The 56,644-nt window shown below is 45.6% G+C and carries 65 protein-coding genes, 1 pseudogene and 2 riboswitches (2 of these 68 only partly in view); of the genes and pseudogenes, 16 read left to right on the top strand and 50 right to left on the bottom strand.

Annotated elements, in window-relative coordinates; translation table 11 throughout:
• From BR63_RS00965 to BR63_RS00940, 6 genes are all read right to left on the bottom strand, one after another.
• On the bottom strand, positions 1 to 237 hold the beginning of the coding sequence (locus BR63_RS00965; RefSeq protein ID WP_034424632.1) for an acetyl-CoA hydrolase/transferase family protein. It extends 1,071 nt beyond the left edge of the window; only the first 237 of its 1,308 coding nucleotides appear in the window; it begins with the start codon at positions 235 to 237; the stop codon falls past the left edge of the window.
• A 38-nt stretch (positions 238 to 275) separates the two neighbouring features.
• Positions 276 to 1,064: an enoyl-CoA hydratase/isomerase family protein gene (locus BR63_RS00960; RefSeq protein WP_034424653.1), complete on the bottom strand. Its 789-nt coding sequence runs from the start codon at positions 1,062 to 1,064 to the stop codon at positions 276 to 278.
• Positions 1,065 to 1,403: 339 nt separating this feature from the next.
• Positions 1,404 to 2,621: a dicarboxylate/amino acid:cation symporter gene (locus tag BR63_RS00955; protein WP_034424629.1), complete on the bottom strand. Its 1,218-nt coding sequence runs from the start codon at positions 2,619 to 2,621 to the stop codon at positions 1,404 to 1,406.
• Positions 2,622 to 2,798: 177 nt separating this feature from the next.
• Positions 2,799 to 3,566, bottom strand: coding sequence for a M20/M25/M40 family metallo-hydrolase (locus tag BR63_RS00950; RefSeq protein WP_081908268.1), 768 nt, complete (start codon positions 3,564 to 3,566; stop codon positions 2,799 to 2,801).
• Between the two features lie 11 nt (positions 3,567 to 3,577).
• On the bottom strand, positions 3,578 to 3,763 hold the full coding sequence (locus tag BR63_RS00945) for a hypothetical protein (protein WP_153802157.1): 186 nt from the start codon (positions 3,761 to 3,763) through the stop codon (positions 3,578 to 3,580).
• Between the two features lie 46 nt (positions 3,764 to 3,809).
• The gene (locus tag BR63_RS00940; protein WP_034424626.1) at positions 3,810 to 4,574 is read right to left on the bottom strand and encodes a 4Fe-4S binding protein; all 765 of its coding nucleotides are present in this window, start codon (positions 4,572 to 4,574) and stop codon (positions 3,810 to 3,812) included.
• Positions 4,575 to 4,687: 113 nt separating this feature from the next.
• Here BR63_RS00940 and BR63_RS00935 point away from each other — a divergent pair, with 113 nt between their 5' ends.
• The 4 genes from BR63_RS00935 (at position 4,688) to glgP (ending at position 9,788) form a co-directional block, all read left to right on the top strand.
• Positions 4,688 to 5,569 (top strand): YegS/Rv2252/BmrU family lipid kinase, encoded by an 882-nt coding sequence (locus BR63_RS00935; protein WP_034424623.1) that lies wholly within the window; start codon positions 4,688 to 4,690, stop codon positions 5,567 to 5,569.
• 244 nt (positions 5,570 to 5,813) lie between these two features.
• Complete coding sequence (locus BR63_RS00930) at positions 5,814 to 6,305, top strand: DUF4912 domain-containing protein (protein ID WP_034424620.1); 492 nt, start codon at positions 5,814 to 5,816, stop codon at positions 6,303 to 6,305.
• Between the two features lie 31 nt (positions 6,306 to 6,336).
• A complete protein-coding gene (locus BR63_RS00925; protein WP_034424618.1) occupies positions 6,337 to 7,947 on the top strand; it encodes a glycoside hydrolase family 57 protein in 1,611 nt (536 codons plus the stop codon).
• A 185-nt stretch (positions 7,948 to 8,132) separates the two neighbouring features.
• Positions 8,133 to 9,788, top strand: a complete 1,656-nt coding sequence (glgP, locus tag BR63_RS00920) for an alpha-glucan family phosphorylase (RefSeq protein WP_420825486.1) — start codon at positions 8,133 to 8,135, stop codon at positions 9,786 to 9,788.
• A 150-nt stretch (positions 9,789 to 9,938) separates the two neighbouring features.
• Here glgP and BR63_RS00915 read toward each other — a convergent pair whose 3' ends face one another.
• The 9 genes from BR63_RS00915 to BR63_RS00875 form a co-directional block, all read right to left on the bottom strand.
• Positions 9,939 to 12,344, bottom strand: coding sequence for a sugar phosphate nucleotidyltransferase (locus tag BR63_RS00915; RefSeq protein WP_034424615.1), 2,406 nt, complete (start codon positions 12,342 to 12,344; stop codon positions 9,939 to 9,941).
• Positions 12,341 to 13,585 (bottom strand): glycosyltransferase family 4 protein, encoded by a 1,245-nt coding sequence (locus BR63_RS00910; RefSeq protein WP_034424612.1) that lies wholly within the window; start codon positions 13,583 to 13,585, stop codon positions 12,341 to 12,343. The genes BR63_RS00915 and BR63_RS00910 overlap by 4 nt, the downstream gene beginning before the upstream one ends.
• 194 nt (positions 13,586 to 13,779) lie before the next feature.
• Positions 13,780 to 14,601 (bottom strand): carbon-nitrogen hydrolase family protein, encoded by an 822-nt coding sequence (locus tag BR63_RS00905; protein ID WP_034424609.1) that lies wholly within the window; start codon positions 14,599 to 14,601, stop codon positions 13,780 to 13,782.
• A 182-nt stretch (positions 14,602 to 14,783) separates the two neighbouring features.
• A complete protein-coding gene (locus BR63_RS00900; protein ID WP_081908267.1) occupies positions 14,784 to 15,365 on the bottom strand; it encodes an HD domain-containing protein in 582 nt (193 codons plus the stop codon).
• Positions 15,316 to 16,044 (bottom strand): putative ABC transporter permease, encoded by a 729-nt coding sequence (locus BR63_RS00895; RefSeq protein WP_034424606.1) that lies wholly within the window; start codon positions 16,042 to 16,044, stop codon positions 15,316 to 15,318. The genes BR63_RS00900 and BR63_RS00895 overlap by 50 nt, the downstream gene beginning before the upstream one ends.
• Positions 16,045 to 16,135: 91 nt before the next feature.
• The gene (locus BR63_RS00890) at positions 16,136 to 16,714 is read right to left on the bottom strand and encodes a TetR/AcrR family transcriptional regulator (RefSeq protein WP_034424603.1); all 579 of its coding nucleotides are present in this window, start codon (positions 16,712 to 16,714) and stop codon (positions 16,136 to 16,138) included.
• A gap of 192 nt (positions 16,715 to 16,906) precedes the next feature.
• Positions 16,907 to 17,263, bottom strand: a complete 357-nt coding sequence (locus tag BR63_RS00885; RefSeq protein WP_051966109.1) for a carbohydrate-binding protein — start codon at positions 17,261 to 17,263, stop codon at positions 16,907 to 16,909.
• A gap of 329 nt (positions 17,264 to 17,592) precedes the next feature.
• Positions 17,593 to 17,853 carry a CoA-binding protein gene (locus BR63_RS00880; protein WP_243270046.1) on the bottom strand — a complete coding sequence of 87 codons (261 nt, stop codon included), beginning with the start codon at positions 17,851 to 17,853 and terminating at the stop codon, positions 17,593 to 17,595.
• Positions 17,854 to 17,858: 5 nt separating this feature from the next.
• Positions 17,859 to 18,170, bottom strand: a complete 312-nt coding sequence (locus BR63_RS00875) for a hypothetical protein (protein ID WP_153802156.1) — start codon at positions 18,168 to 18,170, stop codon at positions 17,859 to 17,861.
• An 84-nt stretch (positions 18,171 to 18,254) separates the two neighbouring features.
• Here BR63_RS00875 and BR63_RS00870 point away from each other — a divergent pair, with 84 nt between their 5' ends.
• Positions 18,255 to 18,464, top strand: coding sequence for a hypothetical protein (locus BR63_RS00870; RefSeq protein WP_243270045.1), 210 nt, complete (start codon positions 18,255 to 18,257; stop codon positions 18,462 to 18,464).
• A gap of 392 nt (positions 18,465 to 18,856) precedes the next feature.
• Here BR63_RS00870 and BR63_RS00865 read toward each other — a convergent pair.
• Positions 18,857 to 20,017 (bottom strand): annotated as a pseudogene (locus tag BR63_RS00865) (IS3 family transposase).
• A gap of 64 nt (positions 20,018 to 20,081) precedes the next feature.
• On the opposite strand from BR63_RS00865, the gene BR63_RS00860 reads away from it, so the two are divergent.
• The 3 genes from BR63_RS00860 (at position 20,082) to BR63_RS00850 (ending at position 22,721) form a co-directional block, all read left to right on the top strand.
• On the top strand, positions 20,082 to 20,816 hold the full coding sequence (locus BR63_RS00860) for an Ada metal-binding domain-containing protein (protein WP_153802210.1): 735 nt from the start codon (positions 20,082 to 20,084) through the stop codon (positions 20,814 to 20,816).
• An 11-nt stretch (positions 20,817 to 20,827) separates the two neighbouring features.
• Positions 20,828 to 21,040: a DUF3006 domain-containing protein gene (locus BR63_RS00855; RefSeq protein ID WP_034426195.1), complete on the top strand. Its 213-nt coding sequence runs from the start codon at positions 20,828 to 20,830 to the stop codon at positions 21,038 to 21,040.
• Positions 21,041 to 21,263: 223 nt separating this feature from the next.
• Complete coding sequence (locus tag BR63_RS00850; protein WP_243269974.1) at positions 21,264 to 22,721, top strand: transposase; 1,458 nt, start codon at positions 21,264 to 21,266, stop codon at positions 22,719 to 22,721.
• A 242-nt stretch (positions 22,722 to 22,963) separates the two neighbouring features.
• Here the strand turns inward: BR63_RS00850 and BR63_RS00845 are convergent, their stop codons facing one another.
• Together BR63_RS00845 and BR63_RS00840 are read right to left on the bottom strand one after the other, a co-directional pair.
• Positions 22,964 to 23,101, bottom strand: coding sequence for a hypothetical protein (locus BR63_RS00845; RefSeq protein WP_207724746.1), 138 nt, complete (start codon positions 23,099 to 23,101; stop codon positions 22,964 to 22,966).
• 51 nt (positions 23,102 to 23,152) lie between these two features.
• Entirely contained in the window at positions 23,153 to 23,395 is a 243-nt protein-coding gene (locus BR63_RS00840; RefSeq protein ID WP_276568975.1) for a TetR/AcrR family transcriptional regulator, read from the bottom strand.
• Positions 23,396 to 23,648: 253 nt separating this feature from the next.
• On the opposite strand from BR63_RS00840, the gene BR63_RS00835 reads away from it, so the two are divergent.
• Complete coding sequence (locus BR63_RS00835; RefSeq protein WP_034425697.1) at positions 23,649 to 23,918, top strand: type II toxin-antitoxin system Phd/YefM family antitoxin; 270 nt, start codon at positions 23,649 to 23,651, stop codon at positions 23,916 to 23,918.
• Positions 23,919 to 24,125: 207 nt separating this feature from the next.
• On the opposite strand, the gene BR63_RS00830 is transcribed toward BR63_RS00835, so the two are convergent.
• Together BR63_RS00830 and BR63_RS00825 are read right to left on the bottom strand one after the other, a co-directional pair.
• Complete coding sequence (locus BR63_RS00830; protein ID WP_051966253.1) at positions 24,126 to 24,485, bottom strand: carbohydrate-binding protein; 360 nt, start codon at positions 24,483 to 24,485, stop codon at positions 24,126 to 24,128.
• A gap of 68 nt (positions 24,486 to 24,553) precedes the next feature.
• Positions 24,554 to 26,524: a glycoside hydrolase family 13 protein gene (locus BR63_RS00825; RefSeq protein WP_034425695.1), complete on the bottom strand. Its 1,971-nt coding sequence runs from the start codon at positions 26,522 to 26,524 to the stop codon at positions 24,554 to 24,556.
• A gap of 217 nt (positions 26,525 to 26,741) precedes the next feature.
• Between BR63_RS00825 and BR63_RS00820 the strand changes: the two genes are divergently transcribed.
• Entirely contained in the window at positions 26,742 to 28,469 is a 1,728-nt protein-coding gene (locus BR63_RS00820; protein ID WP_034425693.1) for a phospho-sugar mutase, read from the top strand.
• 43 nt (positions 28,470 to 28,512) lie between these two features.
• Here BR63_RS00820 and BR63_RS00815 read toward each other — a convergent pair whose 3' ends face one another.
• The 30 genes from BR63_RS00815 to BR63_RS00675 all read right to left on the bottom strand — a co-directional run bounded on the left by BR63_RS00815 (position 28,513) and on the right by BR63_RS00675 (position 52,053).
• Positions 28,513 to 30,099 carry a glucose-6-phosphate isomerase gene (locus tag BR63_RS00815; protein WP_034425691.1) on the bottom strand — a complete coding sequence of 529 codons (1,587 nt, stop codon included), beginning with the start codon at positions 30,097 to 30,099 and terminating at the stop codon, positions 28,513 to 28,515.
• A 1-nt stretch (position 30,100) separates the two neighbouring features.
• Positions 30,101 to 31,573 carry a 4-alpha-glucanotransferase gene (gene malQ / locus BR63_RS00810; RefSeq protein WP_034425689.1) on the bottom strand — a complete coding sequence of 491 codons (1,473 nt, stop codon included), beginning with the start codon at positions 31,571 to 31,573 and terminating at the stop codon, positions 30,101 to 30,103.
• The gene (locus BR63_RS00805; RefSeq protein ID WP_034425687.1) at positions 31,570 to 32,544 is read right to left on the bottom strand and encodes an ROK family protein; all 975 of its coding nucleotides are present in this window, start codon (positions 32,542 to 32,544) and stop codon (positions 31,570 to 31,572) included. Before BR63_RS00805 ends, malQ begins: the two co-directional genes overlap by 4 nt.
• A 232-nt stretch (positions 32,545 to 32,776) precedes the next feature.
• On the bottom strand, positions 32,777 to 33,241 hold the full coding sequence (locus BR63_RS00800; protein WP_153802190.1) for a hypothetical protein: 465 nt from the start codon (positions 33,239 to 33,241) through the stop codon (positions 32,777 to 32,779).
• 179 nt (positions 33,242 to 33,420) lie between these two features.
• Complete coding sequence (locus BR63_RS00795) at positions 33,421 to 33,873, bottom strand: DUF2680 domain-containing protein (protein ID WP_034425683.1); 453 nt, start codon at positions 33,871 to 33,873, stop codon at positions 33,421 to 33,423.
• Between the two features lie 181 nt (positions 33,874 to 34,054).
• Positions 34,055 to 34,282, bottom strand: a complete 228-nt coding sequence (locus BR63_RS19300) for a hypothetical protein (RefSeq protein ID WP_207724820.1) — start codon at positions 34,280 to 34,282, stop codon at positions 34,055 to 34,057.
• A complete protein-coding gene (locus BR63_RS19915) occupies positions 34,207 to 34,512 on the bottom strand; it encodes a permease (protein ID WP_034425574.1) in 306 nt (101 codons plus the stop codon). Before BR63_RS19915 ends, BR63_RS19300 begins: the two co-directional genes overlap by 76 nt.
• The gene (locus BR63_RS00785; protein ID WP_034425577.1) at positions 34,485 to 35,303 is read right to left on the bottom strand and encodes a PHP domain-containing protein; all 819 of its coding nucleotides are present in this window, start codon (positions 35,301 to 35,303) and stop codon (positions 34,485 to 34,487) included. Before BR63_RS00785 ends, BR63_RS19915 begins: the two co-directional genes overlap by 28 nt.
• On the bottom strand, positions 35,260 to 36,021 hold the full coding sequence (phnL, locus tag BR63_RS00780) for a phosphonate C-P lyase system protein PhnL (protein ID WP_081908327.1): 762 nt from the start codon (positions 36,019 to 36,021) through the stop codon (positions 35,260 to 35,262). Before phnL ends, BR63_RS00785 begins: the two co-directional genes overlap by 44 nt.
• A 7-nt stretch (positions 36,022 to 36,028) precedes the next feature.
• On the bottom strand, positions 36,029 to 36,655 hold the full coding sequence (locus tag BR63_RS00775; RefSeq protein ID WP_034425580.1) for a DapH/DapD/GlmU-related protein: 627 nt from the start codon (positions 36,653 to 36,655) through the stop codon (positions 36,029 to 36,031).
• Positions 36,656 to 36,661: 6 nt separating this feature from the next.
• The gene (gene phnM, locus BR63_RS00770; RefSeq protein WP_034425583.1) at positions 36,662 to 37,843 is read right to left on the bottom strand and encodes a phosphonate metabolism protein PhnM; all 1,182 of its coding nucleotides are present in this window, start codon (positions 37,841 to 37,843) and stop codon (positions 36,662 to 36,664) included.
• Between the two features lie 27 nt (positions 37,844 to 37,870).
• On the bottom strand, positions 37,871 to 38,716 hold the full coding sequence (locus BR63_RS00765; protein WP_034425585.1) for an ATP-binding cassette domain-containing protein: 846 nt from the start codon (positions 38,714 to 38,716) through the stop codon (positions 37,871 to 37,873).
• A gap of 26 nt (positions 38,717 to 38,742) precedes the next feature.
• Positions 38,743 to 39,579: an alpha-D-ribose 1-methylphosphonate 5-phosphate C-P-lyase PhnJ gene (locus tag BR63_RS00760; protein ID WP_034425587.1), complete on the bottom strand. Its 837-nt coding sequence runs from the start codon at positions 39,577 to 39,579 to the stop codon at positions 38,743 to 38,745.
• Complete coding sequence (locus tag BR63_RS00755; RefSeq protein ID WP_034425589.1) at positions 39,576 to 40,682, bottom strand: carbon-phosphorus lyase complex subunit PhnI; 1,107 nt, start codon at positions 40,680 to 40,682, stop codon at positions 39,576 to 39,578. The genes BR63_RS00760 and BR63_RS00755 overlap by 4 nt, the downstream gene beginning before the upstream one ends.
• A 6-nt stretch (positions 40,683 to 40,688) precedes the next feature.
• Positions 40,689 to 41,282 carry a phosphonate C-P lyase system protein PhnH gene (gene phnH, locus BR63_RS00750; protein ID WP_034425592.1) on the bottom strand — a complete coding sequence of 198 codons (594 nt, stop codon included), beginning with the start codon at positions 41,280 to 41,282 and terminating at the stop codon, positions 40,689 to 40,691.
• Positions 41,283 to 41,303: 21 nt separating this feature from the next.
• Positions 41,304 to 41,726 carry a phosphonate C-P lyase system protein PhnG gene (phnG, locus tag BR63_RS00745; RefSeq protein ID WP_034425594.1) on the bottom strand — a complete coding sequence of 141 codons (423 nt, stop codon included), beginning with the start codon at positions 41,724 to 41,726 and terminating at the stop codon, positions 41,304 to 41,306.
• A 151-nt stretch (positions 41,727 to 41,877) separates the two neighbouring features.
• Positions 41,878 to 42,594 (bottom strand): GntR family transcriptional regulator, encoded by a 717-nt coding sequence (locus tag BR63_RS00740; RefSeq protein ID WP_034425597.1) that lies wholly within the window; start codon positions 42,592 to 42,594, stop codon positions 41,878 to 41,880.
• A gap of 25 nt (positions 42,595 to 42,619) precedes the next feature.
• A complete protein-coding gene (locus BR63_RS00735) occupies positions 42,620 to 43,489 on the bottom strand; it encodes an ABC transporter permease subunit (RefSeq protein ID WP_034425600.1) in 870 nt (289 codons plus the stop codon).
• Positions 43,486 to 44,271 carry a PhnE/PtxC family ABC transporter permease gene (locus tag BR63_RS00730; protein WP_034425603.1) on the bottom strand — a complete coding sequence of 262 codons (786 nt, stop codon included), beginning with the start codon at positions 44,269 to 44,271 and terminating at the stop codon, positions 43,486 to 43,488. The genes BR63_RS00735 and BR63_RS00730 overlap by 4 nt, the downstream gene beginning before the upstream one ends.
• Positions 44,261 to 45,052: a phosphonate ABC transporter ATP-binding protein gene (gene phnC, locus BR63_RS00725; RefSeq protein ID WP_034425605.1), complete on the bottom strand. Its 792-nt coding sequence runs from the start codon at positions 45,050 to 45,052 to the stop codon at positions 44,261 to 44,263. Before phnC ends, BR63_RS00730 begins: the two co-directional genes overlap by 11 nt.
• Positions 45,053 to 45,063: 11 nt before the next feature.
• On the bottom strand, positions 45,064 to 46,089 hold the full coding sequence (locus BR63_RS00720) for a phosphate/phosphite/phosphonate ABC transporter substrate-binding protein (RefSeq protein WP_034425607.1): 1,026 nt from the start codon (positions 46,087 to 46,089) through the stop codon (positions 45,064 to 45,066).
• Positions 46,090 to 46,323: 234 nt separating this feature from the next.
• A complete protein-coding gene (locus BR63_RS00715) occupies positions 46,324 to 46,776 on the bottom strand; it encodes a DUF2680 domain-containing protein (protein ID WP_034425683.1) in 453 nt (150 codons plus the stop codon).
• Between the two features lie 91 nt (positions 46,777 to 46,867).
• Positions 46,868 to 47,395 (bottom strand): permease, encoded by a 528-nt coding sequence (locus BR63_RS00710; RefSeq protein ID WP_034426137.1) that lies wholly within the window; start codon positions 47,393 to 47,395, stop codon positions 46,868 to 46,870.
• Entirely contained in the window at positions 47,392 to 47,871 is a 480-nt protein-coding gene (locus BR63_RS00705) for a permease (RefSeq protein WP_034426139.1), read from the bottom strand. Before BR63_RS00705 ends, BR63_RS00710 begins: the two co-directional genes overlap by 4 nt.
• Positions 47,868 to 48,188: a helix-turn-helix transcriptional regulator gene (locus BR63_RS00700; RefSeq protein WP_243270043.1), complete on the bottom strand. Its 321-nt coding sequence runs from the start codon at positions 48,186 to 48,188 to the stop codon at positions 47,868 to 47,870. Before BR63_RS00700 ends, BR63_RS00705 begins: the two co-directional genes overlap by 4 nt.
• A 284-nt stretch (positions 48,189 to 48,472) precedes the next feature.
• A complete protein-coding gene (locus BR63_RS00695) occupies positions 48,473 to 48,727 on the bottom strand; it encodes a hypothetical protein (RefSeq protein ID WP_243269976.1) in 255 nt (84 codons plus the stop codon).
• A complete protein-coding gene (locus tag BR63_RS00690; protein ID WP_187142658.1) occupies positions 48,675 to 49,934 on the bottom strand; it encodes an IS91 family transposase in 1,260 nt (419 codons plus the stop codon). The genes BR63_RS00695 and BR63_RS00690 overlap by 53 nt, the downstream gene beginning before the upstream one ends.
• A gap of 143 nt (positions 49,935 to 50,077) precedes the next feature.
• Entirely contained in the window at positions 50,078 to 50,602 is a 525-nt protein-coding gene (locus BR63_RS00685; protein ID WP_034423660.1) for a hypothetical protein, read from the bottom strand.
• Entirely contained in the window at positions 50,595 to 51,413 is an 819-nt protein-coding gene (locus BR63_RS00680; protein ID WP_051965969.1) for a 4Fe-4S binding protein, read from the bottom strand. Before BR63_RS00680 ends, BR63_RS00685 begins: the two co-directional genes overlap by 8 nt.
• A 298-nt stretch (positions 51,414 to 51,711) precedes the next feature.
• Complete coding sequence (locus tag BR63_RS00675; RefSeq protein WP_051965971.1) at positions 51,712 to 52,053, bottom strand: DUF5320 domain-containing protein; 342 nt, start codon at positions 52,051 to 52,053, stop codon at positions 51,712 to 51,714.
• A 282-nt stretch (positions 52,054 to 52,335) separates the two neighbouring features.
• Positions 52,336 to 52,397: riboswitch (Fluoride riboswitch) on the top strand.
• A 39-nt stretch (positions 52,398 to 52,436) separates the two neighbouring features.
• Between BR63_RS00675 and crcB the strand changes: the two genes are divergently transcribed.
• The 6 genes from crcB to BR63_RS00645 form a co-directional block, all read left to right on the top strand.
• Positions 52,437 to 52,823: a fluoride efflux transporter CrcB gene (gene crcB, locus BR63_RS00670; RefSeq protein WP_034423661.1), complete on the top strand. Its 387-nt coding sequence runs from the start codon at positions 52,437 to 52,439 to the stop codon at positions 52,821 to 52,823.
• A 12-nt stretch (positions 52,824 to 52,835) separates the two neighbouring features.
• Complete coding sequence (locus BR63_RS00665) at positions 52,836 to 53,177, top strand: DUF190 domain-containing protein (RefSeq protein ID WP_034423663.1); 342 nt, start codon at positions 52,836 to 52,838, stop codon at positions 53,175 to 53,177.
• Positions 53,178 to 53,260: 83 nt separating this feature from the next.
• A complete protein-coding gene (locus BR63_RS00660; protein ID WP_034423665.1) occupies positions 53,261 to 54,418 on the top strand; it encodes an MFS transporter in 1,158 nt (385 codons plus the stop codon).
• A gap of 88 nt (positions 54,419 to 54,506) precedes the next feature.
• Positions 54,507 to 54,914, top strand: a complete 408-nt coding sequence (locus BR63_RS00655; RefSeq protein ID WP_034423667.1) for a YkvA family protein — start codon at positions 54,507 to 54,509, stop codon at positions 54,912 to 54,914.
• 57 nt (positions 54,915 to 54,971) lie between these two features.
• Positions 54,972 to 55,138, top strand: a riboswitch (M-box (ykoK) riboswitch).
• A gap of 61 nt (positions 55,139 to 55,199) precedes the next feature.
• Complete coding sequence (locus BR63_RS00650) at positions 55,200 to 55,532, top strand: CGGC domain-containing protein (RefSeq protein WP_034423669.1); 333 nt, start codon at positions 55,200 to 55,202, stop codon at positions 55,530 to 55,532.
• 83 nt (positions 55,533 to 55,615) lie between these two features.
• Positions 55,616 to 56,644 carry the 5' portion of a branched-chain amino acid aminotransferase gene (locus BR63_RS00645; RefSeq protein WP_034423671.1) on the top strand. Its footprint extends 42 nt past the window's final position, so 1,029 of the gene's 1,071 nt are visible here — the first part of the coding sequence; it begins with the start codon at positions 55,616 to 55,618; its stop codon lies off the right edge, out of view.

Genomic DNA, 56,644 nt, shown 5'->3' with positions numbered 1-56,644 from the left:
AGTATGATAGTTTAGATGACCTTTAAAATTTGGTTTCAATAAAGCAAAAGGATACATCAACAAACCGGAATAGACATTTACATTTTCTAATTCTTCTGCCCGGTTGCATAAAGCATTAACAAGATCCGGAGGCGAGCTGGTAGTAGGAGCAACCCAGATGCTGTCACCTGATCTTACAGCTTTTACTGCTTCTGCAAAATCAACCAGCTTGCTTTTGTATATTTCTTTCCAGTCCATAACTTTTACCTCCTTGATTATCTCTGATTTGCTATCAGTTACTTACCTTTAAAAACAGGTTTTCTTTTTTGCGCAAAAGCTGTAATGCCTTCTTTAAAATCTTCCGTACGGGAACACTGCACCTGATATTCCCATTCGTTGTCCAGGCTGTTTTCTAAACCCTGGAAAACAGCTCTATTGATGAGTGCCTTCATATTGCCCAGGGCTACGCCGGGAAGGGCACAAAGCTTTTGGGCAAGTTCCATGGTGGCCTTGTCCAGCTCTTCCAGGGTTACTACCCTGTTTACCAGTCCCAGGGACAGGGCTTCCTGGGCTGTCACAGGCCGTCCCGTCATAATCAGTTCAGTGGCCCTGGCCGCTCCCAGCATGCGGGTAAGGAGGAAAGTACCGCCCATATCCGGTACGAGCCCAATATTGACAAAAGCCTGAATAAATTTGGCATTATCCGCGGCCACCCGGAAATCGCAAAGCAGCGCCAGGTTAAAGCCGGCACCGGCAGCCGCCCCCTTTACGGAGGCAATGACCGGTTTTCTTAAGTTACGAATCCGTAAGGCAGCCGACCCTACTTTACGGACCCCGCCATAGAGGTCGGACATATTCCCCTCCAGTCCCTTCAGCATCATACGGATGTCCCCTCCTGCGCTAAAGGATTCTCCTTCCGCGGAAATCACCACAACCTTTACCTTTTCATCATCGGCACAAAGGTCCAAGACGGCAGTGAGATCGTCCAGCATGGCCCCATCAAGGGCATTGAGGTTTTGGGGACTGTTAAGCAAGATTGAGGCAATACCCTCGAAAATAGAAAACTTGATTTTCTTAAAATCCATAAACTCACCCCTTTTTTTAAAATTCAATTTTCTAATATTGCAAATATAATGCCAATGTAAAAGGGCCATAAAACCAAGAAAACGGCAAATAATTAATGCAATAATTGCACAAATTACCATTGCCTTTGTGCAATTATTGCATCTACCAAAATAAAAAGCCGGCCATTCATGCCCAGAAAAAATCAACCCCATTAATCCTAATTATTTATAAAAATCTTTACAATGTGTATGAAATACAAAAAAAAATACAGTTCCTGGTATCAGCTTCTTGACCGATACCAGGAACTGTAAATAAATCATAAATCCGGAGACAAACACTAAAACTAAAAGACAATAGCTCTACACAACCATACTGCCGGATTTAGCAACTCTCTTCTTTTCACTATAATCAACAATCACAGCGGCACTGGCGTCTCCTGTAACGTTGATTGTTGTCCGGGCCATATCCAGGATACGGTCAATACCTGCAATGAGCGCAATGCCCTCTAACGGCAGGTTGACAGACTGGAGAACCATGGTCAGCATAATAAGACCGGCGCCGGGTACCCCTGCTGCTCCTATGGAAGCCAAGGTTCCCGTGAGGATTACAGTCAGTTGCTGTCCAAGAGTGAGGTCCATGCCATAAACCTGGGCTACAAAGACGGCACAAACACCTTGATAGATGGCGGTTCCGTCCATATTAATCGTTGCGCCCAGGGGCAGGACAAAACTGGCTACATCTTTATCCACACCCAGGTTCTCTTCCACAGATTTCATAGAAACGGGAAGGGTAGCGGAACTGCTGCAGGTGGTGAAAGCAATGAGCATGGCAGGGGAAAAACCTTGGAAAAATTTAAGGGGATTCATGTTGCCCAAAGTCCTGACGGCTGTAGAGTATACGACGGCAGCATGGAGCAAACAACCGATGTATACGGCAGCGATAACCTTGGCCAGGGGGATTAAAACTTTGGGCCCATTCACAGCCACAACAGGGGTAATTAAAGCAAAGACACCGATAGGGGCGAATTCCATGATTACTCCAGTAATTTTATACATTACCTCAGCCAAACCGTCAAAGAAATTATAGACAGGTTTGGCCCTTTCCCCAATTAAAGTGATGCCTATACCTAAAAATAAGGCAAAGACTATGATTTGCAGCATATCGGCACGAACCATTGAATCAACGGGGTTAGTGGGGAAAATATTGAGGAGAACTTGGGAAAGAGGCGGGGCTTCTTTCCCGGCATATTTGGCATCGGCAGGCAATTTCATGTTGAAGCCGGGATCTAGGAGATTGGCGAGAATCAAACCTATGGTAACGGCAAGGGCGGTTGTAACTAAATAATAGCTGATTGTTTTGCCGCCGATACGGCCCAACTTTTTCACATCGCCCACGGAGGCTGCACCTACTACCAGGGAGGCCAGAACCAGGGGAACAATTACCATTTTTATTAAATTAAGAAATAAAGTCCCAAAAGGTTGAATCCATGTTTTGATGAATCCCGTTGCACTGCTAAGAAGTAAACCGGCAATAATACCAAGGATAAGACCGATGAGTATTTTGGTAGATAACTTCACAAGTATGGCCCCCTTTCAAGTATTTACCTCATCTTTCCTATTTTGACTTTGTAACAAGTTTCGGTTTTACCACCCCTTTTACCTAGTTTTCTAAATCCATCTTTTCATACATTTACTATTTTGTAAATTTTTATTTTACTTTTTTATTCGTTATCTTCAGTCATTTTTTGTCACTTTTCAATGAGCATTCGCGCGCAATTGGGCCACATGATGGTTAAAGGCTATTGACAAAAGAATAGTGAGAAAAATCTGCTGAGGCCCCTTGTAGGCATCTGTGGGATCATACCACTCACTAGGCGAATGGCCATTACCGGATTTACCGCCCGCACCAAGGGTTACAGCAGGAATCCCCAAGCTAATGGGCAGGTTAGAGTCAGTACTGCTGGAGCCTTCCAGTTCGGGCTCCAACCCCAGTGCCTTGGTGGAAAGCCAGGCTGCCTGAACAATGGGCGCATCGTCAGGCTGCGTACCAGCGGGCCTGTCACCAACAAGTTGAATTACAGGGTAGACCTTAGCCTCGGTGTTCCAACGGGTGTTTTCCTCGAGATATGCATCTAGTACAGCTTTCCTAAACAAGGCTTCAGTTTTGCAGACTTCATCCTCGCTATTGGAACGCATATCAACCCACATCTTGGCTTCTGCTGCAATAGAGTTAACAGAGGTTCCGCCACTTATTACACCCACAGTAAACGTAGTTTTGGGATCCTTGGGCACCTGGAAATCGGCAATCTTGGCGATAGCCCTGCCAAGAGCATGAATGGCGCTGGGAACTTTTCCAAAGGCGCCAAAACTGTGTCCACCAGGACCTTTAAAGGTTACTTCAAATCGGTGGCTACCGGTAGCCAGATAACAAATTCCGCTTGCACCAGTACCATCAATGGAAATATATCCATCAATGTCCTTGTTATCCTGGAAAAGGGCTTTTACCCCACGGAGATCGCCCAGGCCTTCTTCCCCTACGTTCCCGCCAAAAAGGGAGGAGACGGAATCTCACAAATCTGTTTTTGTTCGGCCAGGGCCTTGGCATCATCGGCTTTAATAAATTCCAAACCTTTCTTCACAGCATCATTGTTCAACAAGCGGTCATAGGTTAATTTCACATTGGGGGAAACGTTATACGCCGTCGATGCTCCCAGCGCCATTCCAAAACCAATCTTTGACAGTCCAAGGGTTTTGCTTAAACCCGGTTTAGGGTCTCGTGTTTTCGCAGGGTACTCCCGTCTGGCATTTTCCGCAGCCGTAACGGGGGGCAAAACGCACCTTCGTATCGTCAACAAAGCGAGAACATGGTTCATGGGCTTTTCCTGCTTCGGTAATGGCCCCGGCAGGGCAGCGGTCAATACAGGCACCGCACTTTGTACAGTACTCATCAATTTTCAGATAGGAGCGCGGCGTAGGTTCAAACCGGAGATTAACGACAATACTTCCGTAACGCCCGGCGCAGCCCTTTTCCGTAATCAAAGATTTACTTAACCCAAAAGTACCTAACCCGGCAATAAAAGCGGCATGCCGCTCCGACCAGTTGCTCCGTTTATCAATTACTTGGAAACGGGCGTCCTGTACAGGAATAACCGCCTTTCCTCCCATTTTTTCGATTTCTTCCTTAAGAAACCTACGAACGGCATCATTACACAACTCACCCTCATAGCGACCGTACAGCCACTCTTTAGATGGTAAGTGATCCAGCCTGTTAGACTTGCGGACAGTCTCATTAAATGGGAGAAAATATGAAATAACTGTCTGGGCTCCCGGCAGCCATTCCTGAGGATTCAGGTGATGGGGACCTATCACAGAGGGCTCCTTGAGCTTGTCAAACAAGGGATCTTCTGCATTGGCCAATCCCACCAGGGGCCCATCATAGATTTTCATATTTCCTAATTCGGGAACCCTGTTAAGCTGTGTTTCCTCAAGATATTGCGTAATTACCTCAACTATAGCTTTTAAATCCCTCATCTTTATCCCTCCGGCTACAACATCGTACCCATAATACTTCGCTTCGGCTGGGGTAATTCCTTCCATCAGTTTGTTGTATAATATGGTTATCAAGGTATTTAAGGAGGCTACCCATGGACCGGGCCCTGTTTGTCTATAATCCATTATCAGGTGATCGCACTATCCCTACCAGGCTGGATTATCTGATAAACCGTTTTCAGCAAAACAATATTTTGCTTCAACCTTACCGCCTTACGAAAAATGAACCTGATAAGCTCCCGCACATACTGGCGGAAAATGATTTTGCCTTTTTCCTGGTTTCGGGAGGTGACGGGACCCTTAACTCCGTCCTGAATATTCTCTTGAAAAATGGTCTCAACAAACCCATAGGTTTACTTCCTTTTGGAACCTGCAACGACTTTGCTAGGAGCCTCAACCTTCCTGTCAACTTAAACGAATGCCTGAATGTCATTTTCTCCGGCAAAACCGTTGATGTGGATGCGGGCCTCATTAACGAGGAGAGATTTTTCTTCAGCACCTGTGCCGGGGGGCTCTTCGTTGATGTTTCCTTTAAAACCCATGATGAATTAAAGAAAAATTTTGGGCCCTTTGCTTACTATCTTAAGGCCTTAAGTGAAGTAGCGCATATGAAATGCTTCCCCCTCAAAATCGAAACGGAGGCAGAAACCATCGAAGAAAATGTCCTTCTCTTTTTGATTCTAAATGGCACCCACGGAGGAGGTTTTGCTAACCTCATTAAAGATGCGGATATCTCTGACGGTCTCATGGATATTGTCCTCATTAAAAACTGCGCTCACATCGACCTGGCCAATCTCTTTTTCCGGGTTTTAAGCCGGGAATCCCTCAACGACAAAAATGTGACGATTCTCAAGTCCAGGACCTGTAAAATCTCTGGCAGCAGTGAAGTCCTGCTCAGTGTGGACGGTGAAAAGGGTCCAGCTTTGCCCATCAATGTCCGCTTCATTAATAAAGCCCTGAAAGTATTCGTGAAATAATGATAAAATAAATAGAATGAGCAAAGGCTGGAGGGAATCTGGGATGTCTTCTGGCTGGGCCTAAAAAACTAATTCGGAAAAAACGTATTTTAAGAACAGCTCAACGAAAGCTGTTCTTTTTTTGTAATTTTAAACAACCTAAATAACCTAACTTGAGTAATCCTTTTTTACTTTGGAGATAATTACATGTATGGCTTAATATTTCTCTTTAAAAACTATCTTACTGGTAAGGAGGCCTTTTCAAATGTCCCAGTACCCTACTTTACCGTCTTCACTCCCCAAAGACTATGTTGAACCTGATTATCAACTTCCTTCCGGTTATCTGGAAACCTATCTGGTATTAATGGTGCGAGACCCGGAATGTATTTTTGCATACTGGGAAATCTCACCTGTGACCAGAAGTGAATTTGAGCAAAACTACGGGAGGGAAAGCTGGGAAAATTCCCGGCTGGCCATGCGCATTTCCCGGGGAACCGAACAAAATCTGTTCGAACTGGACGAGGCAGCCACCAACTGGTATTTTCATGTGAAAATTTCCAACCAGTCGCTGCTGGGTGAATTAGGCAGGATTTTGCCCGATCAAACCTTCATTGTTTTAGCCTCTGCAAGGTTAGATTTAACCATAGGAACCAACCCTTGCTTTGGCACAAACAGGCTGTACCGGCCCGAACACAGGCAGTTCCTGGAGAAAACGCTGGCTAAACGGCAACAAGAGACACTTTCTTCTTACAGATAAACAACACATGCTACGAAAGGACTGGTTCGTTTTGCCCCAAGGATACCTCTTATTATTGCTGCACGCTCATTTGCCTTTTATCCGTCACCCCGAACACGAGGACTTTCTGGAAGAGCGCTGGTTTTTCGAAGCTACCCTGGAAACGTATTTGCCTCTTTTGGAGATGCTGGAAAATCTTCACCGGGATGGAGTGGACTTTTCCCTTACCCTCTCCTTTTCTCCTACGCTCTTAACCATGTTTTCCGACGAACTTTTACAACAACGTTTACAGAGACACCTGGAAAAGCTATTAGAATTGACGGAAAAAGAAATCAAGCGAACTAAAGAAAGGCCTGAAAATGCTCTAGCTCACATGTATAGGGAACGGATTTCCGGCCTATACCATTATTACCTGGACCGCTGCCGTAAGAATCCCCTCCTGGTACTCCAGCATTTACTTTCCACAGGAAAAGTAGAATTGATCACCTGCGCCGCAACCCACGGCTTTTTACCCTTCATGCGGCGGGAAGCGGCGGAAGCACAAATTGCCACAGCCGTTTCCACCTTCCAGCAATATTTTGGCCAAACCCCCCCGGGCCTCTGGCTCCCGGAATGCGCCTATTATCCGGGTATAGAAAATATCCTTGACAAATACAGGCTAAAGTACTTTTTTGTGGACACCCACGGTCTCCTCTACGGTAACCCCGCCCCCTGCTGGGGAGTATATTCGCCGGTCCAATGTCCGAACGGGGTAGCCGTTTTCGGTCGCGATCCCGAATCATCCAAACAGGTATGGAGTAAGGAAGAAGGCTATCCCGGTGACTTTACCTACCGTGAATATTATCGCGATATCGGCTGGGATTTACCATTGGATTATATAAGGCCCTATATTCATCCCGATGGCATTCGTTTGAATACAGGCATTAAATATCATCGGATTACCGGTAAAACCAATGACAAGGAACTCTATGACCCCTGGGCCGCCAGGGAAAAAGCCGCCCTCCATGCGGGCAACTTTATGTTCAACCGCCAGAAACAGGTGGAATACCTTTCTTCTTTTATGGACAGAGCCCCAGTCATCGTGGCGCCTTATGATGCAGAGCTTTTTGGCCACTGGTGGTTTGAAGGGCCTATCTGGCTGGAGATATTACTGCGGAAAATTCATTACGACCAGGAGACCCTTAAGACCATCACCCCTTCCCGGTATTTATCACTTTATCCCGAAAGCCAGGTCATCCAGCCTTCCTTTTCCACCTGGGGAGATAAAGGCTATTATGAGTTCTGGTTAAACGGAAGCAATGACTGGATTTACCGGCACCTTCATAAAGCAGCCAACTATATGGTAGAACTGGCTACCTCCTTGCCAAACACGGAAGGAATTTTACAGAGAGCCCTCCAGCAGGCTGCCCGGGAATTGCTGCTGGCTCAGGCCAGCGACTGGGCCTTTATCATGACAGCCAATACCACCATCAATTACGCCAGGAAAAGAACCCAGGACCACCTGGGACGGTTTTTTAAACTATACCATGACATAAAAAATAACACCCTGGATCCAACCTGGCTCCAGGCCATCGCCTCCAAAGACAATATCTTTCCCGAGATTGATTATGGACTATACCGGCAACAGAATATTAACGATTCAAGAGTAGTGAGTCACCTTTAGACGTTAACCGTGAACCGTACCGGTCACTGGACACTGGTCACCGGATACCAATAATATTTCTCCGCTTCCCGATACCCGAATTAGCAGTATATTATCGTACAACTGACATGAATTATTCATAAATAATTTGGTGTTTGCGGAGAATACTACAAAAGTACAAGTTCCAGGCGAGGAGGAAGATGCGTTTGCCAGAGCAAAAATTACCTAAAGTCGCGTATTTTTGTATGGAGTACGGGTTAGACAATGGTCTCCCTATCTATGCCGGTGGTCTGGGGATACTTGCGGGCGACTATCTCAAAGCAGCCAAAGACCTGAACGTTCCCGTTGTCGGGATAGGCATTCTCTGGCGTCAGGATTATACGACCCAGCTGATTGGGGAAGACGGCTATCCTTATGATCTTTACCCCCGTTACGATTATGAAAATGTTAAGGATACCGGCGTCACAGTCAAACTCCGCATCAGAGGTGGGGATGTGACATGTAGGGTGAGGCTGGTGGACCAGTACGAAAATGCTCCCCTCTACCTCTTAGATACTAATTTTGAGGGGAGCGAGCATGGGTGGATGACAGAGAAATTATACGGAGGTTCAGGACAAGACCGGGTAGCCCAGGAAATGATCCTGGGTATCGGAGGAGTGCGGGCACTAAGAGCCCTGGGTATTGATGTAGACGTCTATCATTTTAACGAAGGACATGCCGTTTTCGCCGGTTTGGAACTAATCCGGGAGAAAATGTCCCGGGGAATGACTTTCGAGGAAGCCTGGGAAGCCACGAAAAAAGAGGTGGTCTTTACTACCCACACCCCGGTAGAAGCGGGAAATGAAACCCATGACTACGCTTTGCTTGGCCATATGGAGGCCTTTAACGGACTGACCTACGAACAGTTAAAAGCCCTCGGCGGTGACCCCTTTAATATGACTGTGGCCGCCTTACGCCTCTCTGAGGCTGCCAATGCCGTTTCCCGGGCCCATGGGGAAACAGCCAGGAACATGTGGAAAAACGTGGAGAAAGCAGCTCCTATTATGGCTATCACCAACGGGGTACACGTAAACACCTGGCAAAACCCAGCCATCAGAGAGGCGTATAAGCAGAAAGGGGATTTATGGCAGCCCCACCTGGAGGCGAAAAAGAAATTATTCAACTATATCCGGACCCATAATAACGTGATTTTTGACCCGGATGTTTTGACCATCGGGTTCGCCCGGCGTGCCGCCGCTTATAAACGGGGTGGACTTATTTTCAGGAATATGGAACTCCTTTCCCCTCTGTTAAAAGAAGGTAAACTGCAGTTGGTATATTCCGGCAAAGCTCATCCCCATGACGGGCAAGGTAAAGCAATTATCCGGGAAATTGTCAATATTGGTAAAGAATTTCCCAACAGAATTACTTTCCTGGAAAACTATGATATGCATATTGCCAGGCTCATGATCCAGGGCTGTGATGCCTGGTTAAACAATCCCCTGCGTCCCCTGGAGGCCAGTGGAACTTCGGGCATGAAAGCAGCTTTAAACGGCGTCTTAAATATCAGCGTTGTTGACGGGTGGGTCGGAGAAGGCGTTATACACAAAGAGAGTGGTTGGCTTCTGGATAGGGTACTACCCGAAGACCCCAACCAGATGAACCAGGATGTCTATGATCTGAAAGCCTTTTACGAAGTACTGCTCGCAGACGTAATGCCTGTATATTACGTAGATAGACCCCGCTGGACCAGGATGATGCAAAAAAGTATAGAGATGGCCCAGGAGAAATTCTCCTCCGAGAGAATGCTCAAAGAATATTACGAACAACTATATCTTAAGGCGGTAGCGGCACAAGCGAAAATTCCCCTTGCTTTGAGGTGACAGCGACTGTCAGATAGCCGATTGTCGAAACACGTTAACCGTGAACCGTGAACCGTAAAATAAAGAGAGTCTGTCAGCGACTGTGCTACAGACTCTCTTTATTTTGTTCAGTATAACTAATTATTCGGAAGTCGGAAAACGGAAATCATTTTACGCCATTTCCATAATCTCTTTGATTTTGTTCATATATGCACTGGTCAACTCATTGGCTATTTCCATGGAACTGCCTTCGCTGAAAATCTGGACCAGAGGCCGCTCCGGATCTGGCAAAATTAACGTCCATCCCTCGGGGTGATTAAACTTTACACCCTCCACAGTATCGGTTCGCAATTCAGTATCAAAGTTCTCGATGAGAGAGCGAATAATTTTCCCTTTAATGGTCCAGTTACATTCCATAGCATCTCGATGCAGGTAAAAAGGAGGAATTTTGGCCATGATTTCCGAAAGGGCCAGCCTTTCCCGGGACATGGCTACCAGCAGTTCCAGGATAGCCCGCAGGCCGTCAAATTCCAGGTTAAACTGTTTTTCGCCGCTTTCTCCTCCTTGCAGAATAGTTTCCATACGGGCTTGTACGGCTCTTTTGGTACGCACTACCCTGCCGTAATATTTTTCCGCGATTTTTTCGAAGGCCGTGGGAGCGCTGACCGGTACTACCAGGGTGCTCCCCGGGTTATTGTAGAAAAAGAGATAGGCTAATAAGGTATTGGCCCTGTCCTCCTCCAGTTTATTGCCCTTTTCATCAAAAAGCACATACCCCTCTCCCTGGCGATCCAGGTAAATTCCTATATCTGCCCCTTTAGCCGGTACTGCCTCATGGAGTTTACGGTAAGGAACTTCCTCCACTTCACAGCCTGACTCCCTCAAGAACTGGGCAACAGCCTGTTTAAGCCTGTCCGCCGGGCAATCAAAAAGAACTTTCAAAGACAGCTTATCCATTATCTGCTGGCGCAGGTGCCAAAAGTATAATTCCTCTACCGTGGATAAGGTAAGGATATTTTTTATTTTTTCACCGGACACCAGGGTAAAGTCTTCTACGGCCAGCATATTTTCCAGCTTTCTTTCCTGGGACAGGCTGATATTAGCGCCTTTCTCATTCAAGAAAAGTATTTGTATCATGTTTTCCTGGGGAGAGAATACAACATGGCTTCCCCCGCTAAACCGGCCGTTTTTTAAAGCGAAGCGGGTCATAGGCAAAACAAGGTCTCCCAGGTCATAAACCTGCTGTCCTACGGCCTGTAAGCCGCAAGCCAATGCTTGTTTAATCATCCGGGAAGCAGGGTATTCGTCACTGCTGACACCTACTTTTCCCCCTGGAGTCACTAAAGACCCAAAAGCACTCCCCAGGCTGTTAGCCAATTTAGGGGTGATATCCACATTCAATTCACCTTTGATGCCTTTGGCACCGAAAAGGTTGGCAAAGAACCTGTTTGCCCAAATTAAATTCTCCTTAAGGGTGGTTCCTTCCTGAATTGTTTTACCAGGCCAGATTTTCGTTTGCGGCATAACGGTACAGTTCTCCCCGATGGTGGAACCATCACCCACAATGGCCCCTTCATAGGTGGCCGAGTTGTCTTTTACATAAACGCCCGAACAGAGAATGGTCTTTCTGATGGCTGCCCCCTTGCCCACCATTACCCCCTTGCCCAAAACTGATTTCTTGACCGAAGCCCGCTCCTTCAGTTTACAGTTATCTGCCAGCACACTATAAGCCCCCAGGAAAACTTCAGGCCCGACCCTGCAGTTATTGCCGATGATCAGTGGTGCTTCCAACCTGGCTGAGGGATGAATCTCCGTATGGTTACCTACCCAGATTCCCGGTGATATTTGTCGATATGGTAAGAGAACATCAACTTTTTTATCCAAAATATCTGCATGAGCCTGGAGATAGGCCTCGGGATTTCCAATATCACACCAGTAGCAGTTGGCAGTATAGCCATACAAAGGTTGCCCCTTTTCCATAAGAAGGGGGAAGAGATTTTTACTAAAATCAAAAAAGGTATATTCGGGAATAAAGTCTAATACTTGAGGTTCGAGGATATAGATCCCGGTGTTTACTTTATCACTGAAAACCTCGCTCCAGCCCGGTTTTTCCAGAAAACGCTCGATTTTACCGTTTTTTTGCGTGATGACGATCCCATATTCCAGGGGATTGTCCACGGTTATTAGGACCAGTGTAGCCAGCGCCCTGTTCTTTTTATGAAATTCCACCGCTTCGGCAAGGTTCAGATCGGTTAAGGCATCTCCGCTGATGACGATAAACGTCTCATCCAAAAATTCCTGGGCATTCTTGACACTGCCGGCGGTACCTAAAGGTTTATTTTCTACAAAATAACGCAAATTTACCCCGTATTCAGTACCGTCCCCAAAATAATCCATAATATTAGAAGCCATATATTGCACGGTAACACCGATATCCGGAAAGCCATACTTTTTTAAGAGGTTAATAGTATGGAGCATAACCGGGCTGTTAGCCAGAGGAACCATTGGTTTGGGCCGGACACAGGTTAAGGGGCGCAGCCTGGTACCTTCTCCTCCCGCCATAATAATTGCTTTCAATAGTCATACCTCCCCAATACATCGTTAGCATTTATTTTGTTTACAAAATAGGGCTGCCATTGGGATTTCCCGCTTTCCTCCAAAATTTCCTGATAAACACCCAGAGTTTTTTGAGCCACGCCGCTCCAGGTATAATCCCGCAGCACATAGTGATAGGCATTTTCAGCCAGTCTTTTGGCAAGGCCAGATTCTTTTAAGAGGCGAATAATTTGCCTGGCCAGGGCGTTTCCGTCACCGGGGGGGAAGAGCAAACCGTTTTTCTCATGTTTCACTATCTCCCGTAAGCCCCCCGTATCTGAGACCACAATAGGCGTCCCGGTAGCCATGCCTTCCAGGGCTACAATACCAAAGGGTTCATAGAGGCTGGGAAAGACGGCAAGCTCAGCATAGTTGTACAGGGCATTACGTACCGTATCCTCTATATACCCTATAAACTGCACCTTATGCTCCAGGCCCATTTCCCGGGACATACGTTTTAGTTCTTCCTCATAGGGTCCTTTACCGGCCAGGATAAATTTTGCCTCAGGTACTTCCCTCAAGATACCGGGAACGGCCTGCAGCAAAGTCTGGACACCTTTTTCCGGAACCATGCGCCCGATGTAAAAAACGATTTTTTCCTCCGGGAGCGCAAAATTTTGGCGGGAAGGGGCTTTTTGGGGATCAAAGGTGAATTCACTCAGTTCGATAGCATTAGGAATGACCCTCATCTTGTCAGCAGGGGTCTGGAAAATAAAGCCCACCTCGTCCTTCATGGACTGGCTGCAGACAATGACCCGCCATGACTCGTAGGTGAGCCACCACTCTACACTGCTGATGTAATGCTGCAGCTCACTGTGTAATCCTTGGTTGCGCCCGTATTCCGTGGCATGAATAGTGCAAACAAGGGGCAGGCGATAGATGTGTTTCAAAGCCCGGGCCGCAAAAGCTACCAGCCAGTCATGGGCATGAAGCAAAGCAATATCTTCACTGGCGTTGATTAAACGGACAGCTTCCTCCAGGAGGCTGTAGTTCAGGTGCTGGATGTCTGTAATAAAGTTCAGGGAAGGCAAAGCATAGGGTTGTACGGGATGAAAAGAGACCCCTCCTCTTGGCCGCCCAGAATCATTTTTGGCCTCACCCGGGGTAATAACCTCTACCTCCCAGCCTTCCTGGCCCAGGGCTTGACTCAAACCCGCTACATGCCGGGCCAATCCTCCTACCGTACGGGGTGGAAACTCCCAGGTTAACGTTAAGATCTTCATTTATCAAATCACTCCAGAACTGTTTCTTACTCATTTCAACAGTAAATATTTTTGGCAGCTTTACGGTAAATTACTCTTCCTTTTCCATAAAAAAAAGCGTGACCTGGTCGGTCACGCGCTCTTGTTTTTTTTACCAGAATGGGGGATTGCCATTTATTACAAGCAATTACATTTCTGATAGCCCGTCTTCAATATCATTCCCATTTATAGACGGCCGGCCTCCTGTTGCTTAAAGAAGGCAGCTCGCTTCTCACCCTGTAAAGATAGTCAAGATCTATTTCCGCCGTAATGATTCCTTCCTTGTCGCTGCTCCTGGCAATAACCTCGCCCCATGGGTCGATGATCAGGCTTTTTCCATAGGTCTGGAATGCCGGTTTTACCCCGATCTGGCCCGGAGCTATGATATAATACTGGTTTTCAATGGCCCTTGCTCTAAGCAGCGGTTCCCAGTGATCCTTTCCCGTATAAAGGGCAAACATCGCCGGGACAAAGACGATTTCCGCCCCGCGCAGGGCCATAATCCGGTATAGTTCGGGGAAACGCAGGTCATAGCAGATGCTGAGACCGATTTTACCCAGTTCGGTGCCGGCCACCACTATTTCCTCCCCCGGCTTCTTAGTGTAAGATTCCAACATTGAGGGCCCGTTGACCACCTGAACATCGTAAAGGTGGATTTTCCTGTATAATGCAGTGATTTCACCGGCAGGATTCAAGAGCACCGAAGTGTTGTATACTTTCCTTTTCCCCGGGATGATTTCCGGAATACTGCCGCAGTGCAGCCACACCCCGTACTGCCTGGCTTTTTGGGCGAAGAACTCAATGGTAGGACCGGGAATAGTTTCGGCATTACTCAATTCGCCTTCCCTATTTCCGATATAGTTGACGAATTCAGGCATGCCGATGAGCCTGGCCCCGCGGGCCGCCGCTTCATCAATAAAGCCCTCCAATTTGGCCAGGTTCCCGGCTTTGTTGTTCTGGGTATCTATTTGAATAGCCGCTACAAGAAACCTTTTCACTGCAATCTCCCCTTAATCCATATTTACCCTTTTATTTTATCTTATTTAGCAACCTCCGGGGAGTAGGTTTAAAAGAAACCTCAAGGATCTTTGCGGTTCCTTGACTTAACCCCTTCTATACTTTCCCTGCAAAACCATTCACCCGGCTGCTCAAAAAAACATCCAGGTAAATCCTGAACTTTTTAGATCTTGCTTTCTTCAGCCAGGAGCAGGCTTTTCAGTATACGTCCCCCGGTGACCGGACGGGCCTGCCCGGCTGACCTCCATCCTCCCGAAAATAAAACAATCCAGGAACAAAGGATTTCCAGCAGGGCACAGCCTTTATCCACCAAGCACACAATACAGCTTTCCGGGTACCTGGGCAGCTGCCAGGTTAATGGCCACATGTGCTTCAGGATAATGTCCCTTTCCTTCTCCTTGAGAGGCACCAGGACTTCCGCATTCTTCAGAGCAATGCGGGGATGAACAAAGGCGTGTTTCCCTTCCGGCAAGTTTTCCACCCGCCAGTCATACAGGAAAAAATCATGCAGCAATCCTCCTCTGGCTGCGGCTTTACAGTCCAAACCCAGTGCAGCACAAATAATGTAGCTGTAATATGATACGTTCAGGGAATGCTCCAGGCGGGATACAATATAGTGATGCCTGAACCGGTTCATTTGCCACACCGTTTCGTTTGACAGTAAATCCCACACGTACTCTTTATATTCGTCGAAATTAGATCCACCTGAACTTGATTTGCGCTTTAATCTTTTCCACTTTGCCATTTAAGAATCCCCTTATTTCCTGGTTTATGACACCCAACTGCTGGAAACGGATCCCTGGGAAAGCCAAGATAATTCTACGGTATAAAAGGAGCTTATCCCGCACCTGACCTGCCGGCCGCAAGTAATGGGCAGCCAGCACCTGCCGCAGGTTGATAATCTCATTGGCCGAGTTCACGGTATCAAAAACAAAATAAACAACCAACATAGCGACCAGGGCTGCTTTACCAGCAGGGTTAACAACTTCCAGCAGCGATAAGCTTACCGGATGTACGACTTCCACAAGCAAACAGGCCAAAAGACCCCACAGTAAGGAATAGCTCAAACACACCCTGCCCTGGATGTTCAGGAAGTTTTCACTATAATCCCACCACCGACAGCCGAAGATTTTTTCCATGGCCAGGCTCACCAGGTACTCCAGGAACGAGGCCAGCAGGAAAGCCAGGAAAAATTTGACCGGCAGAGAGTACATCGTTCCCGCTCCAAGAATATTGTCTGCAATTCGCGAGGAGAATATTACCAGCAATGCGCCAAAACCGTAAATAGGGACAAAGGGCCCCGACAGGAAACCCCTGTTGACAAAGCGTTTCTCCCGTATACTGGCGTAAACCGTCTCCAATACCCATCCGCCAAAAGAATATAGAGAAAATATGATGACGATGTCGAACAGATCAGTATACATGAAAAACACCTCCCACTCCTCAACTTTTGGTTCTAATACGTTTTTTTAACCGTTTATATATTCTGTCGCTGGGACCAAGCCTTAATTTCTCTCACTCCAGGATCAGCTGGATAGCATTAATGGAATCTTCTAGATTTTCCTCGCCGGGGTCCAAAAGGACTTGAATAGCAGTGCCGTACATGGCCCCCAGGATCATCCTGGCTATGTTATGGCTGGAATATCCCCTGAAGTTTTCTCCGGGAAGGGTTTGGATCAAAATGTATTCTTCGATTTTTTGCGACAACTCCCTGAACAGCTTGCGCAGGAGGCTGCTGAAAACCGGTGACCAGAGGGCCAACCCCGTCAGGTCATAAAAGATGCGAAAAAGCCCCGGGTCGTTATTCAGCATTTCCTGGAAGAATCTTTTCAACGAAGCCATCTTCTCCTGGGGCGTAGTCCCTTCTTTTAAGTACTCCTCAAACCTGGCCAGGTATTTTTTCGTCATCATGTTCACCACTTCAATGAAAAGGCCCTGCTTGCTGCCGTAGTAATAATTGAGCTGGCTTAAGACCACTCCGGCTTTTTGGGCTATATCCCGCAGGGAAACCTGGGCATAACCCCTGGTGGCAAGGCATTCATAGGCTGCATCCAGGATTTTTTGAGCCTGGGAAAATTTGGCTGCCGCTTGCATTATACACGCCTCCATGAATTCGTACAAACGTCCGATTTGTTTACTAATATATTCCAAATAGCGTTCTTTGTCAATACTTTTCTGCCAGATTTAACAACTCTTACGCAGAAAAAAATACACCCTTTTTTCAAAGGGTGTCAGGTTGTTTAAATACAGTTGGCTTAGATAACGCATTGGTCAGGGTTTAGTTTATTAAACCCTCTCCCCGTCATGAATGTTGATGCTCCAGTTGTGGCCGTAATTATTATCCCAGTTATTGGCGCCATCATGGAAACAAAAATTTAACTGGGAATCAAGGGGGTTCACATCGCAGGTCCAGCTATCTTTAGCACGGTTCATGGGAATATCTTCTACATTGTACCAGTTCTTGTTGCTCCCGTAACCGATATGGGCGTAAACTTGCGCCGCACCGCTTTGGGCCAGTAAGCCGTTGTAACTGATGGTGATGGTGTCTTCGGCTGTGGCTGGCATGGGTTCAACACTTACACCCCTTTCCACCGTACTGGTCCGCGTTTTATTATTTTCGGTTGCCATGGTTTTTCTTGCCACAAAAACTGCCTCCTTTTTTCTTAAAGGTTGATAATCCTACAAGATATTATTCACTATCCAAATTCCGATTATGAATGAAAATTAACATCACATTGTCCTTTTTCTCCTGTCCGAAGATATCCCTGTCACCGGCAATTCTCCTGAGAAAAGCATAAACCACTCCAGAACAATTTCTTTATAAAACCCAACAGTAGATATTTTGATCAGCTTTAGAGAAAATTACTCAATTTTTGTTCACAAAAAAAGCCGGCCTTAGCAACCCGTCCTGCAGATTGTTAACAGGATGAGATTGCTTAAGGTGGCTTAAAATAACTGGCAACCTTGCTATTTTATTTAGGGTACTTACCTATCATTTTCCAAAGGAATCTGTGCACGGAATGGGGAAACCCTACGGGCTCGGCGAACATCAGAATACATTCACCATAGACAAGATTCAGCTTATTTTCCCGGCAATATAATATGGCCTTGGCTGACTGAGCCCCCTGCTGCAGCCATATGTTTTTTATGCCCGACTGCACTGCTTCTTTGACAATCTCCTCCGTCCGGTCAGGAGAAACACAAATAAAGACCCCGCCAACTTTTTCCGGCAAGGCATTTAAAGAAGAATAACAGGGGTCCCCATTAATAGTCCGTAATTCTGGATGAATTTTACATTTTTTCCGTGGTCGCGCGGCATTATTACTTCTGCAAATATAGAAATCTGCATTAAGTGGCTGAAATTATCCATGTCCTCATTATTCAAGCTTCTCCTCATGCAACCAATACAGACATCGGCTGCTTGTAGCTCCTTTACTTCGTTAGATTTTCCAGGCTGAATCATCTTAATATTAGGAAAACGGTTACATATATACTGTCTCACTCCGCCTTCAAAATCTGTTCCGCCAAAATTCATCGTGTGTAATATCATAAACCAAACCAATCCCCTCCTGTCTGGTAGCGAAAGAATGAAAAACAAACCAAGCTTGATCTTGCCAAACAGATGCTCGCAGAGGTGCGCCATCTAAACAGTGCCAGACTCTGGGTAGCCATGAATCGCCCCTCCCTCTGCGAAGTGATAAGGTACTTCTTCAACGCCGGTTGTCGGATCCGCTGTTGCGAGCAGTTGATCCAAGTCTGTTTTGACACGGCAACCCAGCGTTTTTCAAGGCTTATTGATAAATTCTGGCCACATTCTTTTGAACTTAGGTTATGGGGTTGGTAAAATTATCCTGAAACTGCATAACTACTGATCTACAATATATTTCTTTAGATGAATTACTTAAAGAATAAATTTTTATGGTGGCTAAAGATGTCAAGACATTTTTTTGACCTTGTTTAAGGTGGTTTTTCTACCTCCTTAGTGTATTTTGTAAGTAAAATATTGTTAATAATAACATTTGTTAACTGGTAATTATGTCACATTTTACCAGACAAAATACTACTTGACTCCTGTTCGTCAAGTTCGTAATCGACGTACTGACTCTTAGCGACCACTAGGGAGCTTAGAGTCAGTAGGAGGCTTCGAACTTGACGGAGTAGCCAGGATTATACTGGTCAGAGGGGGTTTGGACACCAGAGTGGCCAATACCCCCTAAATGCTCTATAATCCTCGGCTTAATAGACTCGAAATGTTATTTGGAAGTGTTCCAAGGTATAATTGCCGAAGTAGACTTCGGCCGGAGTCAAATTTTTCAGTGCCTGATGCGGCCTGTAGTTGTTGTATTTTTCAAAGAACCTGGCAAGACCGAGACGGGCTTCACGGGGGCTTGTATAGTCGTTTATGTAGACCTCCTGGTACTTAACTGTACGCCAGAGTCTCTCGGTAAAAATGTTGTCCATAGCACGACCTCGCCCGTCCATGCTGATTTTGATCCCTTTACTCAGTAATGCTGTGGTATACCGCTCGCTAGTAAACTGGCTTCCCTGGTCACTGTTGGCAATCTCAGGCTTGCCAGTCCGCAATGCCCTATGGAGAGCTTCCAGCACAAAATCGACTTCAAGAGTACAGTCCAGTTCCCAGGCTACTACGAACCTCGAGAACCAGTCTAGAAAAGCCACCAGGTACAACCAGCCCTTTCTGAGGCGGATAAAGGTGATATCAGTACCCCAAATGTGGTTGGGGAAGGATGCCTTAACGCCGCGAAGCAAATAGGGATAGACTTTATGCTCGTGGTTCCGGCGGCTGAGGTTCGGCCCTGGCCTGATTGCAGATATCCCCATTTCCCGCATATACTTCTGTACCGTGGGTCGACTGATGCAAAAGCCTTCCCGGTTCAGAATCGCGGTAATCGGGCGAGAACCCAAGTAGGGGTCCTCCGTATAAATGCGGTCGATTCTATGCTTGATAGCAATTTCCAAAGGCGATGGTGGTACTGGCCGGTAATAAAGACTCGAACGGTTGAGCGAAAGTAGTTCTGCCTGAGCTGTTAATGGTAGCTCGGGTTCTCAAAATCCACCAGTTCAATTCTTTCAGCTCTAGTCCAATTTGAGGCCAGATTTTTTTTTAAGCCAGTTGAGCTTAGTTGTCAACTCGCCAATCTCTGCATAAAGTTCTTGAATCTTGTTCTTTAAGGTCTCTTTCTCCTTGTCACCCTTTCTGCGACCATCTTCAAGAACTTCCACCAGAGCACCTATTGCCTCTTTCTTCCATTTAAGCAATTGATTTGGATGTATCTCATACTCCGAAGCAATCTGGGATATGGTTTTTTCTTCCTTGAGAATTTCCAGTACAACCTTGGCTTTAAACTCCCCAGAATATGATTTTCTCATGGTCACAATCCACCTTAAAGAAAGCTGTTTTTTTGTCTAGTTTTCTTTATCCATTATAATTTTGCCGAAAGTGCAAAGTAATACAAAAACTTTTGAAGATTTACTTAAGGCTATCTCAAACAAAGGTCTTAAGATAACTTCACCAGTGCCAGGCACTAAATATTCGCTCGGAGAAGCTGAATTTACAATACTTGCTCCCAACGGTTCCGGTTATAAGGATGTCAACGATTATTCTGTGGTTGTCAAATTGCAGTTTGGAAAAACATCGTTTTTGTTGACAGGAGATGCAGGTGTTCAACCAGAAGGGGAGATGCTTTCAAAGGGTTTTAATTTAAAAGTAGACCTTTTAAAAGTCGGTCACCACGGTAGTCGTTATTCAACATCAACAGATTTCTTGAAAGCTGTAAGCCCTCAATTTGCTGTAATATCGGTTGGAAAGGATAACCCTTATGGCCATCCGGCACCAGAAACAATTAAGAAAATTACCAATGCAAGAATTCAACTTTACAGGACGGATGAGTTGGGAACCATCATTGCCACTAGCGATGGAGATATAATAAAAATAGATAAGAAGGCCTCTCCTGTAAAAGCTCAAGCACCTCCTCAAACGGTAGGAGTAGACAAGGGAGAATCAAAACAGGCAGCAAAAGCTTCAGATTATAGTTATATTGGGAACAAGAACTCAAAGAAGTTTCATTTGCCTATTTGCGGTTCATTGCCGGCAGAACAAAACAGGATTTATTTCAAAACAAGAGGAGAGGCTATTAGTGCAGGTTATGAGCCATGTAAAATATGCAAGCCATAGGAGGATTTGGAATGAAGGTGATAATTGACAGGTTTGAAGGGCCATTTGCGGTTTGTGAAGATGAAGAAAGGAAAATGATAAACATTGAGAAGGAAAAACTGCCAAAGGAAGCCAAAGAGGGCTCTGTACTGATCATTCAGGGAGATGAAATTGAAATAGACTACAATGAAACAGAAAATAGAAAAAACAGAATAAAAAAAATGATGGACTCGTTGTGGGAATAGAAAATAACAAATAATTAAAAAAATAGATAAATAAGATAAGTGATTTAAAAGAACAGGAGTTATGCAGTTGGTGGAAATAAATAGAAAATGATAACTCCAAAAATATTTTTTTTAAAAAAAAGATCCTAATTTTCGACAAAAAAGGCTTGACTTTTTCGGAAAGCCCCCATAATCGCTTTGGATGGTATTTTCTACCATCGCTCTAGCGATATGGGTGATGCTGATGAAGAAACTGTGTAAACCAACTTTCGAAAAAAAGGATCACGGTCAAGGTGCCGGAATCCCGGTACTCAAGACAATTTGGGATTTATTTGACCTGTCTCTGCTGTTTTCCCAGTCCGGAATACGCAAACACTCCGGAATTCCAGCGTGGCTCCTGGCTTTTGCCTACATCTGCGGCCTTGTTAATCATTCAAGTTCTGCAAATCAAAATGCTAAGTTTTCAACGGAAGCTCCATTTTTACAACAACTGCTTTCCGGGCAAATCATCTCTCAAAGTGCCTTCAGCCGGTTTCTCTCCAAGCCCTTTCAGTGGCTCCGGTTCTCTTTGGGCAGATTTGCCAGGTTACAAGAAAATACGGATAGCAGGCTGACCGACGGCGATATCATTGCCTTAGACGATACCAAAATTGAGCATCCTCACGGTAAAAAAATCCCCTTTCTCTGTTGGCTCTTTGACAGTTCGGATAAGCGCCATGTATGGTGTATTAATCTTGTGTCGACCCTGGCTATCTTAAAGAATGGTCTTGAATATCCCATGTTATGGCGCTTTTGGGTTAAAACCGGTCAGGAGAATGAAAAACAAAGCAAGCTTGATCTTGCTAAACAGATGCTCGCAGAGGCTCGTCAGCTGAACAAGGCCAGACTATGGGTAGCCATGGATCGCTGGTTTTTGTGTAAAAAGTTCCTGAACTGGCTGATGGGTCAAAATTTTGACTGGGTTACCAAAGCCAAACGTAACACAGCGCTATTCAGGAAAATCTACGACCCGGTACTAGGAAAGGAACGCTACATTAAACTTAATCCGAAGCAACTGCTGCGAGAAGTTTATTCCCAGCTTCGGGTCCTTGGCAAAGAATCGGTTCTCAGTATTCCGGACATTTACATCAAAATGCCCTATGAGACCTTAACACGCAAGGGAAAACCCATTACTAGACAACGTTTTTTACCCATAGCTGCCATTGCAGCCACTTATGAGAAGCAGGCTGTCGAGGGCAGCATAGTTCTTCCGGAGGAAGAATGCCCAGCAACCTTCAAGGATGCGTATCTCCTGATAAGCAATCGCGTAGATACGCCGGAAGAAGCTGCAACTGCCTATGTTAAACGATGGAGAATAGAAGTTTTTTACCGCACCGCTAAACAGAATCTTGGTTTAACATCTTGCTATGCTCAGTCTGAAACAGCTCATTTCGCACATGTGGAGCTCTTGTTTACAGCGAAGACCCTTCTTTGTTATGCCTCTTGGGAGTGCAATAAAGAAGGCGCCGAACAAGCCCCCTCCCTCTGCGAAGTGATAAGGTACTTCTTCAACGCCGGTTGTCGGATCCGCTGTTGCGAGCAGTTGATCCAAGTCTATTTTGACACGGCAACCCAGCGTTTTTCAAGGCTTATTGATAAATTCTGGCCACATTCTTTGGAACTTAGGTTATGGGATTGGGAAAATTATCCTGAAACTGCATAACTACTGTGTAGATAATTACCATTTTGTAACCAAGACAAAAAACACACCTCATCAGTGTGTTTTTTCAATGATGGAGCTAAAGTTAATCTCAGGATTGATGATGCTGAACGAAGGGTTTTGAAAGCAAAAAGAAAAAACCGACCTGGCCGGGCGCCATCTTACCGGGGCAGACGGGCCAGGGAAGAAAACATTTCCAGCAAAGCGCAGCCCTTATCCACCAGGCAGACGATAAAGCTCTCGGGTTATTTGGGCAGCCGCCAGGTCAAGGGCCACATATGTTTCAGGATAATATCCCGCTCCTTCTCCTTAAGTGGCACCAGGTTCTCCCCATTCCGCAAAGCAATACGGGGATGGACAAAGGCGTGTTTCCCTTCCGGCAAGTTTTCCACCCGCCAGTCATAGAGGAAAAATCATGCAAATGCCCTCAGCATTTACTGGAAAAATCTTTTTATAGCTGCCTTCTTCTCCTGGGGCGTAGTCCCTTCTTTTAAGTACTGCTCAAACCTGGCCAGGTATTTTTTCGTCATCATGTTCACCACTTCAATGAAAAGACCCTGCTTGCTGCCGTAATAATAATTGAGCTGGCTTAAGACCACTCCGGCTTTTTGGGCTATATCCCGCAGGGAAACCTGGGCATAACTCCTTGTGGCAAGGCATTCATAGGGCGCATCCAGGATTTTTTAAGCCTGGGAAAATTTGGCTGCCGCTTGCATTATACACGCCTCCATGAATTCGTACTTACGTCCGATCTTTTGCAGTGTTCTTTGTCAAATATTTGCTGGTCAATACGTATTCAGGGCGACATTGAGGGCCTTTTCCTATTTTCGTCCATGTTTTACTATACTTTCACTGTATGTATGCCTATTTATACTCTAATAGAATTATCCATATAATAATTGTAGGATAGACTGACGGGAGGGTACCAAAATGATTATAAAGTCATCCACAACTCTTCGTAACGATTACAATACTATTGCAAAGCTCGCTCATGAGAAAGGCGAACCGATATACATCACCCGAAACGGTAAGGGGGATCTTGTTGTGATGAGCATTGCAGCCTTTGAACGCCGGGAAGTCATGCTTGACTTACGTGAAAAATTATTGTTTGCTGAACAACAGCGTCTTGCTGGTGAACTGACAATCTCGCTAGATGAAGCACATAAGCGCCTAAAGGGAAAAATCAATGAAAAAGTATGACGTTGAACTGCTTCCTGCCGCTTATGCAGACTTGGATGAAATATTTGATTACATCATGATAGATATGCTGAAGGATGAATTGAAATAATATATGGTCCCCACTGTCAGGCCCATAGCGGACTTTCACCGCCAAGCGTGCGCCCATTCCGCACACCACCACAAAAATACACCCTTGGGCAAAGGGTGTATTTTTATAGAGGCATATCCTTATATTGACTTTTCCCCGTCATGAATGTTGATGCTCCAGTTGTGGCCGTAATTATTATCCCAGTTATTGGCGCCGTCATGGAAACAGAAATTTAACTGGGAATCAAGGGAGTTCACATCACAGGTCCAGCTATCTTTTGCACGGCTCATGGGGATATCTTCTACATTGGACCAGTTCTCGTTGCTCCCGTAACCGATATGGGCGTAAACTTGCGCCGCACCGCTTTGGGCCAGTAAGCCGTTGTAACTGATGGTGATGGTGTCTTCGGCTGTGACTGGCATGGGTTCAACACTTACACCCCTTTCCACTGTACTGGTCCGCGTTTTATTATTTTCGGTTGCCATGGTTTTTCGTGCCACAAAACCTGCCTCCTTTTTTATGGGGGATTATTATTCTATAAAGATAGTATTTACTATCCAAATTCCGATTATGAATGAAAATTAACATCCTGCAACAATACCTTTCCCTCCAAGGGCTTCATAACTACGGACAACCTGCCGTCCTCCAGGAATATTTCCCTTTCCCCCAGTACATCAACCAGCTTCCCCCTGCACCACCGGCTCACATCCAGGGTAAGGGTGATTTCCTCCGTTTCATGGCGGTTAAAGATGAGGATGGCCACGTTGTCCTTTTTCTTTTGCCCGAAAACATCCCTGTCCTGGCTAATCCTCCTGAGAAAAGCATAAACGTGCCCCTGGGCATAAAGGGGTATCCATTCCCCCGTTTTCAACACATCATGCCTGTTGCGTAAAGCAATGATTTTTTTATACCACACTAAAAGCTCCCTGTCCTCCCTCCCCCAGGGATAGGTTCGTCTGTTTAAGGGGTCCCCATAACCCTCAAGGCCTGCCTCGTCACCGTAATAGACACAGGGCACGCCAGGAAACGTCATCTGGATCAAGGACAAAAGCTTAAGGCGCCTGACAGCCAGTTTTCTCTTATCCGGGCTTAATCTGAACCTGGCCTGGTCTTCTTTAGAGATTGTTTGTTCAGGAGGAGCATCGCCCAAAAGTGTCAGCACCCGGGGTACATCATGACTGCCGATGAGATTCATCAGGGCATAAAAATGCTGGCGAGGATAATTTTCATAGAGCTGCATCAGGGCCAGGTGAGTTTCCCGGGCATCCCTCCTTCCCAGCAAGTAATCCAGGAAAATGTTTCTGAAGGGATAGTTCATGACCGAATCCAGTTCATCCCCCAGAAGGTATTCCCGCAGCTTACCGTAGCTGATTTTGTTGGAGGCATCCTCCCATACCTCGCCGATGAGAACTGCTTCCGGGTCCGTTTCTTTAAGAACCCTATAAAAATTCTTCACAAACTCGTCGGGGAGCTCATCGACCACATCCAGGCGCCAGCCTTTGGCTCCCAGTTTCATCCAGTATTTTAAGACACTGTCCTCGTCATAGATGATAAAGTTCTGATATGAAGGCTCCATTTCATTGACGTTGGGCAGGGTATCGATCCCCCACCAGCATTCATAAAGATCGGGATAGCACGAAAAACGGTACCAGGAGTAGTATGGGGATTCCGGGGATTGGTAGGCCCCCACTTCCGGGTAGTTCCCTTTTTTATTGAAATAGATGCTGTCACTTCCCGTATGACTGAACACCCCGTCGAGAATAATAGCAATGCCCAGTTCTTTGGCTTCTCTGCACAGGGTTTGGAACAACTCATTGTCACCAAACATGGGGTCAATTTTTTTATAGTCGGAGGTATCGTATTTATGATTGCTGGGAGATTCAAAGATGGGATTGAGGTAAATGACACTGACACCAAGTTCTTGGAGATAGGGCAACTTTTTCAGCACCCCGTACAGGTTCCCGCCAAAAAAATCATAGGAGATGATTTTTCCCGTCTCCGGGTCCCTGTTATAGACGGGAATATCTTCCCACCAGTCGGTATAAATGGTGCTGTTGGGTTTGGGATGCATAATCCTGCCACCTTCATAACCATTGTAAAAACGGTCCACAAAAATCTGATACATTACCGCTTCCTTAAACCAGTGGGGCGTCACTAAATCCCGCTTATGAACAGTGATTTGATAGGATGGAGGTTCGCAGAAGTAGACCTCCCCTATACCTCCGAGACAGTGGCGGTTATTGCCATAATAATAGGTATTCCCGCCCTTATCTATGATAAAAAAGTACCAGAGGAGACCGGGAACCCCGGGTGTGGAAAATGAGGCTTCATAGACCTGCCTTTCCCCCTCTTCCTCCACCAGGGCCATAGGAATCCTTTCCTCCATGAGCCCATTTTTCCAGAGACGCAGCACCACTTGATTGACAGGTTCCTGGGAAACGACTTCCAGGCGAAGCCTGACTTCTTCATTACAGGGGACAGCCCCAAAGGGTGTACGATAGAATGAATGATGAGAATCATGGAATATCCTGGTGACCATCCTGGCTTTACCACACTTTCTCGGGTAAACTTGTTCCTTTTAGTGTTTCCAATTATAAATAAAACATGAATAAAATAAAACTGCTTATAATATATTATGTTATTGGGGTTTTGCTTATGTTAATTTTTTGTACAATGGTATTATATAGGAAATCACAGGTTAACAAAAAGCAGACTATGGACACAAGGTGTCTTCAAAACAAAGGAGAGACATTCTGATGAATCGCTACAAGGAGAATTATTTAAGGTGGCTGAATCATGATACTCTGGATAGGGAAATAAAAGAGGAACTGCAGGCCATCAGGGATAAGGACAAAGAGATCCGGGAGAGATTTTACAAGAACCTGGAATTCGGTACAGCCGGTTTAAGGGGCATTATGGGGGCCGGGACTAACAGGATGAATATTTATACGGTCCGGAAGGCTACCCAGGGCCTGGCTAATTATATTAACAGGGTATCCCCGGAAAAAACGGTGGTCATTGCTTACGATACGCGCCACAAATCCAGGGAGTTTGCCCTCCAGGCGGCCCTGGTCCTGGCCACAAATAACATTAAGACCTATCTTTTCAAGAAAGTGATGGCTACTCCCCTCTTATCCTTTGCCATCTGCCACTTAAAGACCACGGCAGGCATCATGATCACCGCCAGCCATAACCCCAGGGAATACAACGGCTATAAGGTTTACTGGCGTCACGGGGGGCAAATCATTGACGACATGGCCGCCGCTATCACCCGGGAAATAATGCAGGTGGAGGATGAGTTGCATATTCCCGTACAGGGAGAGGAAGAAGCCGAGAAGCAGGGCCTTCTGGTCTGGCTGGATGATAAAATTTACAACACGTATATCCAGCGGACGAAACAACTTATCCTGCGGGAAGATGTCATTAAACAAGCCGCGGATGATTTACGCATGGTCTATACACCCTTACACGGGACGGGATATGCCCCTGTATGCCAGCTCTTAGAAACCACAGGATTTAAACAAGTATTTGTGGTACCGGAGCAAGCCGAGCCAGATCCCGATTTTTCCACGGTTAAATACCCCAATCCCGAGGAACAGTCTGCTTTTACCCTGGCTCTTCAAAAGGCCCAGGAAGTCAACGCTGACCTGATCATGGGCACGGACCCCGATGCCGATCGGGTAGGTGTACTTTCGCTAAATGACACCGGCGAATATGAGCCGCTTACCGGAAATCAACTGGGGGCCCTGTTAATCGATTATATCCTGCACATGAGACAGCTCGCTAACAACCTGCCTGCCGACGGGGTCATCATCAAAACCATCGTCACTTCCTCCATGGGCGTGGATATTGCCCGCAGGTTTAATATCGATTATTTGGATGTGCTCACAGGATTTAAATATATTGGAGAAAAAATTGCCCAGTTCAATGAAGACAAGAGCCGCACCTTCCTTTTCGGTTATGAGGAAAGCTACGGATTTCTTGCCGGCGACTATGTGCGGGATAAAGACGCCGTCCAAACCTGCCTCCTGGTGGCCGAAATGGCCGCCTACTATAAGACCCGGGGCCTTACTCTCTTTGAGCGCCTCCGGCAATTGTATGAAGAACTGGGGTATTACCGGGAAGCCCTGGTCAATCTAACTTTGGCAGGCCTGGAAGGCCAGGAAAAAATCAACCGGATTATTGAAACTTTCCGGGATAATCCTCCTGCACAGGTTGGCGGCCTGGAGATCACCATTGTCCGGGATTACCTGCAATGTACGGAAAAAACCAGGGGCCTCTGTGAAATCAAAACCATTACTCTCCCTCGCTGTAATGTCCTGCACTACACCCTGGAGGACGGTTCCTGGTTCTGTATCCGCCCTTCCGGTACGGAGCCCAAACTGAAAATCTACTTCGGTGTCAAGGATAAAACGGCGGAAGAGGCGAAGACCAAATTGGAGAGAATCAAAGAAGAAGTAATGAATATAGTAGGGGCAGTATAGTGAAAAGAGCCACAGCCCTAACCGGGAACTGCGGCTCTCTTTTTTAAATATAATACTTGCTGTATAAAATATTTTTCTCCTCGGTTCTCCGTACACCGTGGTCAGGATTGGCCCGAGCATGTTCCAGAATTTTGAAGACCCCTTCTGTTTCATCTCCTTTTTCCAGAGCAAAAGCTATTTCTTCAGCGGTGTAAGCCTTCCCCCGGTTTTGGCGGAGAAAGGCAAGGACCTGCCTTTGCAAATCCACAATAAATCTGGCTCCTTTCTTACCTGCCTCCACAGCAGGCTGGTGGTAGGGATTAATATTGATGAGGGAAGCATACAGCCCCACCGCCCTTTCGAAGAGGGCAATCAGCACACCCAGGGAAAAAGCGTCTACCTTTTCTACCGTAATTGTGAGATATTCCCGGCCTTTTTGCCTTAAAGCTCCTTTGGTCCCCTGCAAAAAAGCGTTTAAATAATCCCCGCTGGTCACCCCTTCCTCTACCTGGGGCGAAGACCCATTCCTGTCTTTTAACACTTCCAGGAAAGTGATAAAGAAATTATCAGGCCCTTCTAAGAGCTGTTGCAGATAAGAATGCTGGTCCGTAGAACCTTTATTGCCGAAAACAGCCAAACCCTGATAAACAATATTCCCTGCCAGGTCTTTTTCCTTACCCAGGGACTCCATGATCAGCTGCTGGAGGTACCTGGCAAAAAGCTGGAGCCTGTCTTTATAAGGGAGCACCACCATGGTTTTGCCCCCTTCCCCTCCTGTGGCATAAAACCACATTAAGGCCAGAAGGGCTGCCGGATTGTCCTTTACCTCCCTGTTGCGGGTTATGCGGTCACACAGGACAGCGCCCCGTAAAAGCTCATGAATAGCAAAACCCTGCAAAACCGCAGGCAGGAGGCCCACCGGGGAAGTCTCGGAAGTACGCCCCCCGACCCACTCCCATAAAGGAAACCTGGCCAGCCAGCCCTCCTCTTCTGCAGTGCGGTCCAGGAGGCTCCCTGCCTGGCTGACGGACACGGCATGTCTGGCAAAATCCAGTCCCCTCCCTGCAAAGAGATAGCGGGTTTCCAGCATGCCGTTTCTGGTCTCCACAGTACCTCCGCTTTTGGAAATGACCAGAACCAGGGTGCGGCAGAGATGGTCCCCGAGAGCGGAAAAGACCCGGTCAAAGCCGGCAGGATCTGTATTGTCCAGGAAATAAATATTCATAAGATCATGGCCAGTAGTAAGGGCATCGGTTACAAACTGGGGCCCCAGGGCCGAACCGCCTATCCCGATCAGGAGAATTTTGTCAAATTTATCACCCGTCGAAGACAAAATTTCACCCCTGTGGATTTTACGGGCAAAGTCTTCAATATCTCTTATAGCTCTTTCAATTTCTGTGGCTATCTCCGGGGAAGGAGCCAAATGGGGGGCACGAAGCCAGTAGTGACCTACCGTGCGCCCTTCATCGGGATTGGCTATGGCCCCCTTCTCCAGGTCTGCCATACATTTCAGGGCCTGGTCCATCCTGGCCTGCATATCCCTGAAAAAATTTTCCGGAAAACCCATCCCGCTGATATCAACCATAAGGCCCAGCTCAGGATTATAGTACAGGTATTTTTTGTATCTTTCCCACTGCCCATGTGTTTCCATATCATCTCTCCCTGTATCTTTGATACTTTAGCGTTAAAAGGGCCAGGCGTTTTTCCAGCCCCGAGGTTAAGGCCCCCTCCCTGAACCGCCACTGCCAGTTGCCATCGACTGTCCCCGGGGTATTCATCCTGGCTTCGTTATCAAGACAGAGGACATCCTGAAGAGGGACAATGGCCCATTTAGCCCGACTGCAAAAGACTAATTCTATATACTCCCAGCACTTTTCCTCCTCATTATGCCCGGATTCAGGAGAGTCCAGCTGGGACAGAATCTTTTTTCTATACCAGCCCAGTAAGGTGTCATTATCATGGGTCCCCGTGTAATAGACAATTTCTTCTTCCCCGCTCTCCCGTTCCAGCTCTTCCTCTGCCAAAAACTGCAGCACTTTCATTCCGGGGAAACCACATTTCTCTTTTAGCTCTACTACTTCAGGAGTAATCACACCTAAATCTTCAGCAATCACAGGAAGTTCTCCCAGATACCTCCTGATGGTGAAAAAAAACTTTTCCCCCGGTCCTTTTACCCATCTCCCGTTGACAGCTGTGCTTTCCCCCGCTGGTATTTCCCAGTAAGCCTCAAACCCCCTGAAGTGGTCAACACGGACAAAATCAGCCAGTTTTAAAAGATACTCAAACCGCTTCCGCCACCACTGGTAATCATCTTTTTCCATCTCCGCCCAGTCATAGTGGGGATTCCCCCACAACTGACCGGTTTCGCTAAAATAATCGGGAGGAACACCGGCTACCTTCACAGGATTACCCCGGTCATCCAGGGCAAATAAACGGGGATTGGCCCAGGTATCACTGCTGTCGTAAGAAATAAAAATAGGCAGGTCACCGATAATTTTTATACCCTGGGCATTGGCATATCTTTTTAAATCAGTCCACTGCTTAAAAAATTTGAACTGTAAAAAACAATGATAAGCAATCTCCTCATGTAAATTCTTTTGGTAATAAAGAATGGCCTCCTTTTCTCTGAAGGCTATTGCTCTTTTCCAGGAGTTCCAGGCTAATCCGCCAAAATGCCTCCTTAAAGCCATAAACAGGACAAAATCCTCCAGCCAGTACGCATTTTCCTCTCTAAATGCCTCATATGCCGGACTCTTTTCCCCAGTATTAAATTTAGCAAAAGCTTTACGCAATAATCTATCCTTGAATTCGGCAACTAGCGGGAACTGAACCATATCCTCAGGGAAAGGGGGAATACTGCCGATATCCTCCGCTGTCAAAAGCCCTTCCTCCCGCAATATGTCAATACTTAAAAGCAGATGGTTACCGGCAAAGGCAGAGGGGGACTGGTACGGAGACCAGCCATATCCCACGGGATTTAAAGGAAGTACCTGCCATAGACGCTGCTTACTTCTTTTTAAGAAATCAATAAATTTATAGGCTTCAGGACCCATATCTCCGATACCGTATTTGGAGGAAAGAGAGGTAGGGTGTAAGAGAATACCACTGGCCCTGTCTAATTTCATGATCGTATTATACCTCCGTTGATTCCCGCTACATAAGCCGCCCCAATGGCTCCGGCCCCATCTCCCAGTTCTGCTGCTACTATCTCCACTTCCCGGTTTAAAGGCATAGCCCTGGCTTTAACCACTTCACGGACCGGTGTCAAAAGCATTTCTCCCATACCGGCCACCCCGCCACCTATGATAATCCCCTGGGGGTTTAAAATATTAGCAACATTGGCCAACCCTATCCCCAGGTATGCGGCAGCCTCCCTGATAATACCATGGGCCAGGGAATCACCCAGCCTTGCTGCATCATACACAGTCCTCGCCGTAATCATAGATTCATCCCCTTCTGCCAGTTCAAGGATGGGACTGAAGCCATTCTGCTTAACTGCTTCTTTTGCCCTGCGGGCTATAGCCCTCCCTGAGGCATACATTTCTAAACATCCGCGATTACCGCAGGTACAGGGAAGTCCATCTTTTTCCACCGTCATATGGCCAATTTCACCGGCACTCTCAGAATGCCCCCTGAACATTTTCCCCTGTAAAAAAATTCCCGAACCAATACCCGTCCCCAGAGTGATACAGACGATATCATCCCAGCCGCGCCCTGCACCCTGAAGCTTTTCTCCCCAGGCTGCCATCCTCACATCGTTATCGATCAGCACAGGCACTCCCAGTTCTCCCCTCACCCACTGGACAAGGGGAATATTCCTCCACCCGGGTAAATTGGGTAAGAATATGGCCGTTCCTTCCCGGCTGTTGACCAGCCCCGGGACTCCTATGCCAAGGCCAAAGAGATTCCCCAAAGTAAGGTTGTTTTCAGTAAGTAAAGAACAAACCATCTGGATCATACGCTGGGTTACTCCTGGGGGCCCCATTTCAGCCTGGGTAGCTAACTTAAGGCACCCCTTTACTTCACCGGCCTGATTTACCAAAGCTGCTGTTATATTTGTACCCCCCAGGTCTATACCCACGGTATACTTTTCCATTCCTTTACGCTCCTTTGCATCCAACCTTATTCACCAGAACCCAGCGGCTGTATTGTCAGTGACCAGAGTCCAGTGACCGGTGTCCCGTTATTTTTATTCGTGAACAGTAAAACGTTAACCGTGAACCGTGACTAGTGGGTGCTGTTAACAGCATGAGTGTCTAATATCAAATTTCCGGTCACTGGTTGCCGGCACTTAATACCTATCTGCATATATGCTGCCCCTTTATGCATCAATTATGTTTTTTGAGAAAAAAACACACCAGGTGATCCAGCAAAAGACTCAACCAAAAAAAAGGATTAAAGGTTCTCAGAAAGGCCATGACCTGATTATCCTTGTATACTTTAATAATCTGGTCCACAATATCAATAAGTTTACGAGGACCGATATCCGAGTAATAGAGGTCAAAAATATCGTAGAGATCTTCCATTTCAGCACTTACACCGACTGGAGCAGGTTTGGACAAACGGCGAAAAATACTGTTAACCCCCGCCAGGTAAATAATTTCATAGACCTCCTTAAGCATAGCATTGATTTTTTTTCTGATCCGGATAGCTTCATGGGTTTCAATGATGCAGAAATAGCTGTATTCCACAGCAGCAAAATATTCAACCAGTAATTCCTTGAAATTAATCAATAACTTCACTCTGCGGATATTTTCCCAGATGGTTATTTTCCGGTAATATCTCAACATCATTTCCTATCCTTCTTTCACACCAGCATGACCTACTCTCCTTTACATTATTCTAAAACAGCCGTTTTATTTCCTTTGCCCTCCTATCCCATTTTTTACTTTTAGGAAGAAGGGTTGAAAGGAATAATACTCTTTATGATGAAAAAAGAAAACCCGACCCCCTAAGGGGGGCCGGGTTTTTCTCATCGGCCAAAGCCCATGCCCTGGCCCATTCCCATTCCTCTGCCCATGCCGCGGCTTTGCCCTTTACCAAAACCTAAACCGCCGCCAAACTTCTGTCCTAAACGATCTCTATTGGGGTCAGGTGTTCCGGTGCAGGCGGCAATTCTTTCATCGAGGGCTTTCTTGATAGCTTCCCCCTTTTCCTTGGTGATGGTGCCGCTGGCTACCCGCTGATCAATAATCTCCTTTTTGTACTGGAGCATATCGGACTTAAACTGGTCGAAGACCCCATTTTCCTGGGCTATCTGCCCAAAGGTCTTACCCTGGGAACGCTGGGCATAGACATCAGCCTCAGTCTTCCCTGTCAGCCCCGAAATAATCTGAGCCGGATTGGAGTAGGTAGCTGCAAATACCGCTGTTGTGAAGAGCACCATCAGGGAAACAGTTAGGATAATTAGGGACCGTTTTTTCATGAAACATTACCTCCTTAGATAAGTTTTGTGTTGATGGTCTTATCATAACAGAGCAATGTTTATATTTTTTCTGGAGAATATCAAGATATTGTCAAGATATAAAATACGGTCAGCTTCGCACAGTTACCGGCATCCAGGTCCGTAAACTATTATTTCCATCATATCACCCCCACTTCCTGAATTATACCATAGCACCAAAGAGTTTCCCCCCAACTGCAGCCATCACAATAACCAGCGCTACATACACAAGGGTCTTTTTGGTCCCAATAACACTACTAATGACCAGCATGTTGGGTAAACTTACAGCAGAGCTTTGACAATGAGAACCTCCGTCTAAGTTGAGAAATAGAAGAGGGCACCAAACACCCCTGCCAAAAGCACGGGGAAAAGCTTTTGGGCCAAGCTCCAAGTCTCATACATCCAGTCTGCAACCTGCTCCTTGGTAAACCACTTCCGGGATATATAAACGATGCCAGCAATTAGAGGAAGCAAAATAATAATTTTGGCAAACAAAGGCAAAATGGCACAGGAACAAACGGCAAGAATAACTCCCGAAACGGAAGCCACTCCATAAGCGATATATTTTGGGGCCCACGAACCAAAATAATACTTCAACCTACCAGCAAGGGCTTCACCCATTCCAAAGGCAAGGGCATACCGCCCAAGGCCGTTTTTCCTCCGTAACGGCCGTGGTAGTCACTGCCTCCCGTCAGAAGCAAGGATCTTTTTTGGGCATATTTCATAATTATTTGATAATCCTTGGGACCATGGTCCTCATGATACAGTTCCACCCCGTCTAAACCTACTTCCCATAACTCCTCCATGATTTCATAGGAATCCAGCTGTCCGGGGTGGGCCAGAATCGCCTGACCCCCATCCTTTTTGACAGCCTCAACGGCAGCAAAAACATCAACATAGTCGATGTCCCGGGCACAAATCCCTTTATTGCGAAAAAGAGTATAATACAAGTGAGAGTAAATCCTGTCCGTATAACCTTTGTCCATGAGGACAGCCATAATATGTTGTTTATAAATGCAGGTGCTGACCCGGGCTTTTTCCTGGACTTCCTGGAGGGAAATGTCAAAGCCATGGTCCCTCAGGGATTTAATCTGCCATAGGCTGTTTTCCTGTCTCCTGGCTAAAAGGGGCTGACATAGCTTTTTGATATGGGAAGCCTTTAAGTCAAAGTTGTACCCCAAAATATGAACTTTTCTTCCCCTTTGATAATCAAAGGCAGAAATTTCTATACCGGGAATCACCTGGATACCATAGTTCCTTCCTGTAGCCACGGCTTCTTCCAAGCCCTCTACCGTGTCATGATCGGTTATCCCCAGGAAGCGGACCCCATTTTTTCGGGAAAGTTTGATCGTTTCTTCTATAGATAAATTACTGTCTGAGATGCTGGTATGGACGTGCAAGTCTACCTTCATGGCATGATCCTCCAACCCTTTCCGGCATGATTGTTCCCCCTTGGATATTCATAGTCCTATCGCAGACTCCTTCCATAAACTCCAAGTCATGGAAGATCCCCAACATGGAAATGCCTTCCTTTTTTAACTTCAGCAGCAAATCCCTGACCAGTTTCTTTGAGGCATTGTCCAGGGAGGCCGTAGGCTCGTCCAAAAGCAAGAGGGGCGGTTTTTTGACCATAGCCCTGGCCAGATTAAGCCTGAGTTTCTCCCCGCCGGAAAAGGTATAAGGATAAAGGTCCCAAAGTTTCCTGTCCAGTTCAAAGTGCTCCAATATTCTTTCTGCTTCTTGCTTGGCCCTATATTTTTCGTAACCCATATCCAGTACTGCCAGTTCCACAATTTCTCGAGCCGTGGTACGAGGTAAAACATTCAAAAACTGAGACACATATCCTATTTCTTTTTGCCGCAAGCGCACCACTTCCCTTTCCCCAGCCCTAGCCAAGTCAATAAGGCCAAACTCCCGGGAATAAAACCAGATATGCCCTTCTTGGGGCAAATATGTTCGATATATGCACTTTAAAACAGTCGATTTCCCTGCACCGCTTTTGCCGGTAAGACCAAGGAATTCCCCTTCCTGAAGCCCAAAGCTGATTTTTTGACAACCATTAATATGTTTGCCTGCGTGATGTAATAGAAAGGACTTGGACAATCCCTCCACCTGCAATATTTTTTTCATGGCACCATCACCTGTCTTTATCATATTTGTGGACAAAATCTGCCGCCTCCAGTAAAAAATCGCGCCAGCGTTCCTTAAAGACTTCATAAGGCCAGTCCCACCACTGTATTTTTTGCATTTTATGGACTATCTCCGGAGAAAACCTTTCCCGTATCACTTTGGCCGGTACGCCTGCCACAATGGCATAAGGAGCCACATCTCTGGTTACGACGGCGCCGCTGCCCACCACGGACCCATTGCCTATCTTCACTCCCGGCATAATAATAGCGTTATGGCCCAGCCAAACATCATGACCGATTATTACCTTTTGCTCCTCCCGCCAGCGAAAAAAATCCAGGTCATCGGTATCTGCAAAACCATAAATCCTGCGGCGGTAGGTAAAATGATGGAGGGTAGGCCGTTCCAGAGGATGCTGGACGGGACCTATCCTGACTCCGGCGGCAATATTGACAAATTTGCCAATGGAAGCATTTTGGATCTGGTTGAAGCCGGAAGTATAAGAAAAATCCCCAAACTCCACATTCTCCCATACATTGTGGGGACCTACTTCTGTCCACTGGCCGATGCTTACATTTTGCAAGACACAATTTTCATAAATGGTGGGTTCTGGGGTTAACATTCTTTTGCCTATCATAATTTTTTACCTCCTGAGATAATAAAGCCGGGAAACCAGGTTGCCGTCTACAAAAACTGCTGTGATAAAGGGGAAATCATCCTTATCATCTTTTTCAATAATGATCAGGTCTGCCCTCTTCCCTGGGGCTAGGGAACCGTATGTGTCAGCTATACCCAAGGCCCTGGCCGGGTTAAGGGACACCAGCTTAAACATCTCCCACAGTTTTTGGCCATATTTTTTCTCCAACAAAAATACAGCATGGAGGAGAGAAGCAGGGTAATAATCACTGCAAAGAATATCGATGCAACCCTCTTTAATGGCTTGGGCCGCATTTAAATTTCCGGAATGGGATCCTCCCAAAAGCACATTGGGGGCCCCCGCCACCGTAAACATTTCCCTTGCTTTGGCTGCCCTCGCTACTTCTATGGCAATGGGGAATTCAGAAATCACCGTCCCCCAGCTTTTTACCAGCTCCACTTTTTCCACACTGTCATCATCATGAGAAGCAAGGGGGATATCACTTTCCCTCGCCATTTTGCAAAGGATGAGGATAGTCTGCAAGTCCAGTTTTTCTTTCTGTTGGGCTTCCCGGATATGTTTTTCCAGCTGGTCTTCGGTCATTTCCTGATAGCCTTTGATGGTTTCCTTATATATTTCCAGGTTCCGGTACTGTCCCTGCCCCGGCGTATGATCCATGAAAGACAGGAGATGAATTTTCTTTTGTTTGATAAATTCCATCAGATAAGGTACATCATCCACATTGTCTATTTCGTAACGGGCGTGAAACCGATGGTGGATTAAACTGCTTCCGCTATTGATTTCTTCAATATGATCCGCCAATTTTTTAACGTTTTCGGAAGTCCTTATTTTTTTGGGGGAGAAAAAAGAATCCTTATATAAAGAGAGGGAGTGGTACATGGTGGTTATCCCTTGATTTACCAGCTGTTTTTCCACTTCTTTAATAGCCATCTTAAAATCCAGGATGCTGGTAGGCCGGGGTGAAGCCATATACTCGATGTAATCAGAATGAATATCTATAAAACCGGGGGCAATATATCCCCCCTGGGCATCGATAACAGGAACACTCCCGTTATCCATCTCTCCCTGGGGCCCTATCCTGCTGATACAGCCATTTTCAATCAATAGCTCATAATTTTCTGCCACCCGGTCTTCTAAAACCAATTTGCCGTTTGTCAGCAAATACACTTTTTGTTCCTCCTTCAGCCAAAATATCTATAACAAGGACTGTACCAGCTGCTGGGTATAAGGGTGCTGCGGATCCTCCAAAATCTGATCCGTCAAACCCTCTTCTACAATCTTTCCCTTAAGCATAACAATGGTCCGATCGGCAAGCATGCGGATAACACTTAAATCATGGGAAACCACCAACATACTGATTTTCAGCTCCCGCTGCAACCTCTTGATTAGATCCAAGACATTGGCCTGCACAGATAAGTCCAGTCCTGTAGTAACCTCATCCAATAATAATAAGGGAGGATTATTGGATAAGGCTTTGGCAATCTGGACCCTTTGCTGCATGCCCCCAGAAAAATGGCGGGGTGCTTCACCGCTACGATAAAGAGGTATGTTAACTTTCTCTAACAATTCTGTAGCCCTAATCCTTATGGACCCAACGGTTCTTTCCCCGGCAGCAATTAGTTTTTCAGCTATATTAGCTACAGAAGAAAAATCCATCCGCAGCCCCAAGTAAGGATTCTGATATACCATTCCCAGGAAATGATTACGGATATATCTTTTTTGTTGGGACGACTCTAAAAAAATATTGCTTCGTCCTTCTTTGTAACTTTGAAGATAGCAAGCCCCTCCCGATACCTCCTCATCGAAATAAAGACATCTAAGCAGAGTGGACTTCCCCGAACCCGATTCGCCCACTATTCCCAAGATTTCTCCCGGGTATAAAGCCAGGGACACATCCCTGCAGGCATAGACTGTCCTGCATTCCGGGCAAAAATTATCTTGCAGGTTTCCTTGGCCGCCATCCCCGCAAAGGGCACAGCCGGGCCCATATTGTTTCCGGAGCTTTTGAATTCTTAAAACAGGCTTTTCTTCGGTCCACATTTTTCTCACCCCAGACCCTCTCAAGTTTAAAGTTCTTTGTTCAACCTTTGCAGGCAATAGCTGGTATCGTTGCACTGGTAAGATACAAACTGAGTTTCTTCATCAATTATTTCATCTAAGAAAACACCGGTAGCGCCACATAAACGACAGCTCTTCCCCTCCTGGTCTTCCACCGTAAAGGGATGATCAAGAAAAGCCAGGGATTCTACTTTGGTATAGGGGGGCACAGCATAAATCCTTTTTTCCCGGCCGGCACCAAGCAAAATCAATGCCCTGTTCATGTTCAGTTTGGGATTGTCAAAGCGAGGAATGGGACTGGGAGCCATAACATAGCGCCCGTATACAAGGACGGGGTGATCGGCCCCCGTGGCCATGTGGCCGTGCTTCATAATCTGTTCAAAAAGCATCAACCAGACACCGCTGTATTCCTTATCGGCATGAAGACGCCGGGTCACATACTCGCTGGGTTCTATTTCCCTTAAGGGTTCAGGAATGGGGACTTGCAAAACAAGGATCTGGTCTTCCCTAAGCTCAACTTCTGGTATCCTGTGTCTGCTCTGGATCAAGGTGGCCACGCTGGTTTTATCCGTTACAGCAATACCAGTGGTTCTCTGGATCAAATTTTTGATACTTACGGCATTGACCGACTCATCGGAACCCTGATCAATGACTTTAATGATATCTTCTTTTCCCACCAGAGATAGAGTTACTTGCAAACCGCCGGTCCCCCAGCCCCTGGCTACAGGCATCTCCCTGGAAGCAAAAGGCACCTGGTAACCCGGTAAGGCCACGGCTTTCAGAAGGGCCCTCCGTATTTCCCTTTTGGAATTCTCGTCCAAAAAAGCGAAATGATAGCCGGTCATTCCCCTTTTTCCCCCTTTCTGGTCTTGCGCACCCTGTCCAATTTAGACTGGAAAGTAACGTAATGGGGAAGTTTCAAGTGGGAAACAAAACCCGTAGCCTCTACACTGTCAATATGCATCAAGACAAATTCCTCGTCAGAAACAGGGGTGCCGGCAGGGCCTTTTTCTAAACAGTAATCCAGGACACTCATGGCAATGGCCTTGGTTTCATTTTGACCAAAACACAGACCGTAGCCGAGAAAAAACTCCAGGTCTTGAGCACCGTATTCTTTCTCTCTTATGTGGGGAAACAGGGTTTCTACCTCGGTAACTTGAATCTCCCCTATATAAAGGGCTTCCTCTTCAGATTTGCTGTCGTCCAAAGGATAATCGATGAACACAGGTACACAGCCTACACGCAGTTCCCCTACCGTGGGATGGAGAATTCCGTAACCGCGAATAGCCGCATAACCTAAAGCCGTAACGGCCCCTGTTTCACCCCTGGTCAGGGTTTGTAATCTTTCACTCCTGTCCGCTGGAAATTCCAAGCTCTTTCGGGTTACATCCAAAGGTTCGGTATCGTCCTCTTTTATCTTCGCCATAAGCCCTTCTTTTCTTAAATAATCCACTACCTTGGGGAGGGAGGACAAAGGGCTTTCTCCTTGGTAAGGACAATTATTTTCAAATTCCTCTAACCATTTTTCGATATCGGCCGGTTTTTCTTCATAAAGACTAAAGTCCAGGAGACGGTGGGTATAGTCATAAGTGGCCCCCAGGATTTGCCCCCCGGGGATATCTTTAAAGGCAGCGGAAATTCTCCTTTCAAAACGCATGAATTTCGTAAGGACAACCCTGGAGTAATATTTGCGCGGCAAAGTTGAACGATATGCCCGCAGCAGAAAGGTTGCCTCTTCCGGGTTCCCTTCCCCCTGTTTAATGGCCAAGGCAGCCAAGTCCCTGGAATAGAGGCTGCCCTCCGACATAATCCGGTTAATAAGCCCCCGCAGGGTATTTTTAATGGTCTCTACTTCAATGACTTTGCGCCCTTTAAGACGCTCATAACGCAGTCTTTGAATGGAAGCTTCAATGGCTGCTAGCCCGCCTTTGACTGCTACGTATCCCAATTTTTTTCACCTCATTTTACTGATGCTTGTAGTTCGGGGAATTGCCGCCAGGTTATAAGCACGGTCCAAAAAATACATTTCTATACCTAAAGGATATTCCTTGTTTATCTCTGCTCTCTTCTCAACCCAACCATCCTCCGCCGCAATGGAAAGATAATTTTCACCTTTAATACCCGGTCCCTGCAGGCCCCACTCCCCTTCTCCAGCGAGCGAGACAACTTCCACTACCAGGGTTGCCGACAAATGGGGGTTCAAAAGGTCACCGCGTTTGCACTTTTCCATGATGGTAAGCAATTGGTTATCTGCTACAGCATCTTCCAGTACAAAAACAAAAGCAGCTTCTTCCAGGGGTGCCGTGGGAGCATAGGTGAGCTGTCGCATATATCTGGCAATTTGCGGGCCTTCCCTGCCGGCCACATAAAATGTAACCTCATTATCCAGCAACATTAACATCAAAAGCAGGGCGGCTTTATTGGCCTCGAGGGGCAGATCAAGTTTTTGGCTTTCCTCCCTGAGACTGTTGATCTTCCCTGGCCTAGCCGTGCTGTCAAGGACTTTGCGAAAAGCTTTTTGGATATCATGAACATAATCAAACCCCATTTCTCTTACTCCTTATCCCTGTTATTGATCCATGGTGGTAAAATCAACCTTAGTTTTCAACACGCCTGCCATTTCTCTTGCTTCTCTGGCAAGAATCTCCTTTTCTTCAGCCCATAGAAGGGGAGCCCAGGCTTTTACCTCTTCCAGATTGGCGTTGTAGGCACCATCGATGACGGCCAAATGGTATGCCAGCTGGGTTTGGAAATCCTGCACAATACCCACTCCCAAGATGCCGTTGATCTGAACTTTGCACTCAGTAACCAAGATTTCGCCCAGATAAAACAGGCTTTGGCGGGCGCTTTCCCTTACCTTTACCATGACTAAGCCGGTATGGGGCTTTTCGATAACCTTCACCTCATACTTGCGGATAATGTCCTCTGCCATTTCCTGGGCTAGTTGGGGACGCCCCTTGATCAAAATCATGGTTCTCCTTCTTCTGTCCATAAAGCACTACAGCCTCCTTTACGGTTCACCCCGAGTATAACTTGTCGCCAGGCTAATGTAGTGAACTAGGAGTAAATTTTTTGTTAAAAACATGGCTAGACAAGTAAAAAATAGAAAAACAGCAAAGGGGCTTGGGACCTTTGCTGTTTCATTAGAGCTTATATTTAAAGATATCTCCTCGGTATTTAACTTCATAATATTCAATGGGAAGCCCTGTCCTGCCGTCACCATTGATTCCTTTAAGAAAAATAAGGGGAATAAGTTTGGGGCACTTAAACAACTTCACATCTTCAGGGGTGGGCAGAGCTATCTCCAGGACAGAACCCTGATGGACCAAAGTCTCCAATTCATATTTTTTCAGGGTTGCAAATAAGGAACGGATTTCTCCCCACTGTTCCAAATGGGGAATTCTCTGCTTGGGGAGATAAGAAGTATGTACAGCAGCCACCACATTCTCCACAATCCTTGCCCTTTTCAATTCGTATACTTCTTCTTCCTCTCCCAACTGCAGAGTCCGGGCTAAGAAAGGACCGGCTTGACGCACTTTTAAAGAAACCTGCCGGGTTTGCACATCAAAGCCCTGGGCCTCCACTTTGGAACTGAATCCTTGGTCGGAATTAAGGGGAAATTCGATGGAGATCTTCTTTATTACCACAAAATGGCCTATCCCCTGTTTGGCATATATATAGCCTAGTCCCTGGAGCCGTTCATAAGCCTGGCGTACCAAAAACCTTGACACCCTTAATTCGTCTGCCAAAGCATACTCCGAGGGCAGTTTAGGGCTTTCCTGATATTTTCCTTTTTCAATTTCGCTGATAATTCTGTCCATAATGTCATTAATGATTTGTTCCCTGCTTTTCCCTTCCATACGCTTACCTTGACTTCAATCATATTTAATTTCTGACCTGTAATCTGGCCTTAGCTTTCATGGTAAACATCTCCAGGACCAAGGCTACAGCCAAAATAAGATAAGTGATAAAACCCACTTCCCTCAGATCAAAATAGTGACCGCTGGCCATAAACAGTTCAAAGCCTATTCCCCCCGCCCCGGCAGCGGCACCCATGGCCACAGCATTCATAAAATTGATCTCAAAACGCAAAAAGGTCCAGGAGAGAAGATAAGTGACAGAGGAGGGAATGACTGCCTGCCAGATTACCTGCCACCAGCTGGCTCCCGTGCTTTGCAAGGCTTCTATAACACCTTTGTCCAGTTCTTCAAAAGATTCGGCATAGGCTTTAATCAAATAACCCAAAGAATGGAAACTCATGCCGATGACCGCTGCCACACTGCCCAAGCCTGCACCCACAGCAAAAATCAATACCCAAAAGATTGTAGGCACTGCCCTGATAAAAGCTACGAAACCCTTCACGCTCCAGGCAAGCCAGGGATGGGAAAGATTTTGAGCGGCCAAAAGCCCTAAAAACAGGGCTAGAACTGCTCCCAGGAGAGTGGTTAAAAAAGCCAAGGCCAGGGTTATTCCCACCTGGTACAAGGATTCAGCCAGAGTAAAATGCCGGGCCTCCGCCTGCAAAAACATAACCTGGAAATTCCCCAGGGTGCTAAGTAGGGCTTGGGAGAACTGAATATTCTTATAATCAAAGGTAAAAAAAGCATATATAGAAAGAAAAATCAGCAAAACAACAGTGGTTCTTAAGATTATTTCCCCTTTGTTCAGGGGTTTGGGCGGAAAAGAAGTTTTAGCTTCTGCCTGTCCAGTGCACCTTACCCAAAAGTTTTTTAGAGCTTCCCCCCGCTCTATCATAGAATTTCCCTCCTTACATAGTTGGAAAGATATTCAATAAGAAATACCGTGAAAACGATGACGATGACCACCAGGCTGGCGGCATGATAATTCATGCTCCTGAAATAGAGATTAAAGGAAAAGCCGATTCCTGTGCCTGTCAGAATCCCCAGGAGGGTAGCGTCACGAATATTGGTTTCGATCATATACAAAACCCAGCTCAACATCTGAGGAAGGCTGGCAGGAAAAACTGCCTGAAAAACAATTTGCCCGTAGCTGGCCCCGCTGGCTCTTAAAGCCTCCACAGCACTGGCACTTACTTCGTCAAAGGTTTCCATGAAGGCTCTGACTAAAAAACCAAAAGTAGCAAAAAACAAGGCTAAAAAACCTGTAAGGGAGCTTTGCCCAAAAGTGAAGAGCAAAACCATAGCCCAGGCAACTAAGGGAATGTTCCGGAGAACAGAAGCAAAAGCCCGGCTTATTTTGCTGAGAAAGTTGTTTATTTGGGTGGTAGTGGAACCCAGTAAAGCAAAAAGGGAAGCCAGGATGGCTGCCGTCGTCGTTGCTGCCACGGACATAAGAAAGGTTTCCCTGAGCTTGATCATAATGGCGGTCATCTTACTTAAAGCTTGGGCATCGGGATAAAAGTTGGCAAAGGCCCATTTGAGAGCCTTGTAGAACCCCATAAAGCCTTTGCCTGCGTCATATTCTGTAATAACCACACTAACGGCCGTAATCACCATGATGACCAGGAAAAACATCAATCTTTTTCTTTTTTGGACCTTGAAAAACTTATCCAACATAGAGACCACTGCTTCCTCCCACATCCATGATCAACTCTCCCGCTTCTGAACCATAAATATAATAAATTTTTTCCGCAGTCAGCTCACCGGGAGGCCCATCATAAACTATCCTTCCTTCCTTGATGCCGATAATCCGGTCGGAGTAGGCCAAGGCCACATCCACCTGATGCAGGTTTACCAAGCAGGTAATACCCCTTTCCTGACTGATTTTTTTCAGGTGATCCATGATTATCTTTGCCGCACTGGGATCCAGGGAAGCAATGGGTTCATCGCACAAAAGCATTTTCGGATTCTGTAAAAGAGCCCTGGCAATGCCTACCCGCTGTTTCTGTCCTCCACTAAGCTGGTCACATCTTTGATAGAGCTGTTCCTCCAAGCCTAAGGCCTGGAGAATTTCTAAGGCCTGTCTTTTTTCCTGTTCCGTAAAGAGACCCAAGGCCCCAGCCAAAGTAGATTTATAGCCCAAACGGCCATGGAGAACATTTTCAATAACAGTGAGGCGGTTCACAAGATTGTAATGCTGGAAGATCATCCCTATCTGGGAACGCAACCTTCTCAGTTCCCGACCGGAAAGTTCATAGACGCTTGCCCCGCTAAAAATTACTTCGCCGCTGGAAGCCTCCACCATCCTGTTGATGCAGCGCAGCAGGGTGGACTTGCCTGCGCCCGAAGGGCCGATAACTGCTACAAACTCCCCTTTCTTCACGACAAAACTGATATCGTCCAAAGCCTTCTTAGGACCACCATAAGATTTGGTCACATTTTTTACTTCCAACAACATCTTTTTCAGCCCTATTTGGATAATTCCCTGATGGGGTTAAACCACTCGTCCTTTACTTCTACGAATCGTTCCCCGGCTACAAACAATCCTTTAAAACTGGAACCTTTGGGGACAAAGATTTCCTGATTTTTGGCCACTTCATCACTGGTCAGAAGGGCCAGAAGAGCCTTGATGTCTTTTTCACTTACTTTTTCCGTATTGGCGGCAAAGGGCGCATTTAACACAGGCGTGGAAGAAATTACCACGAATTCTGCCCCTGGCACTTTATCAAAGGGTTCAGCAGCATCTTTTTTCACACGGTATACAGCCCCTGGTTTATTAGCCGTCCCTTCAGCCAATTCCACATAGTTGGCCACACAGGTATCACAGAAGGCAGCCACATCTGCTTTGCCCGTAAGAAGATTTACAGCCGATCCCTGGTGGGAACCGCCGAAAAGGACTTCACTGAAGAACTTGTCCTTACCGCCTTCAGTTAAATGCTCTTGTTTGAGATTTTTCCAATTTTCCTTCTTGCTGAAATATGAAACAATGCCTGCAGCCGGCACTTTAAAACCGGAAGTGGAACTGCTGGAAACAAAGGAAAAACGCTTGCCTTGAATATTATCAATGGAAAATGCTTCCCCGTTTTTATATTGGGTCTCTTCTCCCCGCTTAACACAGAGCCAGCTGTAATACTGAGCGTCAGCCAAAGTCCCAGATTTGCCGCTGTTTACCACCAAGGGAAGAACTTTGGGATTTTTCTTGTGGGCCTCTATGTATCCTTGGGCCCCAAGAAAAGCTATGTGGGCATTCCCTGTGGCCAGAGCCTCAATGGCAATCACATAATCAGTAGTCAGCTTATGCTCGACCTTTTTCCCCGTGGCCTTTTCCACCACTTTGCCAATGGCCTCCCGGGCCCCTTTCAAATCTTCCCCCGACTCATTGGGATACCAAACCATAATAATGCTTTTGCTGTCGGCCCCACCCTTGGCTGCACACCCTGCCAGGATAACTGCCATCATCATCATAAGCAAAATACCCGCGAGAAATTTTTTCATTTTTCCTAACCCCTTTCCTTTTCCTTGTTTCGTAATCAGCTTAACACGCAACAATTTTGCACAAGTTACGTCCCATTTAACAACGTGTAAAATGAAGCATAAATTATTTTTAAAATAAGTATAAATCCCTAATCTTTTAAGATTGTTATCTTTAAGATTGTTATCCACTACAAGGAAAAATGGCAGGAAGAAATGAAAAAAAAAACCGACCCCCTAAGGGGGGCCGGGTTTTTCTCATCGGCCAAAGCCCATGCCCTGGCCCATTCCCATTCCTCTGCCCATGCCGCGGCTTTGCCCTTTACCAAAACCTAAACCGCCGCCAAACTTCTGTCCTAAACGATCTCTATTGGGGTCAGGTGTTCCGGTGCAGGCGGCAATTCTTTCATCGAGGGCTTTCTTGATAGCTTCCCCCTTTTCCTTGGTGATGGTGCCGCTGGCTACCCGCTGATCAATAATCTCCTTTTTGTACTGGAGCATATCGGACTTAAACTGGTCGAAGACCCCATTTTCCTGGGCTATCTGCCCAAAGGTCTTACCCTGGGAACGCTGGGCATAGACATCAGCCTCAGTCTTCCCTGTCAGCCCCGAAATAATCTGAGCCGGATTGGAGTAGGTAGCTGCAAATACCGCTGTTGTGAAGAGCACCATCAGGGAAACAGTTAGGATAATTAGGGACCGTTTTTTCATGAAACATTACCTCCTTAGATAAGTTTTGTGTTGATGGTCTTATCATAACAGAGCAATGTTTATATTTTTTCTGGAGAATATCAAGATATTGTCAAGAATCCACTTTCCTCGTTGAATTTGTGTCCCCTTTGCTTTTCAATAAGTTCTGCATCACGAAGCCGCTCAATATGATGACAGGCAGGGTCAGGGCCAACCGTGTCAGGGAAAAAGTCCATCCCAGGTACTTCACTTCCATCATAATCATGGGGATTTTGATCGCGGCCCAGGTACCCAGAAAAATAACCACGTTGGCCAAACTGCCTCCTTTCCGGAGCATAGCCTCTGCTACGGGAAAAGCGGCATACAAAGGACCTGCCGCGGCGGAACCAACAAAGATGGAAATCAAAATCCCTTTGATTCCGGACTGGTCTCCCACATTATCCTCTACAATCTTTTTGGGAACCCAGACATCTAGAAGGCCTATCAAAATGAAGATGGGTGGAAGAATGGTGAGCATATCCAGTAAGTATTGGCCCGATACTCTCAAGGTTTGATAACCTAATGATATATCTTTCAGCGTCAGCAAAAAAGTAATAACCAGAACGGCTATGAATAACCTGTATCTTTTTAAGGTGGTCATGGTAAGATCACCCCCATGACAACACCAACGATTAAAGCAGCTGCCAGCCCGATTATATTCCTCATCAGGGCGAAGTTTCTACCAAAAAACTTTATCTCCATAGGTAAAGTCATAATTCCCACCATCATCAGAGTAGTTATAAATATGACCACGAGAGGCAGGGCAGCCCCTTGTTCTAAAAGGGCGGCAGCCAAAGGAAAGGCTATCAGCCCCGGGATAAGCATAATTGAACCGATGCCGGCTACGGTAAGAGTATTGATTAAATTGATTTGACCAAAGAATTTCACAATAGATGAGGGGGGTAGGAGAGTTAGGGAAAGACTTATTAACCCTATTACTCCCAGCATGACGGGAAGGATGTTGAGAAAAGATTTTAAGGCAATTGTTAAAGCCTTTTTGGTTTTTTCTTTACTTTTAAGAAATGAAAGCAATAACAACAGGCCTGTGATGGAAAACAGGATTATACTAAAAGTCACTGTGCCCCCTCCTCGCCTGCCAATTCTTCATACATCAGAAGGAATTTGTCTAAGATGTTCCGGGTTCTTCTTATGGTCTTTACCCAGGTAAAGAGAAATTCCCTGCCACCTGGCGTAATCCTGTACAGCCGTTTGGCTGCTCCGCCGCCTTCCGTATCCCAGGCTGACGAAACTAATTCATCACTTTCCAAACGCCTTAAGGTCCGGTATACGGCCCCTGGGTCATTGTCAAGCCCAAAGACGGCCAGGTCTTCCATGAGGTCGTAGCCGTGGGTGGGCTCTTTTTTTAAAAGTAAAAGGAGCAAGCAAGGTACCATAAACTTTTCAATTCTCCCCCCCCGACAACCACAAGAGTCATGATTACAGTTTTTATCATGTTCCCGACACATAAATACATCACGTCCTTATATGTAATTTACATATATATAATTTACTCCTCTTACTGGGTAATTGTCAATTATCTCTTATTAAAGGAAAGGGGACACACCTGCTGAAGCAACAAGGTCAGGGGACACACCTGCTGAAGTACGGGTAATCCTCTAGGGACAGGAATGTCCCCCAATTAAAAAAAGCGCGACCAAGGTCGCGCGCTCTTTGGTTCCTATAACTCATATTTAATACCATGCACACCTAAGTATTCTTTTGGGCGCATCTCACCGCCACAAACCTCACAACTAAACCTTGGTGGAACTGAAATATCTCCGTCATCCATCATATCGCAGTAATCCACCACTTCCTTCGGAATGTCTTCTTCTATGTTACACTGCAAACAAACAAATTTGATGGTTGCCTTGCCGCCTACTTTAGGCGGCTTTTTCTTTGCGTGTTTCTTTCTTTTTCTGCTTACTGGGCTCATCTATTCCTGCCAACTCCTTTAGTCTTTTTTTAGCAAAGTCATCTACGGCATCAACAACTTTCAATATCCCTGATTTTAGACACACTTTCCCCTTGTATTCCATTATCTCTTTACATCTCATACATTCTAACGGGTCTTTTCCTGTGAATTCTTCTATTTTATTTCTCCAGCCTATCCGTTGCTTTCCTCTTTGGCCGTTTTTCCTTCTTTTCTGCCTTCCCAGGTATGCTTCCATTAATTTGTCAGCCAATCTTTTACTCCTTCTGGAGTAAATTCCATAATACCGGATTGTTTTAAATTGCTCATCCGGTATATGCCTTATTATCCGTGATATGAATTCTTCTACGGTGATGGTTTCTTGTTTTTCTTTTTGCTCTGTTTTATCAAAGTATTTAAAGGTTACATTTTCCCCGTCATAGTCTACAATTCTGCTTAACGCCATGGCAGGTCTTCTCATGTACCGCCCTATATATCCTACTTGGGCTTCTACTGACCCTTGTCCTTTTTTATTGGGCGGACCATAGATTACAAATCCTTCAGGGTTATCATCCCATATCTTTTGAAACAACTTCTTATATCGTTTAACTTCTTGTTCCGGCAGTTTTTTCTTCAACATCTCCATTACTGCCGCCTGCCACCTTTTCCTCAGCATTACATATGGGATAAAGTCTTTAACAACCCATTTCCCCGCTCCGTCAAAACCACCTTCAGTTACTAGGATATGTACATGGGGATTGAAGTTCATTCTTGCTCCAAAGGTATGTATTCCTACCATGGCGCCGGATTTGACTTTTCCTCTTTTCTTCAGCCATTCTAATAGTATTTTTACTGCCAGGTCCATTAGATCTTTCAAGAGTTCTCTATGACGGGTAAATATTTCCCACAAACGTTCGTCCACTGTAAACATGATGTGGCGATGAGGAACCGGATACATTCTTTTACTGGTTTCTCGACTCCATTCTTGGGTGTATCCGGTTGCGCACGATGTACAAAAACGTCCCTTACACGTGTGAGGAACTATTTTCATTTCTCCACATACCGGACATGCGAACAGAGTAAATCCTGCTTCTTTTTGTCCACATCGATTAAATTTATTGATTTCCTTTATCACAACAGGACGTATTCTGTCTTCGTATTTATTAACAAACTTTTCCCAATGCTTGTTCTCATCAAAAAATATCTCTCTTAAGATATTATCCTGGCCCATATGTTCTCACCTTTCTAACAACTACTTCCTGCTTTCGTTAAAAAATGAAAAAACCCTTGCTTAGCAAGGGCTGAGAACCACAAAAATTTTTATACTTTCCTATACGTTAAAAAGAGCGGACATATTTGTCCGCTCTTTACCGCTTACTTTTTCCTCGTTTCTGCCACCCAGGCCTTAAATTCTTCCATGGTAAAACCGTAGCCATCCTTAAGTTCCTTTAAAGGCGTATTGGGCGAAATCATCTTGGATAGTTTCCATTTGGTGAAAATGACATCAAGGGGAATTTTATAGGTGTCGGATATTTGCTGTAAAGTAGTTGATCCTTTAATTTCCAGAGTTAATTCAGAGGTAGCGACTTCTTCCACCTGTTTTAATTCAGGTACGGCAGTTTTTGCTGCTACCCAGGCTTTAAACTGGCCGGTAGAAAATCCTGCCACGGCTTTAGCATCGGAAACAGTGGCACGGGGAGACACGCTGGAAGGAATCTTCCAATAGGCATAGATTTCTTCCAAAGGTATTTGATACTTCTTGGAAACCTCAATGAGTAAGGTATCACCGGAGACCCCTTCTTCAACTGACATGGACCAGAAACCCAGTACATTGGCCACGACGATGGTTCCCAGGAAAGATACAAGCATTATCATTATGACCGTTTTCTTATTAAGCATTATGGTTCACCTCTTTTTCACTTTTCTTGGATGGCACATAACCCAGTTTGAAATCCAGGGCTCCTTTTTTCGGACACGCATCCATACAGTCCAGGCAGTGATTACAGCTGTCGTTCAAAAGTACTGTGCTTTTGGATACCTGAACCTGAACGGGGCACTTTCTGTCACAGAGGCCGCAGCCAATACATTTGTTTTCATTGCGGTAAGGTTTGACCAAACTGGCGATGCTTAGAATATTGACAAAGGCCCCCAGAGGACATAAAAACCGGCACCATACCCGGGGGATAAAAAGGGAGAGAACTAAGACCAAAGCAAAGACGATAAAGGCCCCGCTTAAGGTGGGATTGGCCAGGTGGAACAGGGCATAGAAGGGGTCAAGCTCGCGGAAAACCAGGGTAGCTGTTGTGTAAGTGCCAAATAAAATCAAAAACAAAATTACATATTTTAATTTAGCCAGGATTTTTTCCACTTTTTCCGGGACAGCAATGGTGAGTTTTAACTTTTTCCCAAGGTTACTCATCCACTCCTGTAAAGTACCTAAGGGGCAGATCCAGCTGCAAAATTGTCTCCCCACGAGGAGAGTAGAAATAATGATGGCAACCAGCAAAACCACGTTAGAGGGATTGATATGATTCAACAGGTTTGTCCCCATGATCACCTGGGGTAAGGATTCTAAGCCGCCCAGGGGACAAAGACTTTCGGCTTTACTGCTTTTGTCGAAAAGATATGGGCTAAACACAAATAGCGCAACAATGACAAGAAAGATGGTTTGCACTATCATACGGGGAGACAGTATGTTTTGTTTCTTCATAACTAAAACCTCCAGACAAATCTTTTTATCTTAATATTAATATTTGACGTTTTATTAGTTGTGGGGAAATTATTAAGAAGATATGAAGAAAAGAATATCAGATATTTTAAACATATGACAATAACCATAATTTTGCAAGAAATTTTTAAGTAGGAAAGGGGACACACCGGCTGAAGGATGGGTCATTCACTGGGACAGGAATGTCCCCAATAACAAGAAGGCCGGAACTAAAAAAGTTCCGGTCTTCTTAAGCTGTTTTAAAATAATTGCCAAATGAGCAAAGGGTATACCCCTCTGCTCATTTGTTCTCGTCATTACTTTCTTTTTCTTGTTTCAGTAATGCCTCGATCCTGTTTAACTCTTCTTTTAAGTAAGTGGCCCGTTCTTTCAGGAAGGACTGATCCAGGTCAGGCTGCAAAGCCCCTCTAAGTCCCCAGCACCTAAGGCCCCGGCCCAAGGCACCGCTAAATCTTCTACCTAAACGCCTGCCCAGTCCTCTCCCTAAACCCAGGCCCAAGCCAAAACCCAGCCCGGCCCAGGCCGCCTCCTTTTCAGGTGTGACTTCTGTGATACAGTATCCTCTCCCCCAACCTGTCATTGGTCCCCGGTTAGAGGGTCCCCTTCCATTGAAACCTGGCATTTTAATTCCCCCTTAAATTTTTGTATAATTTATGGACATATGTCCAATATTACGATATATCATTTTTGAGCATATGTCAATTATTTTTATTGTTAACTTATCCACGTTACGTATTTGACCTAGTACCAGGTCAATTACTTGTCCAACTTCACACTTATCTAATTGTAGTGCTGCCTTCACTTCAAGTAATGTATATTTATGGCTAATTTAAACATCATGGTAAAGACAAACTATAGATCCTCTATACAAATTAAGTTATAAATGATATATTTATGTTAAATGAATACCAATGGCGATGGGGCTCGCCGAAAATGCTAACATCAGCTGATGGCTCCTACCTCCTTAGGTAGGAGCCTTTATTTTTCTAAGGGAGGTCGAAAGAATTGCACTATGCCACTTATGCTTTTATCGCCCTGGGTGGCGCCTTGGGTGCATTGGGGAGGTATTTTCTTTCCACCTGGATTTACGAAAGAGGAGAATACATCTTCCCCTGGGGGACTTTTGTGGTCAATATGCTGGGCTGTTTTCTGCTGGGACTTGTCTATGTACTGGGGGTTGAAAAGCTGGTGATCAATCCCAATACACGGGCCTTTTTAGCCGTGGGTTTTTTAGGAGCCTTTACAACTTTCTCCACATTTAGCCTGGAGACACTTAATATAATTAAGAATGGCCAGATCAAAATAGCTCTTCTCAATGGAGCGGGCAGCCTCTTAATCGGCTTGGTTGCGGTTTGGTTGGGAACCGTAGCTGCCCAATTAATCACAAAGTAAGGAGGGAATAGCATGGTTAAAATATCAGGCCAGGCCAGGAGATTAAGAATATACATCGGTGAAGCCAGTAAATTCAAAGGAAATTTACTCTACCATGCCATTGTCATGAAAGCCAAGGAACTGGGCTTAGCCGGGGCTACTGTCTTAAGAGGAATTGAAGGTTTTGGTCCTAACACCCGCATTAAGACAGCTCGTCTACTGGATCTTTCCAATGACTTACCCATCATCGTGGAGATTGTAGACAGTGTGGAATATATCGAAAAACTCATGCCCTTTCTGGATGAAGCTGTAAACGAAGGCTTGATTACCATCGAAGATGTGGAAATTATTAAATACACACCTAAACAAAGCTAATAAAGCTTCAGTAATAAGTTAACGGCTCGCTGTAAATTAGATATAATTTTAGCTAAAGAAGATTGAAAGAAGGATGTTCCTAAGTGCGTACCATTATCTTGTTAGGTTTGGTGAGTTTTTTTACCGATGTCAGTTCTGAAATGGTCTATCCTCTCATACCACTTTACTTAACTTCAAAGTTGAGTGCCTCTCCAGCCATATTGGGAATCATTGAGGGAATAGCCGAGTCCCTGGCCAGCCTTCTCAAAGTTTTCTCCGGATACTGGTCGGACAAAATCGATCGCAGGAAACCCCTGGCCATTAGCGGCTATTCTTTCTCCGGTCTCGGTAAAGTGGTGTTGGTCTTTTCTTCTTCCTGGCTGTGGGTCTTTGGGGGTAGAGTTCTCGACCGTTTTGGCAAAGGTATCAGAACTGCTCCCCGTGACGCTTTAATTGCCCAAGCCAGCTGCCGGGAGAAATTCGGCAGTGCTTTTGGCCTGCACCGGACCTTGGATACCTTAGGTGCAGTGGTGGGGGTACTTATCGCCTATTACCTGTTTTCATCTTATCTTAAAAGTTATGAAACTGTCTTTATCCTCTCCCTTATCCCGGCTTTTATCGGTATAGGTTTGCTTTTTCTGGTCAGGGAAGTTAAATCTGAGAAAAACACCATACGTAAGCGGTTAAACCTGTCCTGGTCAGACCTTGATCCCAGCTTAAAAAAATTTCTCATTATTATCTTTCTTTTTGCTTTAGGAAACTCTTCTAACCAGTTTCTCCTCTTAAGGGCACAGGATTACGGTTTTGATCCTGCCAAAGTTATCCTTCTCTATTTGCTCTATAATGTAGTTTATGCTCTTTTCTCCTACCCCGCCGGTCGTTTATCCGACCTGATCGGACGTAAAATAGTCCTTGTAACGGGTTACTTGTTTTATGGGCTTATCTATTTTGGCTTCGCTTTGGCTACAAAACCCACCCACTTCTGGCTTCTTTTTGGATTCTACGGTATATACGCTGCCTTTAGTGAAGGTGTGGAAAAAGCCTTTGTCGCCGATTTAGCCCCGGAGAGTCAACGGGCTACCCTCATGGGTCTTTATGCTACCATAACCGGAATTGGTTTACTCCCTGCTTCTATTCTGGTCGGCTATTTATGGAAAGCCTTTGGATCCAGGGTTCCTTTCTTTTTCGGAGCAGCTTTAGGTATACTGGCAGCCTTGAGCCTAATCATCGCACTGAAAAATAACGGGGGAGAACAGGTTTAACTATCATAAACTCATTATCATTTATGCTTATATCCAAACCAATAAACAAATAAATATCATAATAAGTATTTCCGGGAGAATATTATTTATGGAAAAAAGTAATACCGTGGAAAAGGAAAGTCTCTTAAGCAAACTAAAGCGCCAGTCCAGGATACTTAAAAAGCAAGTATATACCTTATTTTTTGCCTATAAAGATCCCAGAGTACCGTGGTATGCCAGAGTCTTTATCGCTTGCGTAGTGGCCTATGCCTTCAGCCCCATTGATTTTATACCGGACTTTGTTCCTGTTTTAGGCTACCTGGATGATCTAATTCTCATACCCCTGGGCGTATCATTAGCTTTAAAGCTAATCCCTGTAGAGGTAATGGAAGATGCTCAGAAGAAAGCGGAACTGATGCAAACGAAACCGACCAACTGGATGGCGGCAGGGGTAATCATTTTTATTTGGCTCCTCCTCATTGCTTTGGTAATTCGTTATACGATGAAAATAAAATAATGGATTGAGTTAAAATTATTTTACAAAGATACAGAAAGGTGTATAATTAAATACGACAAATTAACCCGTTAGGTGAGGTTACTATACAAAAACATGCTACTGCCCTGAAACATCGAGAGATGCCAAAGGGTTAGCAGGCAACATCGGCTTAAGGTGTTACCTAATGTAGCTGGGATTAACCCTTACGTTGTATAGAGCCAAAGCTGTCACGAGGGGAATAAATAATACCGTTATTCTATTCCTCACTCGTGATAGAGTGGGGAATTTTTATATGGAGGATATGAGATGAAGGTTGGTTTAATCAGATGTATGCAAACTGAGGATATGTGCCCAGCCACTACGGATTTTAAAGTTATGAAGGAAAAGAAATGCGCATTTGAAGGTGTAGAAGAGGATATCGAAGTAATTGGCGTAAATACCTGTGGAGGTTGTCCCGGGAAAAAAGCAGTAACCAGGGCCGCTGAAATAGTCAAACGAGGCGCGGACACTATTGTCCTGGCCTCCTGCATTACAAGAGGAAACCCTATAGGATTTGCCTGTCCCCACGCTGATAAAATGAAAGAAACCATCCAGAAAAAGTTAGGTGAATCGATTAAATTAATTGATTATACTCATTAAACTCCAAAATGAAGCAGGAGTTTTCCCTCTTCTGTGGAAATACTTTTTAAAAATAGTTATGCATTTACAGAGGAGGCCGGAGTATGAGTAGTGAGATCAGTATAAATCTTACTAATAGCCCGAAACCCAAACCCAAAGACGACCAGTTAGGATTTGGGAAAATATTTACAGATCACATGTTTGTGATGGACTATGCCGAAGGTAAAGGCTGGTATAATGCCAGAATCGAGCCCTATGGTCCTTTCCTCATGGACCCCGCTAATATTGTTCTTCATTATGGCCAGGCCATTTTCGAAGGAATGAAAGCTTATCGTACTGTGGACGGCAAAATTACAGTTTTTAGACCCAGGTCATATCTGTCCAGGATGAACCGTTCGGCCGAACGTTTATGTATTCCCCCCATTGATGTGGAATTTGTCTTGAAGGGTCTAAAGAAATTACTTAGCATTGAAAAAGACTGGGTACCCTCCGGGGAAATGACTTCTTTATATATCAGACCCTTTATTATCGCTACCGATTCCTTTTTAGGGGTTAAGCCTTCAGCTACCTACCGGTTATTCATTATCCTTTCACCTGTCGGTGCCTACTACCCGGAAGGATTTAAACCAGTAAAAATCTGGGTTGAGTCTGAATATGTGAGAGCCGTCAAAGGGGGTTTGGGTTTCGCTAAAACTCCCGCCAATTATGCCGCCAGCCTCCTGGCCGCAGAGGAAGCGAAAAAGAAAGGCTACACCCAGGTGCTCTGGCTAGATGGTGTGGAGAAGAAATATATCGAAGAAGTGGGGACCATGAACATCTTCTTCAAAATCAACGATGAACTCATTACCCCTCCCCTGGAAGGCAGTATTCTGGGCGGAATGACCAGGGATTCTGTTATCCAGGTGGCTAGCCAGTGGGGTTTAAAAGTCAGCGAGCGTAACATTTCCATTGAAGAAGTCTATGCGGCCCATGCTCAAGGCACACTTCAGGAGGTTTTTGGCACCGGTACGGCCGCCGTCATCTCTCCTGTTTCCCTCTTAGACTGGAACGGTAAGGTCATCACCATTAATAACGGTGAGACCGGAGAGACATCCTTACGCCTTTATGATGAAATTACGGGCATCCAGTACGGT

This window comes from Thermanaerosceptrum fracticalcis (assembly GCF_000746025.2).
Taxonomy (GTDB): Bacteria; Bacillota; Peptococcia; order DRI-13; family DRI-13; genus Thermanaerosceptrum; species Thermanaerosceptrum fracticalcis.
The sequence above is the reverse complement of the archived record's forward strand: the minus strand, read 5'-3'. Positions and strand labels throughout refer to the sequence as shown.

Bases quoted from the DNA above. Each gene is read 5' to 3' on its own strand.
- BR63_RS00960 (WP_034424653.1), bottom strand. From the start codon at position 1,064: ATGGATTTTAAGAAAATCAAGTTTTCTATTTTCGAGGGTATTGCCTCA.
- BR63_RS00945 (WP_153802157.1), bottom strand. From the start codon at position 3,763: ATGGCGCTGGGAGCATCGACGGCGTATAACGTTTCCCCCAATGTGAAA.
- BR63_RS00940 (WP_034424626.1), bottom strand. From the start codon at position 4,574: ATGAGGGATTTAAAAGCTATAGTTGAGGTAATTACGCAATATCTTGAG.
- BR63_RS00935 (WP_034424623.1), top strand. From the start codon at position 4,688: ATGGACCGGGCCCTGTTTGTCTATAATCCATTATCAGGTGATCGCACT.
- BR63_RS00930 (WP_034424620.1), top strand. From the start codon at position 5,814: ATGTCCCAGTACCCTACTTTACCGTCTTCACTCCCCAAAGACTATGTT.
- BR63_RS00910 (WP_034424612.1), bottom strand. From the start codon at position 13,585: ATGAAGATCTTAACGTTAACCTGGGAGTTTCCACCCCGTACGGTAGGA.
- BR63_RS00900 (WP_081908267.1), bottom strand. From the start codon at position 15,365: ATGGCAAAGTGGAAAAGATTAAAGCGCAAATCAAGTTCAGGTGGATCT.
- BR63_RS00895 (WP_034424606.1), bottom strand. From the start codon at position 16,044: ATGTATACTGATCTGTTCGACATCGTCATCATATTTTCTCTATATTCT.
- BR63_RS00890 (WP_034424603.1), bottom strand. From the start codon at position 16,714: ATGCAAGCGGCAGCCAAATTTTCCCAGGCTCAAAAAATCCTGGATGCA.
- BR63_RS00875 (WP_153802156.1), bottom strand. From the start codon at position 18,170: ATGATATTACACACGATGAATTTTGGCGGAACAGATTTTGAAGGCGGA.
- BR63_RS00855 (WP_034426195.1), top strand. From the start codon at position 20,828: ATGAAGGTGATAATTGACAGGTTTGAAGGGCCATTTGCGGTTTGTGAA.
- BR63_RS00850 (WP_243269974.1), top strand. From the start codon at position 21,264: ATGAAGAAACTGTGTAAACCAACTTTCGAAAAAAAGGATCACGGTCAA.
- BR63_RS00835 (WP_034425697.1), top strand. From the start codon at position 23,649: ATGATTATAAAGTCATCCACAACTCTTCGTAACGATTACAATACTATT.
- BR63_RS00825 (WP_034425695.1), bottom strand. From the start codon at position 26,524: ATGGTCACCAGGATATTCCATGATTCTCATCATTCATTCTATCGTACA.
- BR63_RS00820 (WP_034425693.1), top strand. From the start codon at position 26,742: ATGAATCGCTACAAGGAGAATTATTTAAGGTGGCTGAATCATGATACT.
- BR63_RS00815 (WP_034425691.1), bottom strand. From the start codon at position 30,099: ATGGAAACACATGGGCAGTGGGAAAGATACAAAAAATACCTGTACTAT.
- malQ (WP_034425689.1), bottom strand. From the start codon at position 31,573: ATGAAATTAGACAGGGCCAGTGGTATTCTCTTACACCCTACCTCTCTT.
- BR63_RS00805 (WP_034425687.1), bottom strand. From the start codon at position 32,544: ATGGAAAAGTATACCGTGGGTATAGACCTGGGGGGTACAAATATAACA.
- BR63_RS00800 (WP_153802190.1), bottom strand. From the start codon at position 33,241: ATGATGTTGAGATATTACCGGAAAATAACCATCTGGGAAAATATCCGC.
- BR63_RS00795 (WP_034425683.1), bottom strand. From the start codon at position 33,873: ATGAAAAAACGGTCCCTAATTATCCTAACTGTTTCCCTGATGGTGCTC.
- BR63_RS19915 (WP_034425574.1), bottom strand. From the start codon at position 34,512: ATGGGTGAAGCCCTTGCTGGTAGGTTGAAGTATTATTTTGGTTCGTGG.
- BR63_RS00785 (WP_034425577.1), bottom strand. From the start codon at position 35,303: ATGAAGGTAGACTTGCACGTCCATACCAGCATCTCAGACAGTAATTTA.
- phnL (WP_081908327.1), bottom strand. From the start codon at position 36,021: ATGAAAAAAATATTGCAGGTGGAGGGATTGTCCAAGTCCTTTCTATTA.
- BR63_RS00775 (WP_034425580.1), bottom strand. From the start codon at position 36,655: ATGATAGGCAAAAGAATGTTAACCCCAGAACCCACCATTTATGAAAAT.
- BR63_RS00765 (WP_034425585.1), bottom strand. From the start codon at position 38,716: ATGTGGACCGAAGAAAAGCCTGTTTTAAGAATTCAAAAGCTCCGGAAA.
- BR63_RS00760 (WP_034425587.1), bottom strand. From the start codon at position 39,579: ATGACCGGCTATCATTTCGCTTTTTTGGACGAGAATTCCAAAAGGGAA.
- phnH (WP_034425592.1), bottom strand. From the start codon at position 41,282: ATGGGGTTTGATTATGTTCATGATATCCAAAAAGCTTTTCGCAAAGTC.
- phnG (WP_034425594.1), bottom strand. From the start codon at position 41,726: ATGGACAGAAGAAGGAGAACCATGATTTTGATCAAGGGGCGTCCCCAA.
- BR63_RS00740 (WP_034425597.1), bottom strand. From the start codon at position 42,594: ATGGAAGGGAAAAGCAGGGAACAAATCATTAATGACATTATGGACAGA.
- BR63_RS00735 (WP_034425600.1), bottom strand. From the start codon at position 43,489: ATGATAGAGCGGGGGGAAGCTCTAAAAAACTTTTGGGTAAGGTGCACT.
- BR63_RS00730 (WP_034425603.1), bottom strand. From the start codon at position 44,271: ATGTTGGATAAGTTTTTCAAGGTCCAAAAAAGAAAAAGATTGATGTTT.
- phnC (WP_034425605.1), bottom strand. From the start codon at position 45,052: ATGTTGTTGGAAGTAAAAAATGTGACCAAATCTTATGGTGGTCCTAAG.
- BR63_RS00720 (WP_034425607.1), bottom strand. From the start codon at position 46,089: ATGAAAAAATTTCTCGCGGGTATTTTGCTTATGATGATGATGGCAGTT.
- BR63_RS00715 (WP_034425683.1), bottom strand. From the start codon at position 46,776: ATGAAAAAACGGTCCCTAATTATCCTAACTGTTTCCCTGATGGTGCTC.
- BR63_RS00710 (WP_034426137.1), bottom strand. From the start codon at position 47,395: ATGACCACCTTAAAAAGATACAGGTTATTCATAGCCGTTCTGGTTATT.
- BR63_RS00700 (WP_243270043.1), bottom strand. From the start codon at position 48,188: ATGGTACCTTGCTTGCTCCTTTTACTTTTAAAAAAAGAGCCCACCCAC.
- BR63_RS00695 (WP_243269976.1), bottom strand. From the start codon at position 48,727: ATGAGCCCAGTAAGCAGAAAAAGAAAGAAACACGCAAAGAAAAAGCCG.
- BR63_RS00690 (WP_187142658.1), bottom strand. From the start codon at position 49,934: ATGGGCCAGGATAATATCTTAAGAGAGATATTTTTTGATGAGAACAAG.
- BR63_RS00685 (WP_034423660.1), bottom strand. From the start codon at position 50,602: ATGCTTAATAAGAAAACGGTCATAATGATAATGCTTGTATCTTTCCTG.
- BR63_RS00680 (WP_051965969.1), bottom strand. From the start codon at position 51,413: ATGAAGAAACAAAACATACTGTCTCCCCGTATGATAGTGCAAACCATC.
- BR63_RS00675 (WP_051965971.1), bottom strand. From the start codon at position 52,053: ATGCCAGGTTTCAATGGAAGGGGACCCTCTAACCGGGGACCAATGACA.
- BR63_RS00665 (WP_034423663.1), top strand. From the start codon at position 52,836: ATGGTTAAAATATCAGGCCAGGCCAGGAGATTAAGAATATACATCGGT.
- BR63_RS00655 (WP_034423667.1), top strand. From the start codon at position 54,507: ATGGAAAAAAGTAATACCGTGGAAAAGGAAAGTCTCTTAAGCAAACTA.
- BR63_RS00650 (WP_034423669.1), top strand. From the start codon at position 55,200: ATGAAGGTTGGTTTAATCAGATGTATGCAAACTGAGGATATGTGCCCA.